Below are 57,671 nucleotides of genomic sequence, written 5' to 3' on the forward strand. Positions count from 1 at the left end.
GGCCTGGTGGTGAGCTTCGACGCGGATCCCGCCGACGCGGACGTGGTGGTCTCGGGTCCGGACACGCTCGAGCGCGCGGCCACGTGTCCCGGTGAGCGGGTCGCGCTGGCCCTGCGCCCGATGGGCGGGCGCTTTCCCACGCCGCCCGCCGGCTTCCTGGACTACGCGGCCGAAGTGGCCGGGCACGGCGATCGCTTCGTCCCCGAGGGCCCGGCGCGGGCGCCGGACGCCGCGCTGGAGGAGGCCGGGCGGGTGTGGACGGCCGGCGAACTGGCCGAAGCGGGCGAGGCCGCCGCGCGCGAGTGGGAACTGGTCTCCGGCGACCGCCTGCTCACCTCTTTGAGCTTCGCCCGAACGGGTGGACTGCGGGCGGGCCTGCTCGCGCCGCTGGCCGCGTCCGTACCGGTGGTCGTATGCCGTCACCTGGATGAATCCCTGCTGGAGCGGCGAATCGAGGCGGAACGGGTCACGCGTGCCGTCACCCGTTCCGCCGACTAGGCCATGACAAGACGGGTCGTGCTGCGCTTTCGTGGCCCCGACCGCCCGTAGTGCCGTGCCCGGCGGTCCCTCAGCAGGCGGGGAGGCGTGGGGTTCATGGATACGTGGGATCACCTGTACCGGTCCGAGGCCGCGGCCGAGCCCGCCGATCCGTCGAACGCGCCGCCCCACGACCCCGGGTCGGCCGCGCCGGTCGAATCCGCCTGTGGCCGGGCCGCCGCGCGGCGCGCGCGCAAGAAGCGCAACCGGCGCCGCAGGGTGTTCCTGCCGATCGGCGTCGGGGTCTCGCTGATCGTGCTGACCGGCGTCTCGGCCGGCTACTTCGCCTACCAGCGACTCAACGGCAACCTCAGGACCGACTCGGTGGACGGCAAGCTCAACGCCGACCGCCCCGACGTGGGCGGCAACGGCAAGGGCAGGCCGATGAACCTGCTGATCATCGGCTCGGACTCGCGAGCGGGCGAGAACCGCGCGCTGGGCGGCGGCGGGGACAACGGCGAACGCTCGGACACCACGCTGTTGGTGCACCTGTCCTCGGATCGCGAGCACGCCGTGGTCGTCAGCATCCCGCGCGACCTGCTGGTCACCGTGCCCTCGTGTGTCACCGGGGACGGCGCGCGCTCCGCCGAACAGCGCGGGGTGATGTTCAATTCGGCGTTCGAGCTCGGCGGCGCGGCCTGTACGCGCAACACCGTCGAGAAGGTCACCGACATGCGCGTGGACCACCACATCATCGTCGACTTCTCCGGCTTCAAGGGCATGGTCGACGCGGTCGGCGGCGTGGAGATCTGTCTGCCCAGGACGGTGCAGGACCGCGAGGGCAACATCTCGTTGTCCGCCGGCCGACGCAAGGTGCACGGCAAGGAGGCGCTGGACTACGTCCGGCTGCGCCACGACATCGGGCTCGGTGGCGACGGCAGCGACCTGGGTCGGATCAAGCGGCAACAGGCGTTCGTGGCCTCGCTCGCGAAGCAGATCCGCAGCGGCGACACGCTCTCGAGTCCGTCCCGGCTGTTCGCCTTGGCGGACGCGCTGACCAAGTCGATCCGGGCCGACGAGGGCCTGGACTCGGTGGCGGCCCTGGTCGACCTCGCGCGTGGCATGCGGGACCTGGAGACGAAGGACATCACCTTCGCGCACGTGCCGGTGTACAACCCGCCGGAGGACGACAACCGGGTCGCGCTGATCCAGCCGGACGCGCGGCGGTTGTTCGACGCGATCAACCACGACCGGCCGCTGGACGGTCGGCGCAAACCGGACACGAGCGCGGCGGCGGGTTCGGGAGCGGCGGCCACGGGAATGGCGCCGTCCTCGGTCGAGGCCGCGTCGGGCACCTCCGCCGCACCCACGCCGACCGGCGACCGCACCGGCGCGACCGGATCGGCATCGATCGCGGGCGCCCGGGTCACCGGGACCCCGGGGGCGGCGTCCGAGCCGCCCGGGGCGCCGGTCAAGGCGGACACCCGGAACGCGGATCAGGACATCTGCAAGGCGAACTGACGACGCGTCACCCCATTCACGGGGATACGTACCGACTCCGCGGTCACCGATACGGCGGCGCACGGTAGCGTGCTCGCCGATACGCGAGCCGCTCCGACGCGGCGTGCTGCGCCCACATCGGGTGACCTGCGTCACACGCGAATGGCTGCACGCAACTCAAGGAAGTGGCAGCACGTCTATCACTGCAACGGCCGCTCTACGCGCGGTTCGTCGCTCTTGATCGGCGTTGGGCGCCCTGGGGAAAGAAGCAGACACGACGTGAGTGACAGCGAACGGGCCGGCAAGCAGGCCGAACCCGGTCGGGACGCGAGCCCGGAAACGGCGCCCGAGGCTCCGACCGAAGCCGAGATATCGGCCCCGCCGACGGCGGACGCACCTGGTGCGGAGGCGTCGGCCGAGGCCGGCGCGGCCGAGCGGGCCGAGGCCGAGCCGGGTACCGCCGAGGCCGCCGCGCCCGGGGCCGGTACGGCCGAGCCGGCCGCTGCCGAACCGGGCACGGGGGTTCCCGAACAGGCCGCCCAGGCGGCCGAGCCGCCGGCCGTACCGAACCCGCCGACCCCCACCGACCCCGCGGAGCCCCTCGCCGCGATGGCCGCCGCCGGCGACGCCGCGGCCCCCGATCGGCTCGCCCGCCGGAATCGGCGCCGGCGCGTGTACAAGCGGGTCCTGATCGGCGTCACCGTCACCGTCGCGCTGTGCCTGGTGGCCGGCAGCGTCGTGGTCTACACGCTGTACCGCAAGCTGGACGGCAACATCACCACCGAGGACCTGACCGCGAAGCTGGGCCCGGAGGCCGAGCGCCCACAGGTCGTCGCGCACGACGCGGCGAACATCCTGCTGATGGGCTCGGACGACCGCACCGGCGACAACAAGCAGTACGGCGACATCGGTGAGGGCACCAAGCGCTCCGACACGACGATCCTGCTGCACCTCGCCGCCGACCGGAAGAGCTCGGTGGCGGTCAGCATCCCGCGTGACCTGATGGTCGACATCCCCTCCTGCGTGCGCCCGGACGGCAGCAAGTCGCGGGCCTACCGAGACCAGTTCAACCACGCGTTCGAGATCGGCGGCGCGGCCTGCACGATCAAGACCATCGAGCAGATGACCCGGATTCGGGTCGACCACCACATCGTGATCGACTTCGCCGGCTTCAAGGAGATGGTCGACGCGGTCGAGGGCGTCGAGGTGTGCCTGAGCAAGCCGATGCGCGACACCGCCGCCAAGCTCGACCTGCCCGCCGGGAAGCAGAAGCTCGACGGTGAGCAGGCGCTCGGCTTCGTCCGCGCCCGCAAGAACGTGGACGACGGCAGCGACACCCAGCGGATGACCCGGCAGCAGCGTTTCCTGGCCGCGCTCGTTAAGAAGGTCAAGGTCGGCGACATGTTGACCCAGCCGTGGAAGTTGTACAACCTCCTCGACGCCGGAACCCGGTCGATCACCGCCGACCCGGGACTGAGCTCGCTCAAGGAGCTGATGGCCCTGTCCGACAGCATCAAGGGAATCCCGAACGACAAGGTCGCGTTCCTGACCGTGCCCCGGCAGCCGTACCGGCTCGACACCGACCGCGACGAACTGGTCCAGCCGCAGGCGGACCGACTGTTCGACGCGATCCGCCTCGACCGGGTCGCGGTCGGCACCGCGGTCAGCGGCAAGGACGAGAACGGCTTCGAGAACAACGGCGAGGTGCGGATCGAGCAGTCGGCGACACCGCTGCCGTCCGCCCGCACCACCATCGACGAGAACGGCGAGCGCGTGACGCTCTCGCCGAGCGCGCCGAGTTCGAGCGGCGCAGGCAAGCCCACCGGCAAGCGCTCGCCCGGCACCGAGGCGCCGACCTCCGCTCCGTCCTCGTCGGCTTCCACCGAGAATCCCCCTTCGACCAGCGGCGGTACCCCGTCGGCCAAGCCGACGCAGGCCGCGGACACGAGTCCGATCGTCACCGTCTCGGGACGAACGGCGGAACAGGACGTGTGCGCGAGCTGATTCATCGACACCGCATCAGGGAGGGCCGGGTCGCCGTCGATCGGCGGTGATCCGGCACGTTGCCGGAGGGGACGCGACACATGGGCACGGACGCGGATACGGAGGTCGGGGAGCCTGCGGCACCCGGCCGGCGGGGCATACGCAGAAAGAGCACCGTGAAGAAGCGCCTGAAATGGATCGCGATCTCCGTGGTCGGCATCCTGGTGGTCCTGGCCGGCAGCGCGTACGGGTACATCCAGTATCTGAACGGCAAGCTGCACCACACCCAGATCACCGCCGACAAGGAGAATCGACCACCGGCCGCGCCGAAGGACGCGCAGGGCCGAAGTCCGATGAACATCCTGCTGATCGGCAACGACAGTCGGGTCGGCGAGGGGCGGCGCTACGGCGCGGAGGGCCACGAGGGGCTCGCCGACGTGGCGATCCTGATGCACCTGTCCGCCGACCGCTCGAACGCCACTCTGGTGAACATCCCACGCGACACGATGGTCGACATCCCGCGCTGCGAGATCGGCAAGGGCAAGGACAAGAAGGTCACCGAGGCCCGGTTCGGTCAGTTCAACGACAGCTTCCGCAGCATCGGCGCTTCGTGCACGGTCGCCACCGTGGACCGCATGCTCCAGGTCCGCACCGACCACTACATCGAGGTGAACTTCAAGGGCGTCCGGGATCTCACCGACGCGGTCGGCGGGGTGCCGATCTGCCTGGACGCGCCGATCCACGACCCGGTCCTGTCCGGCTCGCGCGGAGGTACCGGACTGGAACTCCCGGCCGGCCCGAACACACTGAGCGGCGACGACGCACTGCAATTCCTGCGCGCCCGGCACGCGTTCGGCGACGGCAGCGATCTGGCCCGGATCGAGGCGCAGAAGGTCTTCCTGATGGCGCTGGCGCGCGAACTCAAGAGCAACGCCAAGCTGACCAACGTGGACGGCATGTTCCGGATCGCGAACAGCGCGGTCAGCGCGTTGACGGTCGACAACGACCTGGCGGGCGTGGACAAGTTGATCGACCTGGCCGACGAGATCAAGAAGGTGCCGGACAAGCGCATGGCGTTCACCACCCTGCCGACCGAGACCTATCGGCCCGCTCCGGACCAGGTCCAGCCCAGGCGTCCGGCCGCGGACGATCTGTGGGCCACGATCCGGGCGGACCGGCCGCTGACCCAGGGCGACGCGGCAAGCACTCCGCCGCCCGCGCCGGTGACCACGACGCCGCCCCCGCCGGCGACGATCTCGCCCGGCGACGCGGCGCGGATCAAGGTGACGGTGGACACCGGAACCACGACGAGGCGGATCACCCCGGTGGTGGAGAACCTCAAGCGCCAAGGTTTCAAGGCCACTTCGGGTACGACGATGCCGGATGGGCGAGAACACGCCAACAGCCGGATCACCTACCCCGAGGGCGGCCAGGACCAGGCGAAGGCGATCGCGACCGCCCTGGGCCTGCCGGAGACCGCGCTGGAGGCGGCTCGTCCCGGCGACACCACCATCAAGCTGTTGATCGGCGCGGATCTCCCGGGAACGGGCACCGACGACGGCACCCCGAAGAGTTCGACGACCGCCGGCCCCGACCGGACGCCGGAACCGCCCAAGGCCGCCGATCTGAACCTGGAGACGGCCGACAACACGAAATGCGCCTCACCACGCAAGAAGTAGCGCTTGCACGTTCGAGGGGGTCGCGGTGGCATTCGCGCGAAAGCGCTCGTCCGCGACCTCCATCGATCGAACGACGATCGAACGACGACGGATCCGGAACAATTGCTGAAGGGTGTTTGTACCTTTTCCGATGATCCGAGCGTCAGGACTTCGCAGGCTCTGTGACCATGGCGAGAACTCGCCGGTTATGGTGGCTGCTTCCATACCGACCATCACGTACCACCGTCGGGTTCCGTGCGGATGCCCCGGAACCCCGGTGTCGCCCATGAAACCGCGCACAGCCGGGGGGACCGTGCGGCGGGTACAGCCGGAGGGGATCTCGGCGTGAACAGAGGGAACGGGCCGCACCGCGGCGCGCCCGGGGACAACGATCCCCTGGGCGGCATGGACGACGCGGACGTCGCGGACATGTGGGTGATGAACCCGGACACCGGCAGCTTCGAGCTGCGGGCGCCGGGCGGCGCCGAGAGCGGATCCGGCGGTGGAACCGGTGCCGGGTCCGGTACGGACGGCCCCGGTACGTCCAGGCCGCGCTCACGGGCGGCCATCCCCGAGGGGCGCCGCCCGTCGGCGGTGGCCGCTGCCTCGGGTCAGGGCGCAGGCGACGAGCCGCCCCGGCGTCGGGAGCGCGCGGGCACCGCACCCACCGGGCGCGCGGGAGCCCGGAGCGGCGCGCGCAGCGAGGGACCGCCCAAGAGCAAGGTCAAGAAGCGGCTCAAGTGGATCGCCATCTCGGTGGTGGGCCTGCTGGTGGTGCTGGCCGGCAGCGCGTACGGCTACATCAAGTACCTCGACAGCAAAATAAACACCACCGCGAAGAACGCGGGCAGCGAGGGCATCCCCAAGGCCGAGGAGGACGCGTTCGGGCGCAAGCCGCTGAACATCGTGCTGATCGGCAACGACAGCCGAAAGGGTCTCGGCAAGAAGTACGGCGCGTCCGAGCACACCGAGGGCCTCGCCGACGTCACGATCCTGATGCACGTCTCGGCCGACCGCAGCAACGCGACGCTGGTCAGCATCCCGCGCGACACGATGGTGCAGATACCCAAGTGCGTCGTGGACGGTAAGACGTACCCGGCGTCCAATGGGCCGCAGTCGTTCAACGAGAGCCTGGCCAACGGCGGTCCGCCGTGCACGGTGTCCACGGTCGACAAGATGCTCGGGGTCCAGGTGGACCACTACATCATGATCGACTTCACCGGCGTGAAGAAGATGACCGACGCCGTCAACGGCGTGGACATGTGCATCTCCGAGCCGATCAACGACCCGGTACTGCCGAACCAGCAGGGCGGCACCGACCTCAAGCTCGACGCGGGCGACCAGAACCTCAGCGGCGAGACCGCGCTCAAGTTCCTGCGCGCGCGGCACGCCTTCGGCGACGGCAGCGACCTGGCCCGGATCAAGGCGCAGAAGGCGTTCCTGATGGCGCTCACCCGCAAGCTGAAGAACAGCGCGTCGCTGACCAACGTCGAGGGCATGTTCAAGATCGCCAACATCGCGGTCGAGTCGCTGACCGTGGACCGGGGCCTGGGCGGCGTGGACAAGCTGATCTCGCTGGGCAACCAGTTGAAGAAGGTCCCCGAGAAGCGGATGGCGTTCACCACGCTGCCGATCGAGGAATACCCGCCGATGGCCAAGTCCAAGGTGCAGCCCAAGCAGCCCGAGGCCAACAACCTGATGGCGATGCTGCGCACGGACACGCCCGTCACCAAGGACGACAAGCCCGCGACCGATACACCGCCGGTGCAGGTGACGCCCGAACCGCCGAAGGTGGACCCGACCACGGTCAAGGTCGACGTACGCAACGGCAGCGGCGTCAACAAGCGCGCCAACGAGGTCGCGGCCGACCTGGCCGGGCGCAAGTTCGTCGCGGTCGCCTCCGGCAACGCACGGGACGGCAAGATCCACCCGACCAGCACGATCACCTATCCCAAGGGCCGCCTGGACGCCGCGAAGGCCCTGGCCGCCGCGACGGGCCTGGGCGACGGCGCGCTGATCGAGAGCACATCCACCACGCTCACCCGCTTCGAGGTCCTGATCGGCAAGGACTACCCCAGCGCGGCCCCACCCCCGGTGACGACCGCGCCGACCGACCCCCCGAAGAACATCGACCTGGAGACGGCGGACAAGAACGTCTGCGCACCCAAGAAGAACAAGTAACCCACCGCCACACCCCCGACGGCCGCCCGCCTCCCTCCCGAACGGAGGGCAGGCGGGCGGCCGTTGCCGATTGGGGACGCCGGGGGCGGGTTGCCGGTCGCGGGTGCCGTTCAGGCGGGCGGTCGCAAGGGGGGCGCTCCGGAAGGACGCGGTCACGGCAGGTCCGCGATCGGGGCGGCACGGAGTCCGGCCGGCCGCCACGAACGGGCAGGCCGGCACGGCTCGTTCCGAGGAATGCCGGGCCGAGTCGACTCGGGGGGGGGTGGAAGTACGGCCGGACGCAGGCGAGTTGCCGGACGAGCACAGGCGCGGCCGGCTGCGGAGATGCCTGGCGAAGTCCCGCCGGTGGGCAAGTCGAGGACGCCGATCGGAATGCGCGCCATCGACCAACGCACGGGCGCGTCAGACTGCCGGGATGTCGGGCCGAGCCGACTCGATGGGCGCGGCTCGTTTCGGAGGCACCGGCTTGAGGCGTCCCGTCGGCAAGCACGGGTGGGCAAGACGCGTATCTCGGATCGGCCGGCCGGTGTGGGTGTATCGAACGAGGTGCCACGCGGCTGCGATGCGCGCCGTGAGGGGCCTATGCGTTTGACGGGGGCGTGTGGTGGTGGAGAGGCTCCGGGGGTGGACAACGCACGGGTGCAACTGCGCCGCCTGGACGAAGACTTGCTGGCCGCCCTCCTGGACACCGCGGTGACCGACGCGGACCCGTCGGAGGTGATGCCGGCCGTACCCGGCCCACCCGGCTGGACCGCCGACCGCCGCGCGGCCTTCCTGGCCTTCCATCACGAGTGGGCCGCCACCCCCACCACGTACGCGATCCTGGTCGCCGGGCAGGTGGTCGGCGCCGCCCGTCTCCAACCGACCCCGGACGGCGCCCTGGAGGCCGGCCTGTGGATCGGCCGCTCGCACCGCGGCCAAGGTGTCGGTCACGCCGTGGTCGCCCTGCTCCGCGCCGAGGCCAAGGCCCAAGGCGCGAGCCGCATCGTGGCGAGTACGACCGACACGAACACCGCCGCCCAACGCCTCCTCACCACCGGCGGCGCCGAACTCCGCCACCGCGCCGAACCCGACGCCAACGGTGACACCATCGAGGCGACTCTGGACGTGGACTGACCCGGCGACCGGCGGACCGACCCACCCCGGCCGGAGCGGGTCGGCCGGGGACGGGGTCGTGACGGTCGATCGAGAAGCCCGACGACGCTAAATCGCCTTCAGGGTTGCGGAGTCCGGGGCCGGTTGTTGGGAAGGGTCGTCCCGTACGGGGTGTTCGGTCCGGACCACGTGCGCCAATCTGCGTAGTGCGGCCGACAGGTACGCCGAGGTGAGGATGTCGGTGGGGTTGGCCAGGGTCAGGTCGATGGGTGGCAGGCGGTATTGATCCGTGCCGGCGGGGCGGCCGTGTGGCTGGACGAGTACGTGTGGGGGTTCGGTCGGACCGGGCATCCGGGCCACATAGCCGTCCGGGTAGGCGGATCGCAGCTTCGGATTGGCGTGCCGGACCCATGCGCCGATGCCCAACTCGCGGCATTCGTCGCGCGGGTGCCCTTCGGGCGGGACTCGGTAGTGTTCGTGATGCACCTTGCCGTCCTTCGAGATCGGTGGTGTTGCAGGTGGGCGGGCTTCGCCTGGAATCGAGCACCCGCCCACCTGCGGATCAATCGGCTTGCTGGTCTTCGTCGAGGTGCCGCACGTCGTAGCGGTCGACCGTCCATTTCGGCGCGCCGTTGGCGGGCTGCACCGAGACCATGCCGACTCCGGTGAGCACGACCCGACCCGCCGGGTACTCCCCCCGGAGTCTCTCGTCGACGTGCTCGACCGTGTGCCCTTCGCGTACTTGTGGCAGGCGGCTCATCTGAACTCCCTTGCTGCGTTCGGTGATTGATCTGACGGGCGGGGTGTGGACGGCCTCGTTCGCCGCGTCGGGCGAGAGAACGCACACGTCGTCGCGGCGCGCGGTGAACGGCGTGCCGGCGAGGGTGCGGGCGAACACGGTTTGCACGGTGGTTGATTCGCAGATCCCGCACAGTCCGCTGCGCCCGTCGCGGATCCACGCCCCTTCGGCGGGGCGAAGGGGCTTCTTTGATGGGTGATTCGATCGGTTCTGTGTCATGGCCGACCCTTCGCCTGCCGATCGACAGCGCGTTTGCCGCCGAACATGCTTCGACAACTGTCACGGAGAGGTGATGTTCCGTTACTCTCAACACGCTGACATGCAATATCGCTTGCAGCAAGCTTGAGTCGGATCTCCGATGAAGTCGATCCGAACGAGCGCCACGGACAGGAGAGCGATGGTGCGTGATCCCGCCCGAGTGGGCGCCGAGTTGCGACGGTTGCGCAAGGAAGCCGGGCTGGTGATGAGGCACGTTGCGCAGCGTGCGGGGTGGCATGAAAGTACGCTCTCGCGGCTGGAGACTGGGCTGACACCGATCAAGCCGGACCAAGTGACAGTGCTGGCCGACATCTTGGAGCTGACCCCGGTCACCCGGATGCGTCTCGATCGTGTGCTCGGTGTGGAGCGAGAACCGGACACCTGGTGGGTGAGATACGCAGAGGTGCTGAACCGGGACTACGAGGATTTGATCCTTCTCGAGTCACAGGCGACCGCCATGGAGGTCGCGTCGACAATTGTTCCCGGACCACTGCAAGCCCTGGGCTACGCGCGAGCCACAATCATGCAATCACCTTTCGTGCCCGATCCCGACGATGCGGAAATGCTCTTGGAGGTTCGCCTCCAACGCGCGCGGATCATGACGGGCGGCGCCATGCCGATTTCGGCGACACTGTCCGAAGCGGTGCTTTCCGCCAGCTTCTGCGGCCGGGTAGCCTTGCAAGAGCAGTTGCAACGCTTGCTCGACCTGAGCCGACTCGACCACGTGAGTCTGAGAATCGTGCCGTCCGACGCCACGGCTCGGCCGTTTCTGGGAGCAGTGACAGTGCTCGACCTGCCGGCGCCGCATGCGGCGGTTGCGCATGCCGAGTGGGAAAACGGATCGCAAATAATCAAGGACGAGCGGATCGTTCGACGGCACCGACGGAACCTGGACTACCAGCGTTCGAAGTCACTGCCCGAAGACGACTCCCAGTGCTTGATGCAGAGCAGATTGGATGCGCTTTGAACACCATCGACACATATGCCTGGCGCAAGGCCAGTCACTCGACGGCCAATAACTCATGCGTCGAGGTGGCCCCCCTCCCGGCGTCCACGGGCATCCGTGACACCAAGGACCGCCGGCGCGGCCACCTGGAGATCAGCCCAGCCGCCTGGCACGAACTGCTGCGCGCCCTGCGGGACTAGCCGCGAGGGCATGTCGGCGCAGGGGTTAAGCGCTGATCGCGGCGGATGATCTGGGAAAGATTGGATGCCCTGTGAGCAGCATGGATGAGCACGCGTGGCGCAAATCGCGCTACTCGAACGGCAATGCCTCCTGCGTCGAGGTGGCCTCCCTCCCCGCATCCACGGGCATCCGCGACACCAAGGACCGCCGGCGCGGCCACCTGGAGATCACCCCGGCCGCCTGGCGCGAACTGCTGGGCATGCTCCAGGAGTAGCTCACCAGAGAAGTCAGTTCGGCGAGTAACAGCAACCTAGGAGGGCCGTTGAGCACTATCGACGCGTACGCGTGGCGAAAGGGCAGTCGATCCACCGGTAACAACTCGTGTGTCGAGGTGGCCCCCCTCCCGGCGTCCACGGGCATCCGTGACACCAAGGACCGCCGGCGCGGCCACCTGGAGATCACCCCAGCCGCCTGGCACGAACTGCTGTGCGCCCTGCGGGACTAGCCGCGAATCGGAGACGGCCCCGGCGCTGACGCGTCGGTGCCGTCCTGGGCCGCATCGAGTGATGGCATCGCCGATGGCCATGCGATTGTGGTCACGCGTCGTGTCAGGGGGCCGGTACGAGTTTGACCACGGTCACCGTGACGACTGCGGCACTCACGACGTAGCGGATGAACGCCACACCGGCCACGGTCGCCTCACGACGGTCGCGATCGCCACCCAACGTCGAACCGTGCGCGTACGGGTCGGCCGCTATCCCGGTCATTCCGGCATCGAAGCGCTTGCGGTGCTCGGGCGAGAGCTGCGCGCGTTCGACTTCGGCATCCGGCGCGTAGGCGACGCGATAGCTCATCCCGTACTCCGGTAGGCGTCGTCCAGTTCGTCGGCGTACTTCATCCCGGTCATGTCCCCAGCCTTGAGCCGCTCAACCAAGGCGTCCTCGTCCGGATCGTGGGCCTGCGGCGTGCGCAGCGCCCAACTCGCCATCACCCCGAAGAGCTCATCGGCCGAGACGGACTCGATCTCGCGCTCGAAGTCGGCACGCAACGCTTCGGGCAAGGCCTCGCGGATGTCGGCGATCGTGCCGGGCAAGGTCACCTCTCGACCCCCTATGTGAGTCGTGAGCACGTGCCGAGTCATGACGCTTCCTCCTTCGCGACGGCCCGATGACACCCACCAGTGTGCGCCCAGCCGGCGACGGCCGACACCGGCGCATCGAAGCACACCACCCCGGCCCCGCGCCGGTGAGGCTGGTCTGTGCCCATGGAAGGCGACGGAGCGGGCGGTCCCCCCTCCGTACGCACGGCCGAAACCTTTCGGATTCGGGATCGTTGGCGACGGCATGATCATCACTGCCGGCCGTACGGCCACGGTTCTGTCCGCCGGGTTCGCCGGCCTCGTGCTCGCGCTCGCTCCCGTGGCCGCACAGGCGCATACGCTCCCGATCGGTGCCGCGCGCGCCGGGGGTGACCAGGTCACCATCGATTCCACCGGGTGGGTGGCGGGCGACGGGACGATCACGCTCTCCGGCACCTATCGATGCACCCCCCACCACGCCGGGACCGTGCTGGTCGGCGGTCAGGTGGACCAGGACGGTCGGCACGCCTCGGTCGACGGCAGTGTCGCCACGTGCGACGGCGCCCGACACACCTGGCGCAACACCGGGCAGCCCTACTTCGGCATCCACCCCGGCGCCGCGCGCGGCGAGGCCACCCTGCTCGAACTCGCACCCGGCGAGGGCGTGATCCCGCTTCTCCCGAACATCCTCGCCCACGACACCCGCGACGTGACGGTCAAGGCGATCTAGCGGTACGCCCGGCGACCCCGTCGCCCGGAGCCACGCCGCATGGCTCCGGGCGACGGGACCGCCCCTCCCACGCGGCGTGGATGGCGCTTCCGACGCGGATCAGGACAGGGACGGATCAGGACCGGCGCGGATCAGGACCCGGGCGTCGCGGTGAGCTTCGCGACGTCGGCGGCGTAGACGGTCATCCAGTGCGGATGCAGCCGGTAATAGACCACGTCGTTGTCCCAGTCGAACAGGTCGTCGCCGTAGAAGTCCTTGAAGTACGCCAGCAGGTCCGGCCAGTCCGCGGCCGGCTCGCCCTCCCGGGGGTTGAGGATCTCCACCTTGCCGTGCGTGAACACGCCCAGATCCTCACCGCGCATGTGCGCGGCGCTGACGGCGGGGCGCGCCGCGAGGTGGCGCGCCTTGGCGGCGTTGCGCGCCGTACCGAAGTGCCACTTGCCGCGCAGGAAGTGCCCATCCACGCCGCTGATCCGCGGCTCGCCCTTCGCCGTCACGGTGGACAGGGCGAGGGTGCACATGCCGGTGAGAGTCCGGGTGAGCTGCTCCGCGGTCAAGGTGCGCTCGCTGTTGATGATCGAGCGCAGATGTGTGGTGGAGTGGGAGAGGGAGGCGTCGAGGAGGGACTGAAGCTCTTTCAGATCTTCCGGAGTTTCGCGCATGGGGTCCTTGCCTATCCGAATCCGTCCGCGGCGCCCGGTGCACGCCATCACGGACGCCGACCAGTCAATGATCGACCCGGATCCCTGACATCCTGCGTCATGAATCCTCATCCATTCGGGTACACAATCGGACCGCCCGGCCCGCACCACGACAGGCGCCGGGAGGCCGGGGGCGGGTTCCGCCGTGACCCGCCCGCCCGCCGGCCTCCGCGGCTCAGTTCTTCGCCAGCTCGTTCCGCAACGCCCTGAGGTCCTGGACCGCCTGGAAGTCGGCCGCCGCGCACGCCGACAGCGCCGCGGTCAACCGGGTCACCGCCGTCTGCCGCTGCTCCAGCCCGAACGCCTCTATCCGCGCGGCCAGTTGCACGGCATCCACATACCCGTCGCCCTCCTCCGGCAGCAGCGGCACATACGCCGTCGCCGCCCGATCGGCCGCGTCCAGCGCCGGATGCAGCCGGTCGGCGCGCGCCAGCAGGTGGGCGAGCTGGTGATGCGTACCGGCCGTCTCGACCGCGATCATCGCCGCCACGTCGTCCCCCGAGCCCACACCCGAGGCCGACCCGTCGCCCGAGCCCACATCCGCATCCGCACCGGAACCCGCACCCGAGTCCGCGCCGCCCCCGGCCCCCGCCAGCTCCCGCAACGCCTCCCCGAACAGCGCCAACGCCCGGTCCACCCCCGACGGGTCCTCCCGGTCCGTGTTGCCCGCGATGTTCCACGCCTTCGCGCGCAGGGCGCGGACCGTCTCGCGTACGTCGCCCTCGGCGCGCAGCAGTTCGATCGCCCGGCCGAAGGCCGCCTGTGCCTGCGGCGCCATCCCCGCGTCGTCGAGCGCGTGCGCCGCCGCCACCGCGAGCTCCGCCTGCGTCGCCCGATCGGCGACCTTCGTCGCGGCCTCGGCGGCCATCGACAGATGCTTCGCCGCGTCCCGGGCGTCGCCGAGCCGGCGCAGGCACATGCCCAGCGCCCACCGTTCGTGCATCGCGTGCTCGGCGCCGTGCTGCGCCTCGATCTCCGGCAGCAACTCCTCCAGGATCGCCGCGGCCTCCGCGTCCCGGCCCAGGCCGAACAGCATGCTCACGGCACCCCTGCGGCACGCCGCCGCCATCTCCGCGTCGCCCTCGTCGTCGAAGACGTGCGCGGCCTCCAGCGCGAACGGCAGTGCGTCCTCGGCCCTTTCCTGCGCGCCGAGGGCGTTCGCCAGCATGGTCAGCGCGTGGCCGACCGGTAACTGCGGCTCGGCGTAGAACGCGGCCTTCTCCAGCGCCGCGCGCATGTCCGCCTCGGCCCCCGCCGGATCGCCCGACTGCATCCGCACCTGGCTGCGCAGGAACAGCGGCCGGCAGGCCAGCCACGGCCGTTCGGCCTCGCCGCACAGCGTGATGGCGGCGCTCAGATCGGCCAGGGCGTCGGCCGTACGATCCTGTTGCAGCGCCCGCTCGGCGCGGATGTGCAGCGCCGCCGCCTGACGGTGCCTCAGCCCGTACTCGCGGCCGAGGTCGTGCAGTTCGGTGAGGACGTCGTCGACGTCCTCCGCCTCGCTCGCCAGCGCCACGATCACCCGGTGGTGCAGGACCAGTGCGAGCGGCGCGGCGTCCCCCGGCAGGAATTTGGCGGCCTTGTCCCGAGCCGCGTCGAACAGCTCGATCGTGTCCGCCTCCTCGGCCCGGAACCGCGCCATCGCGACGCGCACCTCGGCACCCACGGCCCGCCCGGGCGCGTCCGCCGCGAGATAGCCGGCCGCGGCCCGGGTCAGCGCCGCGATGCCGGCCGCGAACTCGCCCTCCTCGACCAGCTCGACCCCGTCCGCCTCCTCGATCGCGGCGAGCGCGAAGGCGTCCACGTCCTGCCCCCGCTCCCGCGCGGCCGCCGCGTAGTCCCGCCAGGCGGCCTCCGAGTCGGGATGCCCCTGCGTGTCCAACTCCTGCGCGTGGGCGCGCAGTTCCTCGACGTCGGCGGCGGCCGGGACGGCGATCCTCGGGGCGACCGGCTCGGTTGCCGCGGCCACCCGCGCCGAACGCAACCCCAGCGGCAGCGACGTGGCCACCGGTACGGCCGCCAGCCGGCGCCGCACCCGCGAGCTCACCGCGTCGTTCCCGTTGCGCGCGTCGAAGCGCGCGGTGATCTCGAAGAGTTCGCGCTCGACCGTATCGCGCAGCGCGCCGGCCGAGGTGTCCTCGAAGACCACCAATTCGGGCCCGGCGACCGCGACCAACCGGCGCAGCAGCACCGCGACGCCGGCGAGGAAGTCGGAGTGGTCGGACGGGTCGCTCTGCGGACGCTCCAGCCACGCGCGGTGTTCGGCCAGGATCTCGATGCCTCGCCCCTCGTTGCCGGTCAGCGCACAGAACTCGATGTGCTCGGCGACCGCCGCGTACGTGCTCACCTTGCCGCGCACCGACCGGTAGCCGCGCAGGTGGTGGGCCCGCGCCCGATCCGGGTCGCCCGCGCGCACCAGCGGCAACATCGAGGTGGCCAGCGAGACCTGCGGCTCCTCGGCGCAGGTCAACTCGCCGTCCAGGGTGGGCGCGAGCAGCTCCAGCGCGTCGCCGTCCCGGCCCTGCGCGATCAACCAGCGGGCCTGCTCCCGCCGTTCGCACGCGTCGCAGTCGGCGAGTCGATCGCGGTCGGCGGCCAGCCACGCGTCGAACGCCTCGGTGGTCTCCGCGTCCGCGCCCACGTGCCGGGCCAGGTAGAACCGGCTCTGGTGCACCGGACGCGGGCTGTGTCCCGCCGTGCGGTACCGGCGCTCCATGTCCGCGAGATAGCCGCGGATCGCGGTCAGCGGCACCTCGGGCACCGAGAGCAGCGAGCTGGTGACCCACTTGAGGTCCCAGAACAGATGGTGGGTCAACTGCTCGTCGAAGCCCTCGGGGTGCTCGTCCCACAGCTTGAGCAGCCGGGACAGCGGCACCGGTGTGCGCGGCGACTCGCCGCCGTAGTTGTACGCGGTGATCAGCCGCAGCAGCGCCCACGCGAGGTTCTCGTCGTCGCCCATCCGCTCGGCCACCACGACCAGTTCCTCGGCGCGGGCGGTGCGGGCCTTGCCGTACGGCAGTTCCTCGTTCGCGTCCAGGGCAGCGAAGAACCCGGCGTCGTCACGGATTTCCATCAAGGGTTCCTATTCGGCGGGGTTCGGCTGGTGGACGGCCCGCTCCAGCAGGCCGAGGAAGGATCGGCCGAGCAGGCCGGTCTCGGCCGAGGTGAGCGGTCGGTGGCTGAGCAACAGGGCCTGGCCGTACAGTCCTTCGACCGCGGCCCGGGCCAGTTCGGGATCGTCGAGGCCGGCGATCCGGCGGACCAGCGGGTTGAGGTGGTTGAGCACGAGTTGGGCGCGCGGACCCTGGCCGCGCAGCGAGCCGAGGATGCCCGACCACAGGTCGTCGCCGCGACCGGCCGCGTCCTGCTCGGCCTCGGCCCGCCCGCGCTCGCCGCGCGCGTCCCGCCCGTCCAGCAGCAGCGCCGGCACGGTGACCGGCTGGTAGGTGCGCAGCGACACGTCGCAGGAGAGCGGATCGAGCGCGGCCCGCGCGTGCGCGAGGAAGCTCGCCGCGGCCAGTTCGGCGGCCGGGTCGACCGAGTCCAGGTGCGCGGTGACGGTGTCCGGGTCGAGTTCGGTGACGGTGGTGCCCGGGCGGATCTCGGCCAGTCGGTGCACCAGGTCCAGGTCGTAGGTGTAGCCGCCGTTGACCACGCCGAGCCCGGCCGCCGCCGCGATCGGCGCCACCTGCCGGTACTCCTCCACGGTCGAGGTCACGTGCACGACCGGATGCCGACGGGCGAACTCGTCGAGCGCGATCCGCCCGTCCGTGGTCTCGAACGGCAACCACGGCAGGACCAGGCGCAGCAGTTCGTCATCGTGCCGGGCGAGTGCCTTCACGCCCAGGTGATGCACACTCAGGAACCGGGCCAGTCGCGACTGATCGTGCGCGGCCAGGTTCGCCAGCCAGTCCCGGATGTGCCCGCCGAGCGCGTCCCGCACGCCCGCGAGCGACTCGTCGTCGTACAGGCTCTCCCGGGACGCGGTGGGCCGCAGCGTGTCGGTGTCCACGACGCAGCGCACGAAGAACGCCCAGTCGGGCAACAACCCGTCGGCGTTCTCGGTGAGCAGCATGCCCTTGAGGTGCACGCGGTGCTTGCCGCGCATCGCCGGGCTGACCGCCTCCGGCAGCACGAACGCCGCGCCGCGCACCCCCGCGAGCGGTACGTCCAGGTCGATCACGTCCAGCGGGGTGAAGCCGAGCCGGCTCTCGCAGTACGCGGCGAGCGCGGCCCGACGGCGCTCCGCGGTGGGGTACGGGCGATCCCACACCGCGGGTGTGTCGGTGATCGGTGTGTGCTCGCAGGCGGCCACCACGGTGACCCGGTACGGCAACAACGCGCCGAAGTCGCGGGCGAGTTCGATCACCCGGTCCGGGGCGAACCAGGACTCGCTGCCCCGACGCGGCGTCAGGAAGACCGTGGTGCCCGGCTCTTCGCGCTCCTCGCGGGCCAACGCGCGGACCGTGTAGCGGCCGTCGGAGCCGGCCTTCCACTCCACCGGCGGCGCGTCCACCAGCGCCGAGCGGGTCACCACGGTGATCTCGTCGGCGACCACGAAGCACGCGAGCAGACCGATGCCGAACTGGCCGATGTAGTCCCGCCGCGCGCTCTCCAACTCGTCCCGTTTGGAGCTGCGCCCGATGGTCGCCAGGAAGCGGTGCACGTCGGCCTCGGTCAGCCCGACGCCGGTGTCCGCGATCCGCAGGCCGCCGTCCTCGACCGTGATGGTGATCTCCGCGTCCGCCTCCGGATCCGCGGCTCTGCGCGCGGTCACCGCGTCGACGCCGTTCTGCAGCAGCTCGCGCAGGTATACCCGGGGGCTGGAGTAGAGGTGGTGCGACAACAGGTCGACCAGACCGCGCAGATCGACCTGGAAGGTGTGGTCTGCGGCGGTTATCGCGGCGTCGTTCATGCGGACTTCGTCACCTCGGGGCAGGATCGCCGGCCGACATCCCGGCCGAGTGCTGATGGTACGAAACGGCGGGGACAGGCGGCGAATCAGTTGTCCGCCCGCCCGTCCCCGCCGACCGGGGTTCAGCTCTTGGGCGCGTCCACGGTCCGCCCGTCGCGCAGCGCCTGGAACAGCGCCTTGGAACCCTTGTCGTCCCACAGCACGGTGGAGCCGACATTCTTGACGGGGTATCCGGGGTTCGAGATCGGCACCGTCGTGGTGACACCGTCGCCGCCGGACAGGCTGCCCATGTCCTTGAACAGGTCGTACAGGTCGAACAGCCCGGTGTCGTCGTCCACCGTCACCGCGCTCAGCGAGGCGTCCGCGACCGGGAAGGCGCTGAACGGGTTGAGCAGGACGCTCGCCGACTTGGCCTTCTTCGCCAGCGCGCTGAGGAACTTCTGCTGGTTCTCCATCCGGGCCAGGTCGGAGCGCGCCGGGTCGTAGTAGCGGGAGCGGACGAAGGCGAGCGCCTCCGCGCCGTCCAGCGTCTGGCAACCGGCCTTCAGGTCCGCGCCGGACTTCTCGTCCTTGATCGGCCCCTTGAGGCAGATGTCCACGCCGTCCATCGCGTCGACGATGTTGTTGAAGCCGCCGAAGCCGATCTCCGCGTAGTGGTCGAGCCGAAGGCCGGTGGCCATCTCGACGGTCCGGGCCAGCAGCGGCGCGCCGCCGAGGTCGAAGGCCGCGTTGAGCTTGTTCTTCTGCGCCTTGACCGTCTTGCCGTTCTTGCTGAACGCCGGGATGTCCACATACGAGTCGCGCGGCAGGCTGATCAGCGCGGTGCCGCCCTTGCCCTTGTGCAGCAGCATCATCGAGTCGGTGCGCTTGCCCGAGGCCTTGCCGGTGTGCAGTTTCTTGCGGTCGTCGGCGTCCAGGCCCTCACGGCTGTCCGAGCCGACGATCAGCCACGTGGTGCCCGCGGTCGACGCCGGGCGGCCCTTGTAGTTGTCCAGGACGTCCTCGTGCCGGATCTTCGAGTCGGCCCAGAAGTACGTCACGGTGCCGAACACCACGATCAGCGTGACGAAGATCGCGATCCCGATCAGGATGCGCTTCTTCCAGTTGACCGGGCCGCGCGGGCGCCGCGGCGGATCACCGGGGCGGGGCGGCCCGTCGGGGCCGTCGGGCCCGCCGGGGCCGCTCGGCCCGCGCTGCGGCGGCGGTCCCGCCGGCGCCGGGGGCGCGCCGTGCGCGTCGGCGATCGGCGGTTGCGGCGGATAGGCGTCCGGGCCGGGCGCCTGCCGGACCGGCGGGACACCGCCCGGCGGCGGCGGGTAGCCACCCGGCGCGGGCGGATACCCGCCCGGCGACTGCGGTGGATGGCCGGCGGCCGGCGGCCCGCCGACCGGATGTCCACCGGCGGAGTGGCCGCCGGGGCGGCTCGGAATCGTTCCCGGAGGGGGCTGCTGCGGCTGTTGGTCGCCATCCGCCCATCCCGGCGGCCAATTACTCATGAGAGCGAAGCTTTCACTCCATCAGCCCCGAGGCAACCGAATGCCTATCTCATCGACCATCTGTTCCACAGTTGATGCTCACTTCTTACACGAGACCTCGTCACCGGATTTGGCGGAGTATGCCGGATTCGGTGTTGCCGCCATGGACGGCTGCTCGCTGCTCGCGCCGCCGACCCGGACCGGGGTCGTTCCCTGGTACGACGAGCCCACGACCACCTCGATCGTGCGGCCCAGGCCGGTGACCGACTCCAGCGTCGCGCCCGGCAGCGCGGCCTGCACCGTCTTGACCGAGCGGTTCCACCGGGGGTCGTACCGGATGATCGTGCGGGCCCCGTCCGTGGAGGTCGAGATGCGCGGCGCGCCGGCCATCGCGAAGCCCGCGTTCTTGAGGTCCTCGTGCGCGCGCGGCCCCAGGCCGGTGGTCGGCGCGCCGTTGTACACCAGCACCGAGATGTCGCCCGGCGCCACCTCGACCGACACCGGGGACGGCGCCGGGGCGGTGGTGGCACCCGGTGTGTCGGGCTTCTTCTCCGGCGGCGCAATCAGGTCCTTGTCGTCGCGGATCGCCTGGAACAGACCGGCCGCCTTGGCCTCGTCCCACAACACGGTCGAGCCCCAGTCCGGGACCTGGTGGTCCATGCTCTTGAGCGGCACCTGCGCGTAGGTGACCCCGGAGTTGGTCAGGTTCCTGAGCTTGCCGCCCAACTCCAGGAAGTCCTGCGAGCTCATCTTGTCGTCGACCTTGATCGAGCCGAGCACCGCGTCCAGCACGTTCTTGAGCTTGAGCGGGTCGGTCAGCGTGCCGGAGGAGGTCGCCTTCGCGAGCACCTGCGTCATGAACTTCTGCTGGCGCTGGGTACGGCCGATGTCACCGGTCGGGTCGCTGGCGATGTACCGGGCGCGGACGAACTGGAGGGCCTTGACGCCGTCCAGCTTGCTGGTGCCGGCGGGCAGATCGAGGCCGGACTTGGGGTCGCGCAGCGCCTTGGGCGTACACATCTCGATGCCGCCGAGGGTGTCCACGACGCTGACGAACGAGACGAAGTTGACCTCGATGTAGTGGTCGATCCTGATGCCGGTGGCCTTCTCCACGGTGGCGACCGTGAGCGGGGGACCGCCGAGCGTGTAGGCGGCGTTGATCTTGCCCTTGGAGGGGCCGCGTTGCTCGCCGGTGGTCTTGTCCTTGTGCGCCGGGAACTCCACATAGCTGTCGCGCGGCAGGCTGGTGATGGTCGCGCGGTCCCGCTTGGCGTTGAGGTGCACGATCATCACCGTGTCGGTGCAGTCGCAGGACTCACCGCCGGCGTGCAGCTTGTTGAGCGTGTCCTTGGAGATGCCGGCGCGGTTGTCCGAGCCGACGACCAGGAAGTTGAGGTCCTTGCCGGATCCGGTGCCCGGGCGGTTGTCCAGGCCCTTGAACGGGTCTATCCGCTGGATCTTCCCGTCGAAGTGCTTCACCCACGCCCAGCCGATGCCGCTGGTCGCCAGGATCGCCGCCGCGAGCACGCCGGTGATCAGTACGAGCCAGTTGCGGCCGACGTTGCGCTCGGGCCGGTCGCCGGTGGTGGTTCTCGCCGGGGGTCGGCCGCCGGTCGTCGCCATGGGCTGCGGTGTCCCTCCTCGCGGACCGATGTCGTCCCGCCGTTCGCCGCGCACCCTTGCGGCGCGCACCGTGCGGATGTGCATCCGTACCCGCGTTCACCCGAAGGACGCCTGCCCGTCCGACCACGGTTGCGGTGGGCGTCGAACCACCGTAAGCCGGGATCCGGCGGGATCGGGGACGGCACGCCGACGGCCACCCTCGCTCGCTCACCCGGTCGATGCCCGTCGGCAGGTCCATTCGCAGTACGCTCCAAGGCGATGAATCACACCGCCGACGAGCCCGCCACGCACGAGCCCCCAGCTCGCCGAGCGGAGCCGCTTCCCGAAAAACCGCCCGTCTCCGTGATCATGCCGGTGCTCAACGAGTCCCGACATCTCGAAGAGGCCGTCGGTCGTGTGCTCGCGCAGGACTACCCCGGCGACATCGAAGTGGTGATCGCGCTCGGACCGTCCACGGACGACACCGACTCCATCGCCGCCCGGTTGGTCGCGAACGACGAGCGGGTACACACCGTCGCCAACCCGAGCGGTCGGACCCCGTGCGCGCTCAACGCCGCGATCGGCGCCTCCAGCCATCCGGTGATCGTGCGCGTCGACGGCCACGGCATCCTGCCCGCGGGCTACATCTCCACCGCCGTCCGGTTGCTGGTCGACACCGGTGCGGCCAATGTCGGCGGGCTCATGCACGCCGAGGGCACCACCCCCTACGAGGACGCGGTCGCCCGCGCGATGACCTCCAAACTCGGCGTCGGGAACGCGCGCTTCCACACCGGCGGCAGCGCGGGGCCCGCGGACACCGTGTACCTCGGCGTCTTCCGGCGCGAGGTGCTGGAGGAAATGGGCGGGTACAACGAGGAGTTCGAGCGGGCCCAGGACTGGGAGCTGAACTACCGGATCCGCCAGGCCGGCTACCTGATCTGGTTCTCGCCCGAGCTCAAGGTCTCCTATCGACCCAGGCAGACCCCCAAGGCGCTGGCCAAGCAGTACTTCAACTACGGCCGTTGGCGGCGGGTGGTGTCCCGGCACCACAAGGGTTCGGTCAACCTTCGCTATCTGGCACCGCCGGCCGCGCTGCTCGCGGTCACGGTGGGCACGGTGGCCGGTCTGGTCGGCTTCTGGCCCGGCTGGCTGCTGCCCGGCGGCTACGTGGTGGCCATCCTGGGCGGCGTCGCGTGGGAGGGCCGCGGCCTGCGGCCCGCCGCGTTCGTACGCCTGCCCATCGTGCTCGCCACGATGCACGGGGCTTGGGGAGCCGGCTTCCTGACCAGTCCGAAGAGCCTCGCCGATCGGGTCGAGGCGGGCACGGAGCGGCCGGCCGACGAGTTGAGCTGAACCACCGGCAACGGTTGTCCGAGGGCCCGGGTCGCGCGCGTGCGACCCGGGCCCTCGCGTTGTGTGGGAAAAGCGTTGCCTCGGCTGCGGCCCGGGATCGCGCTCCGGACGCGGCCTCGGTCGGGCCTCGGCTGCGGCCCCGGATCGGGCTCCGGAGCCGGCCCCGGGCCGACGACTCGCCGCTTCTTCGGCCGGAAACCGGGTCCTTTCGGTAAAGCCAAGTAACGTGGCCGCCCTGGTCACCGCTCGTCCCCGGTGACAGTCTGTGAACAGTCGGCACGGCCTTGGGAGACGACGGCGATGAGCGACAGGGACTCGGCTGTGGCCGCTGGAGTGGCGATTCCGGACGCCCGGCAGGCCGCGGAGGATCGCGGCTTCACCCCGCCCGAGCGGCTGCGGCGCGTCGTCGTCACCCACACGGACGTGGGCGGGGAACATTCCGACGATCCGGTCGAGGGTGCCTACGTGCTGCGGATCGAGCCCGCCGAGACGGTCGCGGTGACCACCTCGGTGCAGGTGTCCGAGACCGGCGTGGTGCGCTCGTTGCGGGTGCCGATCGACCCGGCCCAGACCGCCCGGCTCGCCGCCGCGCGGGCCGGGGTCGAGGCGCTCGACGGCGGTGGGGTGCTCAAGGGACTGCGCCGGATCATGGCCCAGCGCGACCTGGAGGCGGTCCGCCGCGCCCACCGGGCCGAGGCCGAACGCGACGCCGACGCGTGGGCACTGCGCTGCGCGCGGGCGTACGAGCCGTACGTGCGCGCGTTCGCGGCCGACGCGCAGCCGCCGGCCGCGTCCTCGCCGGTGCTGGGCATCGGGCCGACCAACACCTGCGGACAGGGGCACGCGTGGGCCCGCGCGGTCGAACGGCACCTGCCGGGCGTCCGCGCCGAGGCGTCCGCGCTCGCCTCCGCCAACACCCTGGGTCACCCCACCGATCAGGCGATCGAGACCGACGACTGGCTGTCCACCCGCTGGCAGTTGGGCCGGCTCGCCCATGTGCTGGATCGCTACACCCACGTCCTGGCGGAGTGCGGGATGCCCGCGTTCGGCCGATTGGGCGGTTCCTGGGTGGACACCGACCTGGCCGAACTGCGGGCGGCCGGGATCGCGCTGGGACTGGTGCTGTACGGCTCGGAGGTGCGCGATCCGGCGGCGCACCGGGCCCGGGTCGAGTTCTCGCCGTTCGACCCGCGCTACGAGCTCACCCACGCGTTGCAGGCCAAGGTGGACCGGCTGCTGCCGATCCTGCGGGACCTGGACGTGCCGACCTTCGTGGCCACGCCCGACCTGATCGCCGACGTGCCGAACGCGGTATGGCTGCCCACCACGCTCGACCCCGAGGTGTGGCGCGCCGACACGCCGGTGCTGACCCGGGAACGCCCGGTCGTACTGCACGTGATGTCGAGCCCATTCCTGCACGGCACCGCGCGGATCGAGCCCACCCTGCACCGACTGCACGAGATCGGCCTGATCGAGTACCGGCGGGTCCTGAACCGCTCCGCCCGCGAACTCCCGGCGCTGTTCGCGGACGCCGACATCGTGCTCGACCAATTCGCTTGCGGCTCCTACGGCATGACGTCGTGTCAGGCGCTCGCGGCGGGCCGCCTGACGATCTGCTACCTGCACGAGTCGGCGACCGCGCACCTGCCGTCCGACCTGCCCATCCGCGGCGCCGACCCGAACTCGCTCGCCGAGGTGCTGGAGGAGGTGATCGCCGAACCGGACGCGGCCCGCGAACTGGCCGCACGCGGCCCGGCGTACGTCGCCGAGCACCACGACGGCCGGCGTTCGGCCCGCGTCCTCGCCGATTTCCTGGGCGTGGCGGCCGAGTGAGCACTAGCGTTCGAGGGTGGCAATCGACCCGAGCGCGGACGTTGACGAGTCGGCAACCATCGGCGAGGGCACCCGTGTGTGGCACCTCGCCCAGATCCGGGAGGACGCGGTCCTCGGCCCGAACTGCGTGATCGGTCGCGGCGCGTACATCGGACCCGCGGTCCGCGTCGGGGCCAACGTCAAGGTGCAGAACCACGCGCTGGTCTACGAGCCCGCGGTGCTCGAGGACGGCGTCTTCATCGGCCCGGCCGTCGTGCTCACCAACGACATGTACCCGCGCGCGATCACCCCCGACGGCCTGCTCAAGGGCGAAAAGGACTGGTCGGCCCAGGGCGTGACGGTCCGTCAGGGTGCCGCCGTGGGCGCCCGCAGCGTGGTCGTCGCGGGCGTGACGATCGGCCGCTGGGCCCTGATCGCCGCCGGCGCGGTGGTGCATCGCGACGTCCCCGACCACGCCCTGATGGCCGGCGTCCCGGCCCGCCGCATCAAATGGGTCGGCCGCGCGGGCGTGCCCCTGACCGACGCGGGCGACGGCCGGTGGCGCTGCCCGGAAACCGGCGAGCTGTACACGGAACAGGACGGGCGACTGACCCTGACAGCGCCGCCCGCCGCCTCGACCGCATAGGCGTCGCGGAACGCCGGGAGTCGGTGGACCCTTCCGGTTGCCGCAGCGATCGCCGAATCCCCCGGCCGAAGCCTCGCCGGCCTCCCGGCCGGGGGATCGTGGCGCTCCGCACCTCGCCCGTGCGGACCGAGGGGCCTACTTCGGCAGGTTCCGGGCCATCACGATGCGCTGGACCTGGTTGGTGCCCTCGTAGATCTGGGTGATCTTGGCGTCGCGCATCATCCGCTCCAGCGGGTAGTCGCGCGTGTAGCCGTAGCCGCCGAGGAGCTGGACCGCGTCCACGGTGATCTCCATCGCCGCGTCGGAGGCGAAGCACTTGGCGGCGGCGCCGTGGAAGGTCAGGTCCGCGTCGCCGCGCTCGGACTTGGCCGCCGCCGCGTAGGTCAGTTGCCGGGCCGCCTCCAGCTTCATCGCCATGTCCGCGAGCATGAACTGGATGCCCTGGAAGTCGGCGATCGGCTTGCCGAACTGCTTGCGCTCCTGCACGTACCCCTTCGCGTAGTCGAGCGCGCCCTGCGCGATGCCCAGCGCCTGCGCCGCGATCGTCACGCGCGTGTGGTCGAGCGTCTTCATCGCGGTGGCGAAGCCGGTGCCCTCGGCGCCGATGATCCGGTCGGCCGGGATCCGCACGTTGTCGAGGTAGACCTCGCGCGTTGGCGAACCCTTGATGCCGAGCTTCTTCTCCGGCGCGCCGAACGAGACGCCCTCGTCCGACTTCTCCACCACGAAGGCCGAGATGCCCTTGCTGCGCTTGTCCGGGTCGGTCACCGCCATCACCGTGTAGAACTCGGAGACGCCCGCGTTGGTGATCCAGCGCTTGACGCCGTTGAGCACCCACGAGTCGCCGTCGCGCACCGCGCGGGTCTTCATCGCGGCGGCGTCCGAGCCCGCCTCGGGCTCGGACAGGCAGTAGGAGAACATCCCGTCGCCGCGCGCCACCGCGCCGAGGTAGCGCCGCTTGAGGTCCTCGGACCCGGACAGCACGAGCGGCATGGTGCCGAGCTTGTTGACCGCCGGGATCAGCGACGAGGAGGCGCACACCCGCGCGATCTCCTCGATCACGATCACGGTGGCCAGCGCGTCCGCGCCCGAGCCGCCGTACTCCTCGGGGATGTGGACCGCGTGCAGATCGTTCGCGCTGAGCGCGTCCAGCGCCTCCTGCGGAAAGCGGGACTGCTCGTCGACCTCGGCGGCGAACGGGGCGATCTTCGCCTCGGCGAGGGCGCGGACCGACTCGCGGAGCATGTCGTGCTCCTCGGAGACGCGGTAGAGGTCGAAGTCTTTTCGTCCGGCCACGGGTGCCTGCCTCTCGACTGAAGGATGTGCGGCGCGTACGCAGCAGCGTTTTATTACCGCTCAGTAAACAACACTGTCGCCCACAATTATTCAGCCGCACCCCGGCCGGGCCCGCATCGGCACGGCCACGATTCGACGACGCCGGCGTGACGGCGACGGATACGATCCATGACGGACGGCATCCGCACCCGTCCCATCGGGCTCCATCAGGCTCCATCCCGCCCCTCGACGAAGAAGTCAGGTGACGTACGTGGCACCCCGCATCACGGTCATCGGTACCGGCTACCTGGGCGCCACGCACGCCGCGTGCATGGCCGAGCTGGGCTTCGAGGTCCTCGGCATGGACGTGGATCCCGACAAGGTGGCCACCCTCTCGAGCGGCCGGACACCGTTCTGGGAGCCCGGGCTGGAAGAGCTGATGGCCCCGCACGTCGCGTCGGGGCGGCTGCGCTTCACCACCGACGTCGCCGAGGTCGCCGAGTTCGGCGACGTGCACTTCGTCTGCGTGAACACGCCGCAGCGCAAGGGCGAGTTCGCCGCCGACGTGTCCTACATCGACGCCGCCGTGGACGCGCTGGCCCCGCTGCTCACCCGCCCGTGCCTGATCGTCGGCAAGTCCACCGTCCCGGTCGGCACCGCCGAGCGCCTCGCCGTCCGGATCGCCGAGCTGGCGCCGGTGGGCACCGAGGCCGAGCTGGCCTGGAACCCCGAGTTCCTGCGCGAGGGCTACGCCGTCCAGGACACCCTGCACCCGGACCGGCTGGTGATCGGCGTGCGCTCGCAGCGGGCCGAGGCCGCGCTGCGCGAGGTGTACGCGAAGCTGCTCGCCGAGGACGTACCGCTCGTGGTGACCGACTTCGCCACCTCCGAGCTGGTCAAGACCGCCGCCAACTCGTTCCTGGCCACCAAGATCTCCTTCATCAACGCGATGGCCGAGGTCTGCGAGGCGGCCGGGGCCGACGTCGAGCAACTGTCCGAGGCACTCGCCTTCGACCCGCGGATCAACGGCCGCTTCCTCAAGGCCGGCCTCGGCTTCGGCGGTGGTTGCCTGCCCAAGGACATCCGCGCGTTCATGGCCCGGGCGGGTGAATTGGGCGCCGACCAGGCGCTCACCTTCCTGCGCGAGGTGGACGCGATCAACATGCGCCGCCGGTTCCGGATGGTCGACCTCGCCCGCGAGCAGTGCGACGGCAGCTTCCTGGGCCGCCGGGTGGCCGTCTTCGGCGCCGCCTTCAAGCCGAACTCGGACGACATCCGCGACTCGCCCGCGCTCAACGTCGCCGCCCAGGTACAGCTCCAGGGCGGCGAGGTGACCGTGTACGACCCCAAGGCGATGGACAACGCCAAGAAGATGTACCCGGGCCTGACCTTCGCGGAGACCGCCTTCGACGCCGCCCGGGGCGCCCACGTGGTGCTGCATCTGACCGAGTGGCCGGAGTTCCGCGAGATGGATCCGGCCGAACTGGGCGAGATCGTCGCACAACGTCGCGTACTCGACGGGCGCAATGCCCTCGACCCGGTGCGCTGGCGCGGCGCAGGATGGACGTACCGGGCACTCGGTCGCCCCTGAGTAGCCGGCCCGCCCCGGGGGCACACTCACCGGGCCGACGGCGCCGCGCCGTCCGTCTGTCGGGGGGCACCGCGAGCAGCGAGACAAGGACTGCGAGGTCATCAGCATGCCGTACGGCGACGAGGCCACGATCCGACGGATCCTCGACACACACACGTGGGCGGTGGTGGGACTCAGCACCAACTCCCACCGCGCCGCATATGGAGTAGCCGCGTTCCTCCGCCAGTGGGGAAAGCGCGTCGTGCCCGTGCACCCGAAGGCCGAGATCGTGCACGGCGAGCAGGGCTATGCCACGCTCGCCGAGATCCCGTTCCCGGTGGACGTGGTCGACGTGTTCGTCAACTCGGAACATGCCGGCGAGGTCGCCGACCAGGCCGTCAAGATCGAGGCGAAGGCGGTCTGGTTCCAGTTGGACGTGATCGACGAGCGGGCCTACCAGCGCGTCCGCGACGCGGGCCTGGACATGGTGATGGACCGCTGCTCCGCGGTGGAGCTCCAGCGCATCACGATGACCGGGGCGGGGCGGGGCTGATTTGTCGGGCGACTTCGTCGCCGGCTCGCGAGGCGCCGCTTTTTCTTTCCCCCGCTTCGCTCCTCCAAGAAAAAGCGGCACCTCGCTCGGGGCTTCGTGTCCCTGCGCTTCGCTCCGGGCCACGAAGCCCAAGTTTTGCGGCTCCGCCGCTCTCCGCGCTTCGCGCGTCGATCACTGGGGTGGGGTGGGTCGGGGGCGCTGACGCGCCTGGGGGTGGGGCGCGGGGGCTGACGGGTCGGGGAGCTAGGATCCGATCCGCTCGCGGAGTTTGCGGCCCTTTTCGGTTGCCTGCGCCTTCAGGTCGGCCTGGAATGTGGTCATCCGCGCCAGCAGGGCCGGATCGTGGGCCGCCAGCATCCGCACCGCGAGCAGGCCGGCGTTGCGCGCGCCGCCGATCGAGACGGTGGCCACCGGCACGCCGGCCGGCATCTGCACGATCGACAACAGCGAGTCCATGCCGTCCAGGTACTTGAGCGGCACCGGTACGCCGATCACCGGCAGCGGGGTCACCGAGGCGAGCATCCCGGGCAGGTGCGCGGCGCCGCCGGCGCCCGCGATGATCGCCTTGAGACCGCGCTCGGCCGCGCTCGTGCCGTACTCGATCATCTCCTGCGGCATCCGGTGCGCGGAGACCACGTCGGCCTCGTACGCGATCCCGAACTCGTCCATGACCTGCGCGGCGAGTTCCATCACCGGCCAGTCCGAGTCGGACCCCATGACGATGCCGACGACGGGCTGCGTGCTCATTCGGTGATGTCCCCTCGGAGGTAGTCGGCGGCGTGCCGGGCGCGCTCGCGCACGTCCGCCAGGTCGTCGCCGCACACGGTGACGTGCCCGACCTTGCGGCCGGCCTTCACGTCCTTGCCGTACATGTGCACCTTGACCCCGGGATCGCGGGCCATCACGTGCAGGTACGGGCGGTACATGTCCGGGTAGTCGCCGCCGAGCACGTTGACCATCACGGTCCACGGCGCCCGGGCGCGCGGGTCGCCCAGCGGCAGGTCGAGCACCGCGCGCAGGTGGTTCTCGAACTGCGAGGTGACCGCGCCGTCGATGCTCCAGTGCCCGCTGTTGTGCGGACGCATGGCCAGCTCGTTGACCAGGATCCGGCCGTCGGTGGTTTCGAACAGCTCGACCGCGAGGTGTCCGGTCACATCCAGCTCGCCCGCGATCGACAGCGCGATCCGCTGCGCCCGCACCGCGCGCTCCTCGGCCAGGTCCGGCGCGGGCGCGATCACCTCGCGGCATACGCCGTCCACCTGGATCGACTCGACCACGGGATAGGCCACCGCCTGGCCGTGCGGCGAGCGCACCACGCAGGCCGCCAGCTCGCGGGTGAAGTCCACCTTCTCCTCGGCGAGCACCGGCACCCCGGCCGCGAACGGCACGGCGGCCTCGTCCTCGCCGCGCACGATCCACACGCCCTTGCCGTCGTAACCGCCGCGGGTGGTCTTGAGCACCACCGGCCAGCCGCCCACCTCGGCGGCGAACGCCGCGACGTCGGCCGGGTCGGTCACGATCCGGTTGCGCGGGCACGGCACGCCGATCTCGGCCAGCCGGGCCCGCATGACGCCCTTGTCCTGGGCGTGTACCAGGGCCTTCGGACTCGGCCGCACGGCCACGCCGTCGGCCTCCAGGGCTTCCAGGAGCGCGGTGGGCACCTGTTCGTGGTCGAAGGTGACCACGTCACAGCCCTGCGCGAAGCGGCGCAGGTCGGCGAGGTCGTCCTCACTGCCGAGCACGACATCGCCGACGACCTGGGCCGCGGATTCGGACGGGGATGCGGCGAGTACGCGAAAGCGGGCGCCGAGCGGGATTGCGGCCTGGTGCGTCATGCGGGCGAGCTGGCCGCCGCCGACCATGCCGACGACTGGGAACGTCACGGGGGAAGGGTACCGACCCGACTCGGGTGGGCGTGTCGGCGGGCGTTCCGGGCGTGGCCGAGCAAGGCCCGAACGACATGTGCCACATGGGGCGGAAGATGTTCCGGTAAAGAGTCTGCAACAGGAGGGAGACCGCGCGCCGATGCCGAACGGCCGCGGCGGCTACCCTCGTCGGGTGAGTCGTCATGCCGATAGCACCCGCGGAGCCAGAGCAGCGTCCGAGCCGTTGCCCGTCGACGCACGTCCCGACACGGTCGGCACGCCGCCCGCGAGTCGTCTCGCGCGCTTTCGCGCCGAGGTCACCCAATTCCTGGTCGCGGGCGGGCTCGCCTACGCGGTGGACGTACTCGTGTTCAACCTCGGCCTCTCGCTCGGCATGGGCGGGGTCGCGGCGAAGATCATGTCCTCGATCCCGGCGACAATCGTCGCCTACGTCGGTAACCGGTACTGGACCTATCGGCATCGGGATCGCACCGGCGTCGGCCGCGAATACACCCTCTTCTTCGTGTTCAGCGCGATCGCGGCGGGCATCCAGGCATCGAGTGTGTACGTCTCGCACACCCTGATGGGCTACGAGAGCAAGCTCGCCGACAACATCTCGGCGAACATCGTCGGTATGGCCCTCGGCACGCTGTTCCGCTTCTGGGCATTCCGTACGTGGGTGTTCAAGCACAAACGGCCGGAATCCGTGCCGGTCGTCGAAGGTGGCATGTCGTGAAGGCGCTCCGGGATTGGTACGGCCGGGTCGGACACCTGCTGCACGAGACGCTGAAGTTCGGCGCCGTGGGCGGCTTCGGCGTGATCGTCAACGTGATCGTGTTCAACATCTGCCGCAACCACCTGGGCCTGGCCTCGGTGCGCTCGTCGGTGATCTCGACCGCCATCGCGATCGTGGTCAACTACCTGGGCAACCGGTACTGGGCCTTCCGGCACCGTACGTCCGCGGACAGTCGCCGCGAGTTCGTGCTGTTCATGGTGTTCAGTGGGGTCGGCATGGCGATCGAGGCGGGCACCGTGGCCATCTCGCACTACTGGCTCGGCTACCCCTCGCTGCTCGCGGACAACGTCGCCAAGTACGCGGTCGGACTGCCGCTGGGCACGCTGTTCCGCTTCTGGTCCTACCGCACGTGGGTGTTCACCGGCACCCACCAGGTCGACCGCAAGGCGGTCCGGGTGGTCGCGCCGCAGCATGCGGGCGAGGAGGCCGCGGAGGCCGACGGGCGGCCGGCGGGCCCGGGCCGGGCGCACCTGGACACCGAGGCGGCCCGGCTGGTCGAGGACGAGAGCGAGACGTCCCGGGCCTGAGGCCCGGGACTCGAAGGCTCGGGTTCAAGATCTGGGGTTGGTCGAAGGCTTGGCGTTCGAAGGCCCGAGGGCCTCACTCCGGCGGTTCCTCCGGGTGGGCCGCCAGGAACACCGCGAACACCGGCGGGCGCTGCTGGAGCAGTTCCAGGCGACCGCCGTCCGCCTCGGCCAGGTCGCGGGCGACCGCGAGGCCCAGACCGGTCGAGTTGTGGCCGCTGACCGCCCGCTCGAACACCCGCGCACCCAGCTCGTCGGGCACTCCCGTGCCCTCGTCCTCGACCTCGAGCACCACCGACGTGCCGGTCGTCCGGGTACGGATGTTCACCGCGCCCGCGCCGTGCATGAGGGTGTTCTCGACCAGCGTCGCGAGCACCTGGGACAGCGCGCCGGGCGTGGCCACGGCGGTCAGCCCACGCTCCCCCTCGACCCGGATGTTGCGCTTGGCCTCGCGGAAGTTGGGCCGCCACTCGTCGATCTGCTGCTGGATCACGTCGTCCACCCGCACGGTGACCGCGGACATGTTGCGCGGGTCGCGCCCGCCGCTGCCGCGCCGGCTGCTGGTGAGCAGCCGCTGCACCACGTCGGTGAGCCGCTCCACCTGGGAGAGCGCGATCGCGGCCTCCTCCTTGACGATCTCCGGGTCCTCGGTCGCGATGATCTCCTCGAGGCGCATCGAGAGCGCGGTGAGCGGGGTGCGCAGTTGGTGGGAGGCGTCCGCGGCGAGTCGGCGTTCGGCGGTGAGCATCCGGGCGATGCGTTCGGCGCTCTGGTCCAGCACCTCGGCCACCCGATCCAGTTCGGGCACGCCGTACCGGCGATGCCTTGGCCGGGGGTCGCCCGAGCCGAGCCGTTCGGCGGTCTCGGCCAGGTCGGTCAGCGGGCGGGCCAGCCGGCGGGCCTGCCACACGGCGAGGGCGGCGGCGGCCGCGACGGCGAGCAGCGCGACGCCGAGGATCAGCAGGAGGGATTCGCGGATCTTGCCGGTGACCCGCTCGCGCGGCTCGCCGACGGTGACCGAGTCGCCCATCTCGCCGTGCATGTCCTTCTCGAAGACCCGGCCGCTCGGCTTGTCGCCGATCACCAGCGGGGGCTCCCCCGGCAGCCGCACGATCGCGTAGCGATGCGGTTCGATCTGACGGTGCAGCAGTTCCGCGTCCGAACGTTCACCGGAGGCCAGCCGCAGCTCGACGACCTCCAGGATGCGCGCGGCCTCGGCCTTGAGGCTGTCGCCGGCGCTGTTCTCGATCGCGTGCGTCTCCACGAACGCCAGGGGCACGCCGAGGACCGCCACGACGACCAGGACCACGCCGAGCGTGGTGTTGATGAGCCTGCGACGCAAGGTTGGTCCCGTCAGCTTTCCGAGGTCGGTTCCCGCGAAGTCGGCCCGGCTCGAAATCAGCTCTTCTCGAAGCGGAAGCCCACGCCGCGCACGGTGGTGATGTAGCGGGGGTTGCCCGCGTCGTCGCCGAGCTTCTTGCGCAGCCACGAGATGTGCATGTCCAGCGTCTTGGTGGAACTCCACCACGTGGTGTCCCACACCTCGCGCATGAGCTGGTCACGGGTGACCACCCGGCCGGCGTCGCGCACGAGCACCCGCAGCAGGTCGAACTCCTTGGCGGTGAGCTGGAGCTCCTCCTCGCCGATCCAGGCGCGGTGCGAGTCGACGTCGATGCGTACGCCGTGCACCCCCTGGCCGACGTCGGCGGCGCCGCGCCGCAGCAGCGCGCGCACGCGCGCGAGCAGCTCGGCGAGCCTGAAGGGCTTGGTGACGTAGTCGTCGGCACCGGCATCGAGGCCGACCACTGTGTCCACTTCGTCGGCGCGCGCGGTCAGGACCAGCACCGGGAAGCCGTGCCCTTCGGCACGCAGCCGCCGGCACACCTCCAGGCCGTCCATCCCGGGCAGACCGAGGTCGAGGACGAGCAGGTCCACCCCGCTCTGCGCGGCGCATTCGAGAGCGCTTGGGCCGTCCTCGCGCACCTCGACCTCGTAGCCCTCTCGGCGCAACGCACGCGCGAGCGGTTCGGAGATGGATGCGTCGTCCTCGGCGAGCAGTACGCGGGTCATGACCTTGATGTTACTGAGCCATGGGCCCGAGGTTGACGAGCTCCGGCCGACAGACCTGCGGCGGCCGGAAATCGGCGGGGATTTTTCGCTGATCGGGGGACCGGGACGAAATCTGCCCGAACCGGGGCGGATCATCCCCGGACGCGCACCGCCGCCACGCCGACGTCGAGCCTCGTCACCATTCGTCGTCCGAGTGCCGACGCCACGAGTACACCATCGTGACCACGGCCATCAGCAGGATCAGCGCGCCGCCCGCGATCATCACGATGGTGCCGCCGGAGATGTCGCCGTCGTCCTCGCCCCGGCTCACGACGTCGACGCCGTTTCGGCCGGCTTCCCGGGCGACCTCGCCCACACTCGCGACCGGGCTCTCCGCGAGCGTTATCGGGCCCTGTGCCGACGCCTGGCCCGATATCGCGGGCGGCACGGCACCCGGATCTCCCGGGTTGCCGGACGGCCCGTCCAGGCCCTTCGCCGACAGGTCGACCCGGAGCGTGGTCGCGGGCGGCGCGGGTGCGGTCGGGAAGCACGTGGTGATCTGGTCGCCGAAGATCGCGGTGCTGGTGACCATCTTGCCCGGGGCGATCCGGATGTCACCCTTGGCGTCGAGCGGCACGGTGACCTCGCCCTCGTACGGCGGCACCACGATCTGCGCCGGCGTACCCGGGATGTCGACCCGCATCTTCGGGCCCTGGAGCGTGAGTTCGCCGCTCGCGCCGCCGGAGAGCACGAGCTGGATGGACGGGGTCAGCGGGGTGCCGGGGAACGGCAGCGGGCTGGTCGCGGGGCTGCCGCCGAGGGTGACCTTGATCCGCACCTTGTCGCCGGGGCGGACCGGCTCGCTCGGTGCCTCCAGCGTGATCTGCTGCGGGCCGTCGACCGCGGGCTGATCCAGCGGGATGACGCAGTGCACCTGCACGGTCAGTGGTTCCGCCGCGCCGGCGGGCGGGGCGAGCGCGAGCGCCGGGCCGACCGTGCAACCCAGGGCGAGGGCGGCGCCCGCCAAGCGTGGAGCCGAGAGAGCCATCGGGGGTCGCGTTCCCTTCTGATGGTGGCGAGAGTGCGGGTGGGGTGGCGGGACCTGCGGGTGACGTTATTACGGGTTCGGGTGCGGCGGGAGTGTCGGCGCATCGGGCCGGGAATCGCCAGGGCGCGGTGGGCGGGGGCACGAGACGGCGGAAGGGCCCTCCGGTCGGGTGAGGACCGACTGGAGGACCCTTCGCGTCACGTGCTGCCGGGTGGAGTTCGACCCGGTCCGCTCATCGTGCCCGGCGCGACGCCCGGCCGGCGCCGCGCGCGGACGCGATGTCAGACCTGGTTGCGAATCCGTCGACGGTAGGGCACGAACAACATCAGCGCGATCGCGCCGAGCACCGCGGTCCCGGCCGCCATCGCGAACGCGGTCATGCCGCCGCCGGAGGCGCCGGTGTGCGCGAGGTCACCGGTGGTGCCACCGGAACTGCCGCCGTTGCTGCCGACGTTGCCCGTGGGGGACTGGGTCAGGGTGGGCGGCGGCGGGCTGCCCGCGTCGCCCTTCGCCTTGAGGGTCGCCGAGACGGCGGTCGTGGTGACCTTGCAGTCGGTGTACGTATCGATCTCCAGCTCGCCGAACTTCGCGTGCGTGTCGATCCGCAGCGCGCCCGGGCTGAACGTGAAGTCGCCACCACCCCAGACGGAGAACTTGCCGGTGAGGGGACCGTCCACCTTCAGCGCGTCGCCCGGCTGGGGGTCGGCCTCCTTCGCGGGGCCGACCACGTCGACCGTGCGCTTGTTCTCGCCCTGCGCAACGTCGATGGTCAACTTCGGCGTGTACTTGATGTGCGCCGCCGGAATGCCGGCCGGGACGCTGCCCACGGTGTTGTCCTTGAACGACGCCGAGATGTCGAGGTCGTCACCCTTGGTGGCGGTGCTCGCGACCTTGACCGTGACGCCGAACGTCGGCGTGGTGTCCGGGATGTCGATCGGAGAGCCGACGGTCTTGCATGCGTAGGCGACACTCACCTCCTTGCCGTTGGGCGGGCCGGGCGGCTCGGCCGAGGTCGAAGTCGAAGGCGACGAGGACGTCGAGGGAGACGAAGACGTCGAGGGAGACGAGGAGGTCGAGGGCGAGGCCGAAGTACTCGGGGTGGCCTTGTCCACGTTGAGGGTCAGGAACTTCGGCGACGTGGTCGGCGCGCACTCGACCTTGACCACGGCGGTCAGTGTCAGGTGGGTGAGTGTGAGGTCGAGGTTGCCGTTTTCGGCATTCGCGGGCACCGGGATCTTGGCGTCGAAGGCCGGCAGCGTGATCGGCTGCCCCTTGACCAGGGCCGGCAACTTGCCCTTGTCGCCGGTGATCTTCAGTGGCGTCGTGGACACACCCGCGGCATTGGCGTCCATCACCACGGAGAAATCGACGCCGGCGCCCAGGTCCACCGGCGAGTTGACGGTCTTGCCCATGCTGACCTTGACCACGGCGTCCTGGCCGGGCGCCACCTTGGCGGGCGCCTCCAGTTCGAAGTTCATGTCCAGGTTCGCCGGGGGCATGTTCAGCTGCGCCGGAAACGTGCAGGTCATGGCGACCTTGGCGCTCGTCGGCGCCGCCTGTGCCGCCGGCGCGAACACGAACATCCCGCCGCCACCGGCGACCAACATGCCGCCGATCGCCGTCATGGCGAGTCTTGTCTTGGCCTTGCTCATCAGGTTGTGCTCCCTTCGTCGGGGCGGGACTCACCCCGTCGTGTTGGTCAGCTGAGCGTGAGCGTCAAGGTCGCCGAGTAACTCTCGGCGGACGTGTTCCGGTCGGGCAGCCGTAGGGTCAGCTCCGCGCCGACGTCGAATTCACCTCCCGTGACGCTCGAGGATGAAGACGTCGAGCACAGGGTTGCCGTGCGGCTCGACTGCGCCCGGTTGCCGGGTTTCGCCGAGCTGGGATACGGGCCGCGTCCCGGGTGTGGCGTGCAGTACGGGTCCCAGACGAGGTTGTGCGCCTCGATCCGGGTCCCGTTCTCCGCCCGGAAGTCGGACATCGCGCCGGTGAGGGTCCACCCGTTGCGCGACCCGCGAAAGTCCTGAACCAGCATCGGATTCAGGGCGCCCCTGGCAATGCCGCCGACTCGGTCCACGGTGAGCCGGCTCTGTCCTGTGCCGGGTGTGCTGACGGCCAGGACGCCCGGGTTGACATTGCCGTCAACCCGCGCCGGGGACCGAGGTTGCTCGATCCGGGTGTCCCAGCCGAGGTCTCCCGCACCGGGGGTCGACTCGGCGCCATCGGTCCCCCCGGACGTGTCGGAGCCGGTCGAACCCTCACTCGACGGAGGGGGGTTCGTGGCTTCGCCACCGTCGGACGGAACGGGCCGGAAGCTGCCTCCGCCGCTCGGACCGGCCTGATCGGTGACGTTGGTGTGCGACGGTCCGAACTCGCCGCCACCGGGCCCGTAGTAGAACACGAGCACAGTGCCGAGGACCGCCCCGGTGACGATCAGGGCGCCGAGTCCCCCTCTGGGTCGCGCGCTCATCGATCACGCCCCCCGGACTCGTCGGCGCGCGGATGATCGTCCTCGCCGGGTTCGGAACCCGCGTACAGCGGACCGCCGATCACCACCGTCTCGACCATCGAACGGATCGGCCGCTTGCTCAGGTCGACCGGTTCGGCGCCGACTTCGGTCGGGCGTCGATTGGCCGTCCTGGGTTCCGATGTACCGTCGTCCGCCTTGTCCTCGCCGGACGCGCGGTTCTTGTCATCCCTGGTCAGGCGCGACGGCGGCGCGGCCAGGCCGACTTCGCGCTCGCGCTCGCCGGCGCGGCGGGCCCGCTGCTCGCCGATGAGTTCGACGATCCGCAGGAACAACCGCCACGCCGCCACCGGGACCACGATCACCAGGAGCGCGCCGAAGATGTAGACACCCCACGGACGACCGACCTCCAGGGCCTGTTCGTCCACGACCTGGTTGTCGTACGTCACCCGCCAACTGAAGGTGCCGTGCTGACGGGGTTTCAGTTCCACCGGGAGCGAGATCGTGGTGCGCTTGCCCGGCGGGATGACGATGTGCGACTCGTAGTCTTCCCAGGTCGGCGCGTAGACCCCTTGATAGAAGCCGATCCGGAAGGTCGGGTTGACGATGGGCTGCTGACCCATGTTGCCCACCTCGATCCGGAACCGGCGCTGCACGGGCGAGCCGAACCACGTGAAGATCGAGTCCTCGCCCGCCATGTGGCTGTCGATGAAGACGAGTCGACCGGGTGTCTTGACCGCCTGCGGCAACGGGGCGTACGGCGCTCCGTCGATCTCCAGCGGCACGCTCGCGTCCTTGGCCGGGCCGTTCATGATCACCGCGATCCGGACCACACACGGGCACGGGGACGGCGGGATGGCGGCGGTCAGGGTGATCGCGACGTTGCCGCCCGCGTCCACGGTGCCGCTCGCGGCACTGGCCGCCGCGCAGTTGACCGTGCCGCGCAGGCCGTTCTCCCCGCAGATGCTCGCCTGGACCAGGGAACCGGGGGTCCAGTCGCCGCCGACGACCGAGACCTTGTCCCCGGCCGCGACCTTGCCCGGGTCGATCGACGCGCTCGGTCCCGCGCCCGGCGCGGGGTCCGCCGCACGCGCGGGCGCCGTGCCGCCGAGGGCAACCAGCCCCAGCAACAGCACGGCGATCAGCGCGAGGGCGGTACCGCGCGTGCGGCCGACCCGAACTGCGTGACCGACCCGGTTGCCCATGATCAACGGCCGACCCCCGCGGAATCGGCGGAGTCCTCGGCGGCCGGCGCGTCCGGGCGAGGGCGCGCCGGCGGTTGCTTGCCCTTCGGGCGCTTGACGGCCTTCTTGGCGGGTTCGGCAGCGGGCGCGGCCTCCGGGGTGACCGGTTCGGCCTCGGCGGACGTGTCGGCGGCGGCCGACTGCTCGACGGAGTCCGCTTCCGCAGCCGTGTCCCGGATGTCATCGGCGGCTGCGGGTTCGTCGGGGACGGGCCCATGGGCAATGGGCTCACCGGTAGCCGGCCGGCCGGAGCCGGGCTCGTCGGCAACGGAAGTCTTCTCGGCGGGGGCTTCGTTCACGGCGGCCGCGCCCTCGGTCGGGTCGGCCTCGCCTCCCGCCACACCCTGGCCATCCCCTGCCGTCACGGTCGCCTCCGCGTCGGCCGGCTTCTCTTCGACGTCGGCGGTCTCGTCGCCCCGAGCCGATTCACCGTCGCTCGCAGCACCCTCGATCGGGGTCTTCTCGTCCCGGTCGGCCTTCTCGATCACGACAGGCTCGGCGTCGGCGTCGGCGTCGGCATCGGCGGCCTCGGCCGGCGTCGCGACCGCGGCCGGCTCGGCCGCCGTACCGCTTGCCTCGACCTCGCTCGAAGTACCCGCCACCGCCGCTGCCTTCGCGGGCTCGACCGTCGTCGGCTCCTCGGCCGGCGCAGCCGCGTCGATGCTCTCCGCAGCCGTCTCCGCACCGCCCACCTCGCCCGGGATCGGCGGCAACACGGTGGTGTCATCGGTCGGACCGGCCGGGCCACCGGGCTTTGCCGGATCGCCACCGTTGCCCTTGCGTCGGTTGCGCCACACACCCCACCCGCCGCCGGCGAGCAGCAGGATGAGCGCCAAGGTGAGCAGACTCGGCCAGGGAACAGCCGTGTACGAGGTACTCGCGGAGTCCGTGACATTCTGGTCCGCGACCGCGCCGTTCACCTTGACCGTGACGTGGTCCAGCCGCGGCGCGTCCTTCCACCGGACGACCTTCTCCACCGTCGCGCCCGGCAGGATCTCGATGCCCTCGTCGGCCTTGCTCATCAGTTTGCGCCCGAACAGGCCCTCGGCCCGGAGCTCGAACTTCGGGCGCAGGATCACGTTGCCCCGGTTGATGATCCGGTAGGTGATCTTCGCGTCGGAGGACCCGAAGAACTGACCGAAGCCGGCGTCCCGCTCGACCTCCAGCTTCTGGACGTCCATCGCCGGCAGCGCGTCGCCCTGCACCCGCAGATACACCCGGGCGCCGATCTGGCGCTGGATGTTGACCTTGATCTGGCCCTGCTGCTGGGTGCCCTCGATCGCGGTGTTGAGCGCGACTATGGCACCGGGGTGGTCGCCGGGGGTCGCGTTCGGCGGGATGACGATGTTGAACGGGACCTGGCGCTTCTCCCCCGCCTGCAGGGTCAGCGTCTGGTTCTCCGGCGCCACCTGGATCCAGGTACCGACGTCCTTCTGCTTGTCGGTGACCGTGCGCAGCGCGAAGCCGCCGTCGCGCGGCGTGTTGTACGCGTCCGCGCCGAACAGCTTCATGGTGAGCGGCGCCTGGCTCGTGTTGTGCAGCGTCACCACGTCGGGAACGGTGGTGCCGGCAGCGCCTTCGAGGAAGAAGTAGCGACGGGCGTTCTGGCTGGTGCCGTCCGGCACGTACGGGTCGACCGACCATTCACCGTTGCCCGCGGCCGACGCGGGGGTCGGCGCGACCAGCGTCAGGGACGCGAACAGCGTGGCCAGCACCGCGAACAGGGTGGCCAGGGATCGGATGCGTCCGCCTTGCCGGCGGCTCGGGGGGGCCGAGGTGCCCGTCATGGGTGTCTCCAGCTGGTCTGTGTGCTGCGGGTCGATAGGGCCGGCTTCGGGAGCGGATCCGAAGGGCCCGCGTGTGTGCGTGGGTGTCGCGGGTGCGCGAATCGGGCGAGTGCGGTGTGGGCGGGACGGGCCGGCTGCCCGCCCCACCCTCCGCTCTGCGTCGATCCGCAGCGGCCCGCACCGGTGGACCGTGGACCACGGCTGGTTTTCCGTGGCCCACGAGCCCCTGGTGTCGAGGCCGATCGAGGTCCCGTACCGAAGGGTTCGGTCGGGAATCCGGTCAGGAGATGGAGAGCGTGAGCGTCGCGCTGTAGTTGCCGGGCGCCTGGTAGGCCGGAACCGCCAGGGACAGACCCGCGTCGGCCGCGAACGTGCCACCGGTGACGTCCGCGTTGGGCGCGGATGCCAGCGTGGCGCCGGTCTTGCCGATCGGCCCCGCGCTGCCGGCCACGGCCTGGCTGGGCGAGCCCTCGCCCGGGGTGACCTTCGGCGTCCAGGAGAACTTGTCCGCCGGGATGGTGCCGCCCGCGCCATTGCCGAAGTCGGTCACCGCGCCGGTCAGCGTCCACCCCGTGGCACCACCGCGGTAGTCCTTGACCGTCACCGTGTTCAGCGCGCCGGTCATGTTCTGCTGGGTGCCGTTCAGGGTCACGTCGGAAAGCTTGATCCCGCCGTTCTCCTGGGAGATCGTCAGAGCGCCGCCGGCGATCTTGCCGGTGAGGTCCTGCTCGAGCGTGTCGACCGGAGGGTTGCCCCCGTCGACCGTGAACGGCGCGCCGGCGGACAGCGTGCCGGTGGTGTCCTCGGACGCCGCGATCAGCGTGGTGTCGGCCTTGTTGACCTTGACCTTGGCGGTGAACTTGCCATCGGTGCCCGCCTTCGCCATCACCAGGCCGGGAACGTCCGGCTGCTGGGCGGCGTTGGTCGGGATCACGTACACATCGGCACCCGGCGTGTAACCCTCACCGTCGACCGTGACCTCGGTGCCGACCGGCCCGTGGGTCGGGTTCAAAGTGAGCTTGCGCGGGTTGCTCGGCACGTCCGCCTTGACCGTCACGTTCGAGGTCTTGGACTTGTCGCCGACGGTGACCTTGAGCCGGTACGAGCCGTCCGCGACCGTCGCGCCGATGGTCGCGGTACCGGCCAGCGCACCATCCGTGACGGTGAGCGCCCCGGTGACCTTGCTCGGGTCGCATGCGTTGCCACTCGCGTCGCACAGTTCGACCACGGGCGTGCCCTCGGGCCAGTTCGCGCCGGCGACGGTGAGGGAGCCGCCGGGCTTGACCTGTCCGGGGGTGGTGGTCAGGGTCGGGTCGAGCGGCGGGGCGTCGGCGACCCGGTACGAGGCGACGACACCATTGTTGCCGGTCACCTGGCAGGTGGCCGTGGTGACCTTGTTGGCCTGTCCCGCCAGATAGACGTCCAGGGCGAAGGTCTTGAGGGTCAGGTCGATCCGGGTGCCGGGTGCGGCCTGCGGAATGGCCAGATCCGCGGTGAACTCGGGCGGGTCGATTCCCTGGGTGGGACCGATGTTCGCGGTGAACTTCGGTGCGGTCAGGGTCACTTCCCCGCCGGTGCTGAGCGTGAAGGTGTACTGCCCGACGAAGCCGATGTTGTTGAACGGGGTGTCCGTCCGCAACGGATTCTCGCCCGCGTCGATCTTGGCCTGCACCGTTCCCGGTGCGTCACCGGTGTCCGGCGTGAGCGAGACGTCGAACGTCTGCCGCCCGGACTTGTTCCAATGCAGGATCGGCTCGGTGCAGGTCAGGTCCGGATTCACCGACGCGGCGGACGCCGTCGGCGCTCCCACGACCAATCCCGCGGTACCCGCGACCACCGCGACGCCGAACGTCGCGGCGATCTTCCTGCTGGGTCTGAACATGCGGTGCTGCTCCCTTCTGGGGTTACCACCGGCCACCGGCGGGCGGGGTGGTCGAACACCACACCGGAGCGGGTGCCGAGGAGCATCGCGCCGTCGTGAGCCCGGCGCTCCGGTGCCATACCTGGGCGGTCGCCTCGCTCGAGATCAAGGGCACACGGCCGAGGCGGCCGTCCCACTGTCCATCGACTCCCTCGCGGGGCGCGGACCCTGCACTGTGAATTGAAACCTGTTGCAGATTTCGGTGAGCCATTCACCCGCGATCGCGTCGCGGAGTCAATAGCGTCGGCAAGCGCTGCGGTCGGCCTCCCCAGCCGGGAGGCCGACCGTCCACGCATCCCGGTCAGGCGTTGCGCGAGGATCGCACCCGACGGGTCGCGAGCAGCACGCCGCCGATGCCGAGCAGTCCGACGGTCCCGCCGAGCAGGCCCATCGAGAGCGCGTCGTCCAGCGGGCCGGTCTTGGCCAGCGAGTCGTTGCCGGCCGTGGTGCCCGAAGTGGTGGTTCCGGTGGAACTCGTGGAGCTCGAAGAGGACGACGAGCCGGAGCTGGTCGAGCCCGAGCTGGAGGAGCCCGAGTTGGTGCTGCTCCCCCCGGTCGTGCTCGCGGCGGGGAGCGTCACCGAGTAGGCCGGCTGCGGACTGGCGTCGGTCACCGCACACGGGACATTCAGGGTCAGCGGCGGCTCGGCGACCTGGATCTTCAGGGCGAAGGTCTTGGGGAGTAGGTCCACCTTCCCGGCGGCCTTCGCGGGAAGCGCGATGTTGGCCGCGAACGCGGGCACGTCGATCCCGGTGTTGGCCGTGAGCGGCAGATCCAGGGTCGCGCCCACAGCACTGACCACCGCGGACCCACCGTCGTACTTCGCGGTGAAGGTGACCGTCGGGGTGATCTTGACCGTGGTGGCGAGCGGCGAGGCGGCCGGACTCACCCCCGGATCGATGTTCAGCTTGATCTGCTTGCCCGCCTCGGCGGATGCGGGACCGGTGACAGTAAAGGACTGGGGGCCGGTGTCGGGCTTGGTACCCATGGTGGCCTTGACGGTGGGGTCACTCTGGAAGTCGCACTTGAGCGTCGTGTTGGACGTCGCCGCGCCCGCCTGCGGCGCGAACGTCAGCATGCCGCCCGCCATGACGGCGAGCGCCGCCAATCCACCCGCTGTTCGCTTGATGGGCCTGCCCATACGGTGATTCTCCCTTCGGGGGGATCTCTTGCTCATCGAGAAGTCCTGATCGAAACGGCCGGAGCGACACGCGCCCAGCAGGTCCGTTCCGGCATGTCGGCCTGCACCGACCCGGCACGCGCCCCGACTCATCGGGTACACGCGGTCGCCACACCCGACTTCCCCCTTTCGAGGCGCGGACCGGGCGGGAAACCGGACCACGCGAGCACCGGTGGGACACGCCTCGCGTTCCCTGGAAGGGCTTCCCTTGGCGCGTCCGGGAGACATCGAGACTGTTCCAGTACTTGATGTCACGTCAGATCTTCGGGTGACGGTACGACAAGTGGCATGAGCGGACAACAGCGAAAAGCAGAAAATCTGCATCCGTCGGACACGGTTCCATCTCGCGTGAACCTGTGAAATCACTGTGTCGACAAGACGGTTGACAGGTGCCCACAAACTCGACACGTGTCGAGTACAAGTGATTCTCGAAAGACCTCCCAAAAGCGGAAACTCCGGATGGATTCCCCCGAGTTCAGATGTGGCCCGCCTCGATGCCCGTCACGAGACGATCGGCACCGCTGCGGCCGGCGAGAGCCGACCCGGAGCACGTCGGCATCCGCGCGGAACACGGCTGATCGGCCCGCCATCGACCCGACCGTGACACTCGGCCGGGTCGACGACGACACTCCGTACTCGCGCTTTCCGAACCCGTCACAGCCCGACTCGATCCCTTGACACCACGTCAGGCGAGCGGAATCAATGGGCATTTGGCCCATTTATGGAACACGTTTCAGGCCACCCCGGGGTCAGTGGCCCGGGGCCCGACAGGAAGGGAGCGTCCCGTACATGGTTCCACCCCGCAGGAGACTGTTGACGTTGCTGGGGGCGGGCGTGCTTGTGGCCGGCGCGGCTGGTCTCACGGCGGTCGCACCCCCGGCCCAGGCCACGGCCGTGGAGCACGAGGTGAGTTGCCGACCGCCGCTCCTCGGCGGTCCCGACTTCGTCTGGAAGCCCAAAGTCGAGTTGTCCGTGTCGCCCCCGAAGCAGGGCACGTACAAGGTCGGTGAGGAGGTGACCGTCACCTGGCACTGGGTCGGCCCGCCGCGCAACCCGTGGACGTGGACCGGGGTGCTCCCGGACGTCGAAACGCCGAACGCCACGGTCAAGCTCTCCAATGCCCAGGTCGGGGACATCTCGCTGACCGGCCCCGCGAAGCACCCGGGCGTCGGTGGCGCCCAACCGCTCCCGGTCGCGGACCTGACCGGTCGGTTCACCATCGCGACCGAGGGCCGGATCGACTTCGCGCCGGGCGCGTACGTCCTCAAGCAGACCGCCATCCGGGACTCGCCGTGTACCCCGGTGCATCCGGACCGCCTGCCGGTGTCGGCGAGCATCCAGGTCGGCATCACCCAAACCCCGGGCCCGGGCGGCAATGGCGGCTCGAGTAACGGCGGCTCCGGTAATGGCGGCGCGTCCGGCAACGCCGGCGGCACCACCGGCACACCGTCCGCACCACCCCCGAGCGGCGCCACGGCGAACCCCACCGCCGGAACCGTCGGCGATCCCACTCTCGGTGGAGCGGGTGCCACTCCCGACCCGCTCGGCGGGACCGGCACCACACCCCCGTCAAGCACCCCACCCCTCCCGCCGCCGCCCACCGGCCAGGTGCCGCAGACGCCCGTGAACACCGTGGCCGGCCCACTGTTCATGCGCCAGGACTCGGCCGGCGTAACCATGCCTCAGTTCCAACCCAACGGCGACGCACAGCAGTTGGAGGGTCGCCTCAATCCCGTCTCGATCCTGGATCGGCGTGGCAGCACACTCGGCTGGACGCTGACCGCTCAGTCCAGTGACTTCGTCGGCCAAGCCGGCGAGATCATCCCGGCCACGCGGCTCAGCTGGATCCCCGCCTGCATCACCGTCGAGGGCCCGCCCGCCACCGTCGGCACCGGCGTACCCGGCACGATCGGTGGAAGCGCCGAAGTGCTGTGCCGACAGAACCCGAGCGCCGGCGCCGTCACCGGCGGCGCGTTCGAGGCCAACGCGCTGCTGAACCTGTCCCTTCCGGGCGGGTCGCGGTCCGATACCTACACGGGAAATCTGACGCTCAGTCTGAGCTGAGTCACCGTCGGACACCGGGACGCCCTTCTCACCCCCACGAGGAGGGCGTCCTGCCGTTTTTCCGGCCGCATCCCTTGACTTTGCACACCGAGTGAAGGGGAATGATCAAGCACAATTTCTGTAACACGTTCCACCGACCGGACGGGGCCGCACTTCGCGACGGCACCCGCCCGGCCGCGCTTGCGGCGTCGAAGCCCGCGCGGGCGTGTGACTTCGAGTCGACCACACGCGCGGTCCTTCGATGCGGTGTTCGGCTGCCCCGCCTTCCCCGGCGCCGGCAGAGCGGTATCCGAGAAAAGGAACGCACCATATGTTCAAGGCAAACAGGCAACTCGCCGCGTCCCTCGGCGTCGTGACGATCGCCGGCACCGTCGGCATGGTGGCGCTCGCGCCCTCCGCGAACGCGGCGGACGTCGACTACACCTCGCACTGCGTGAACCAGATCGTCCCGAACCTGGCGATCCCGGACGGCAACCTCAAGATCGACCTGTCGGTGGCACCGGCCAAGGCGCGCTACGACGTCGGCGAGGAAGTCACCGTCACCTGGACCTGGAAGTCGTACCCGAAGGCGCCGCCGGAGATCCCCGTCGTGGGCAAGGTGGACAAGGACTCCACCCTGCCCAAGGGCAGCGTCACCCTGGGCGGCGCGGCCACGGGGGCGGTCGCCGTCGAGGGTCAGCGGATCAACCCGGAGACGCTGCCGGGCCAAGAGCTCGTGCTCACCAACATGACCGGCAAGGTGAAGCTGACCCAGGCCGGCGACGTCACGCTGACCCCCGGTCTGTACTCGACCTTCACCAAGGCCTTCGGTCTGGACGCCGAGACCAAGTGCAACCCGGTGAACACCGTCGCTCCGTCCGCCACGCTCAAGGTCGGCGCCGCCGACCAGCCGGTGCTCACCGCACCGACCACCGCGGTCGAGCCCGGCAGCGAAGTGGCCCTGACCGGCTCCAAGTTCGCACCCGGCACGGTGACCCCGACGCTGGACGGCACGGCCGCCGGCATCACCGCCTCCACCCTCACGGTGGACGCGTCCGGCAACCTGACCGGCACGGTGAAGCTGGCCGACACCGTGACCAACGGTCAACACACTCTCGCGGTGGCCGACGGCGCGGGCAACACCGGTCAGGCCCAGCTGCTGGTCCGCAAGAAGGTCGACCCGCCCAAGCCCGGCGACCTGACCCAGAAGCTGGACGGCACGATCACCGCCGGCGCACTGTCGATCACCCAGCAGTCCGGCGGCATCCGGCTGTCCGAGGTCGGCGTGAGCGCGCAGGAGCAGACCATGACCGGCAAGCTCAACACGGTCACCGTGACCGACCTGCGCGGTGGCAACGCCGGGTGGACCCTCACCGGTTCGATCACCGACTTCGCGACGCAGGCCGGCGAGACCATCCCCGCCGACCACTTCTCCTGGAAGCCGAAGGCGAGCAAGGCCGACGAGAAGTCGAAGGGCACCCCGGTCGCGGGCAGCGCGGGCACCATCGGCGCCGGCGCGACGCTGGCCTCGGTGCCCCAGGGTACGAGCAACACCGGTGGCACCTTCGCCGCCGACGCCGACATCGACCTGAAGGTTCCGGCCTACCAGGGCGCGGGCGACTACAGCGCGACGCTGACCCTGTCGATTTCCTGACCGTCGTCATCGGCTCTTCGGTACGGGACGCCCACCGCATTCCCTCACTGCGCGGTGGGCGTCCCGTCCCCCTTTCCCGCCCGTCGCATCGCACACAAATCGTTGCCGCCGGAACGCGTTCCGCTGTTGACTTCGCAAACGCCCCCGGGCTCAATGGGAGGCGCTGTTTTCTGAAACAGGTTTCATCAGCAGGAACGACCGGGTGACAACGGCGGGGGCGGGTGTCACCCCGCCGACGTCGAATCGGCGCACGGCACCGAATCGACCGCCCCGCTCCGCGCGGGTCACCGGCGGCGGCGGACCGGTCCCGGTGTGGTGTTCGACTGCCCGCTCCCCCGGCGGGCCAGGCAGGCATCCCGAGGAGGGACAGCACCACATGCTCAGACCAAGAACCAGGGAAAGTACTGGGTCCGGATTCCGCAACAAGCGCATGGCCGGCGTACTCGGTACCGCCCTCGTGGCCGGTGCCCTGGGCGTGGGCGCGGGGGCGCAGTCCGCGAACGCCGCTCCTGTGACATACAACGTGCACTGTGTACCGCCGAGCATCGGTGGCGGTCCGTTCGACTTCGACGCCCAGGTCGACCTGACCGTCGATCCGGTCAAGCCGAAGTACAACGTGGGTGACGAGGTCACGGTCACCTGGAACTGGAAGGACGCGGCGAAGAACCCGTCCTCGGTGACCGTGAACGCCGATGCGGTCAAGCCCCGAGGCAAGGTCCTGGTTTCCGGCGCGCAGGGCGGCGAGATCGCCATGGAGGGTCCGCAGAAGAACGCGCAGACCCCCGGTGGCGAGAAGCTGTGGCTGTCGACCATGACGGGCAAGCTGAAGATCGCCAAGCCGGGCGAGTTGAAGCTCTCCCCCGGCGGTTACACGAGCACCGCGAACATGTTCGGCAGTTGGGACACACCGTGCACACCCAACGGCACACCGGGCGTGGGCGCGACGCTCGCGGTGGACGGCGCGGTCGCGCCACCGACCGTGACGTTCGGCTGGAACGTGGTCCGGCCGGGTGCCGCCATCGAGGTGACCGGGGAGAACTGGCCGGTCGGCGCGGGCGGCGTCGCCGTCGAGTTGTGCGACCTGGACGGCAAGGCCTGTGCGGCGGAAGGGGCGTCGGGCTCCACCCTCACCGTCGACGCCTCGGGCAAGCTGCTCGGCCAGGTGCGGGTGGCCGCCGGTCTGCCGGACGCCGTCCGCCAGGTACGGATCACCTCGGGCACCGCGTCGGTCCTGGTGCCGGTCTCGGTGGCCAAGGACGCGATGCGGCACTCCGAGCCGGTGAAGTACACCGTGCGCTACACCCCGGCATGGGGCAACGGCCCGGCGTTCGACTGGAATCCCGAGGTCGCGCTGTCGGTGACCCCGGTCAAGCAGTGGTACGAGATCGGCGACGAGGTCACCGTCGGCTGGAAGTGGATCGGCTACCCGCGCAACCCGTCCAACTGGGTCGTCGCTCTGAAGGACACGGTCACGCCCACCGGCACCGTGCGGGTCTCCGGCGCCCAGACCGGCGAGGTACAGGTCGCCGGCGCCAAGGGGAATCCGGCCACTCCCGGTGGGGAGGTACTCAAGGTCGGAGACATGAAGGGCAGCTTCAAGATCACCAAGCCGGGGCGGATCGATCTGGCGCCCGCCGGATACGGCCTGAAGGTGATCACGATCTCGTCGGGCGGGGCGTCTGTCGGCTCGCCGGCGGTCTCGCACTCGATCATGGTGGGCGCGCCGGCCCAGGCGAACCTGTTCGTGGAGCAGAGCCTGCTGAAGCCGGGAGACCCGGTACGGCTGACCGGGGAGAACTGGCCGACCGGTCAGGGCGATCCACAGGTCCGGCTATGCCGGGAGGACGGTTCGGACTGCACCGGCTCCGCGTTCACCGCGGCCACCGGTTCGGTGTCCAAGGGCGGCGCACTCACCGGCCAGGCGACACTGGGGCCGAACGTGCCGCCGGGACAGTACCTGGTGAAGGTCACCGTCGGGATCACCTCGGTGACCGCGCCGATCACGGTCACCTCGGCGGTCGTGCTGCCACGCGCGATCACCGCGACACCGGACAAGGGCCCCTCGGGCACCAAGGCGCACGTGACGGGGAAGAACTTCACCCCCGGCGCGCCCGTCGTGCTGGAGACCCTGGACGGCAACCTCGCGGCGACCGGCGACACGGTCGAGACCACCGCGGGCGCGGACGGCACGTTCGCCGTCGATCTGACGGTGACCAAGCCCGGAACCACCCAGATCCGGGCGTCCGAGAAGAGCGACCGCAACAAGATGGCGCTCGCCGCGTTCACCTTCGAGGGTGGCGGCGGTCCCGGTGAGGAGCCGGGCACGCTGTCGATGGCCCAGGCCGGAAACGGTGTCGTGCTCGCGGACGTTCCGTTCGCGAACCGGGACCAGACGATGACGGGCACGCTGAACACGGTCACCGTCACCGACGCCCGCAAGGGCACGCTGGGCTGGCAACTCACGGGCTCGGTCTCGGACCTCAAGGCGGACGGCGGCTTCTCGCTGCCCGCCTCGGCGCTGTCCTGGACGCCTCGGTGTGCCGTGCAGGACCCGAACTCGGCGAGCCCGGTCGTGACGGGGTCCGCGGGTACGGTCAACGGCGGCCTGCTGTGCAGCGCGGCGGCGTCCTCGGACCCGGCGCACAAGACCGGTGGCGTGTTCACCGCGGACGCGGGCCTGTCGCTCGCGATCCCGGCGTACCAGGCGGCCGGCACCTACACGGGAACCCTGACGCTCACCGTCTCCTGACGGCGCCTCAGCCCTGCTCGGGGCGCTCACCGACACCTTCCGAGGTGGCGGTGGGCGCCCCGTTCGCATTCCCGCGTGCCGGCCGCGCGTCGCGCAACCAAGTGGAACTTGTTCCACCGTTTCGAGTCGACACGTGTCAGTGCAGGTCAGTGCCTTGATGAAGACGTACTGGCCGGTCACATCGGACGATCACGCCTCTTGACTTCGTCGAACGAAGGCGCATCAATGTGACCCGCCCCACTTCTGTAACACGTTCCACTTAGTACGCGCGTATCCGCCACCATGCCGCCGACGCGACGCCAACGCCCGCCGCCGGCAAGGAACGCAGGACAGGGAGCAGCACCTCATGAAGCAACGCACCATGCGCCTCGCCGCCGGCCTCGGCGTCGGCACGCTGGCGATCACCGGGTTCCTCGCCGGCGCGCCCGTCGCCCTCGCCGGCACCGCGACGCCCACCGTCACGTGTTCGTTGCCGCTCGGCCAGGGCGAGAAGACCGGGCCGATGTCGGTGACCGTGGACGGCCCGACGACCGCCAAGCCCGGCGAGACGATCGACCTCAAGATCACCCTCGGTCCGAGCCCGGCCACCAGTCCGGCCGCGCTCAACGGGATCAAGATGACCCCGTCGATCGACTTCGCCCTTTCCGGCGGTGCGACCGGCTCGGTCACCCTCGCCGGCGCCCAGACCACCATCGACATCCCGGCGAACACACCGATCCAGAGCCCGCCCTTCACGGTCAAGCTGCAGGTCCCGGCCACCGCGACCGGCACGGTCGACCTGACCCCGACCAAGACCACCACCGCCACGGAGACGCCGTACGGCAACTTCACGACGCCGTGCGCGGTCACCGGCGGCTCCGGCGTCGCACAGAGCATCGCCGTGCAGAGCACACCGGAGACGGCCACCCTGAGCGCCTCCCCGGGCACCGTGGAAGCCGGCAAGGAGACCGTCCTCGCCGGCACCAACTGGACCGCGGGCGGCACCGCCACGCCGTCGCTGTGCGCCGCGGACGGCACCGCGTGCAACCCGGCGGGCATCTCCGCGAACAGCCTGCGGATCGGCGCCGACGGCGTGCTCACCGGCGGCGTGACCATCGCCCCCGGCACCGCGGACGGGTCGTACAGCGTCCAGGTCACCGACGGCAACCGCACCGCGACCACGCCGTTGACGGTCAAGAAGGCCGAGGTCCCGGTCGTCCAGCGCAAAGTCACGTTGAGCAAGAGCACGGTCCGCCCGTGGACGTTCGTGAAGGTGACCGGTGAGAACTTCACCCCGAACACGCTGATCGCGCTCGCCGGCGTCGAGGGTGCGAAGCCGACTTTCAACTTCGGCGTCGCGTGGACCGACCGGAACGGCAGTTTCACGTCCTGGATCCTGGTCACGAGCAAGAAGACCACCGGCATCACCGCGGTCGAGATCGACACGAGCTTCAAGTTCGACAAGCTCGGCATGGCCGGCATCACGGTGAAGTAGCGGGCGCCCATAGGGCTTGAAGGGCACCGAAAGGGGCGGGAACCACCACTCGGTGGTTCCCGCCCCTTCCGTGCGCGCCGGCCGAGGAATCCGCCATCCGTCGATCTCCGGATTCGGCTTACATCGGTTGACGACTCCCGCGCGACAGCACGGTCACGGGAATCGAAGTCGGCTACTCCGAAAACGATGGAACCCACTCGACACGAGTCGCGATCTTGGTGACTCGTGACAATCGGAGGTCGGGGTTCGATATTCATGTCGCACATTGATGCGGTCGGAATTCCGCGTTCCCCCCGACGGGCAATCCCGACGACACGTGTCCCTTGGGGCCCATCCGCCATTCATGGCCGATGGTCGCGTATCACCGATGTCGACGTCTGCCCGAAGTCACGGTCGCCCGGTTCACCGGGTCGACCGTTTGGCGGACGCCCCGAGCCCGACCGATCCCACCCGGCGCAGCCGATCCGGCACACGGCAAAGCCCGCCCCACCGGCACGGTGGGGCGGGCTGTCGAACCGAGATCGCTACTGCCTGGCGGATCAGTAGGCGAGAGACACCTGGGAGCCGGCGAGAACACACGCGATGTTGTGGTTCGGGATGCCGGACACGGCGGTGACGTTGATCTTGACGCTCCAGTTGGTCGCACTCGGAGTGGTCGGCGTGGCACCGGTGCCGACCGGAGTGGTGAGGGTACCCGAGGTGATCCCGCCAACGGTCTTGGGCAGCGCGCCCAGGCCGACGGTCGAGGGGTTGCCGGCCGCGATCGGGTCGTTGAACTGGCCCCCGAACTCGGTGGCACCGCTGGTCGAGTCCAACTTCGCCGTGGTGATCAGCTGGTTCGCCGCCACCGCGGTGGGCATGTTGAGCGACGTGACGAAGCGCAGCTTGTGCGTCGCGGACGTGGACAGGGTTCCGGTCACACCCGTGTAGGTGGTCCCAAGCGTCAGGTCCTGGCAGTTGTAGGTGGTCGAAACCGGGCCACCCGCGAATGCGGTGCCACCGAGGCCCAAGGTGGCGGCGACAGCGCCGGCAACGCAGACCGAACCGAGGGTGAGAATCTTGGACTTCGACATTTCGGTTGTGCTCCTTCGATCGGTTGGGGACTGATACGTCTCTCGCTGCACCCCTACCGGCAGGCCCATAAGGGGTGTTCGAACCGAACTGGCGACAAGTCGCCGATAAAGAAGCAGTCGGGGCGTAACGCCCTCGCCGCAGCCAGAGTGAATCAAGCCTTCCGGTAACAGTCAATGCCCATCTACGGACTTTTCTTCTTGTCGACAGAGTGACACGTGAAGCATCTCGAACACCGATGATCATGGAATCCGAACCCCCGAAAGATCGCCCTTGCGGACATGATCTTGGTGACACGTGTCGACCATTCCGAGGCCGCGTTTTCCATTGACTTCTCCGAATAGCCATAGCTAAATAACGCGCGAAGACATAAAGAGGATCCGACCCCGGACACCCGGCCGCGGCATCGGCCGCACGGGACCCGCCGAGGGCCTCGCCAAACCCCGGAGCGCCTCCCGAACGGGGACGCGACCCACGTAACTTCGAAAGGAGTCCGGTGCCCTCCAGATTCGCTCCAGGAAAGATCACCGTCGCACTCGGCGCCGCGATCGTCCTCGGCACCACCGGCATGGTGGTACTCGCGCCGTCGGCGCAGGCCGCCGAGGTCGACTACAAGGCACGATGCGTGAACCGGACGCTTCCCTCGCTGGAGATTCCCGACTCGAACCTGAAGCTGGACCTGGTCGTCACGCCTGCCAAGGCGACCTATCAGGTGGGCGACGTGGTCAACATCGAGTGGCAGTGGAAGACCCACGCCAAGGTTCCGCCCAACCCGTTCACGCCGGGCGTGGACAAGGACTCCACCCTGCCGACCACCAATGTCCAGCTCGGTGGGGCGATGAGCAGCAAGGTCGAGCTGAAGGGCCAGCGGATCAACCCCGCCGCGCTCGCCGGTGAGGACCTCATCCTGACCAATCCCGTGGGCCAGTTCACCTTGACCACCGCGGGCCAGGTCACACTCACCCCGGCCGCGTACAACACCAGCACGATCGCCTTCGGCAGCGTGGAGTCGTTCACGGACTGCACCCCGCTCAACACGGTGGCCGCCGCACAGACACTCACGGTGGAAGGGGCCTCGCAGGCCGCAACCCTGGTCGCGACGCCCGCCACGGTCGCCGCCGGCGGCGCCACCGCGCTCACCGGCACCAACTGGCCCTCCGGACAGCCGACACCCACGCTGTGCAAGGCCGACGGCACCGCGTGCGACCCGGCCGGGATCAAGGCCAACTCGCTCTCCGTCTCGCATGGCGAACTCAGCGGCAACGTGAGCATCGCGAACGCGGTCGTCCCCGGGGACTACTCGATCAAGGTCAGCAGCGGCACCACCTCGGTCACCGCTGCGCTCAAGGTCACCGCCGCCCCCGTGCGGACGGTCTCGCTCAGCCCGGACCACGGTCCGGTCGGCACCTCGGTCACGGTCACCGGTTCGGGCTTCGCGCCCAACGGCGGGGTCCAGTTCTCCTGGTCCGACGACTCCGGTGTGCCGGACGAGACCACCTACGTGACCGCGGACGCATCGGGCGCCTTCACCGCCACCACGGAGATGTACTTCGAAGGCTTCACCCAACTCATGGTGACCGAATCGGGCCCGTGGGGCGGCAACCCCATCGAGCACCTCCCGTTCCGGGTCACCGAACCGCCCACAGGCGGCTTGGAGCAGACAGTCACCGGTGCCGTGACCCCCGGCGCCCTGACCATCACGCAGCAGGCCTCGGCCATCAAGCTGTCCGACATCACCCTCAACGGCCAGGCACAGAACATGACCGGCGCGCTGAACCCGGTCACCGTCAAGGACTTCCGCGGCGGTGCCACCGGCTGGACGCTCACGGGTGCGGTCAGCGCGTTCACCAACGGTGACGGTGGCACCATCCCCGCCGACAAGTTCTCCTGGACCCCGAAGGTCACCACCGGTGAGGGCTCGCCGAGCGTGGCGGCGCCCGGCAGCGCGGGTCCGATCGGCTCCGGTGCCACTCTGGCCTCCGCACCCAACGCTGCGGTCACCGGCGGTACCTTCACCGCCGACGCCGACCTCTCGCTCGCCGTTCCGGCGTACCAGAAGATCGGCACCTACAGCGCCACGCTGACGCTCTCCATCAGCTGACGCCACACCACCGCACACCCGATCCGGCCCCGGAACGAAGAAATTCGTTCCGGGGCCGGACCGCTTTATCGGGGGATATTCAAATCACGGATTACGACGACTAAAGAAATGATCTTGGTGACACGTGTCGAACAAGAAAACCCATTGTTCACTCTTGACTTCTCGACCATTAGGAGATGAATTCTCTTCTGAACTCTCGACCTGCTGACACGCCGCCACGGTCCTTTATGGCGGTTTTCTTCCGCGCGGCGATCGACTCCCCCGGGGCGATCGCACCCCGACCATGGAGGAACCACATGCGCGTAGCGCGCAGATCCACCACCGCGACGAGAGCCGGACGCCGGCTGACCGCCGCGTTCGCCGGGACGGCATTGGCGATCACGGGCCTGGCGGCACTCGCTCCGGCCGCCTCGGCCACGCAGATCAATCCCACGGTGCAATGCAGTCTGCCCGCCGGTCAGGGCACGGCCACCGGCGTGCAGGCGATGAACGTCAGCTTCTCCCCGGTCGTCGCGGCTCCCGGCGCGACCGTGACCGCGACCGTGACGCTCGGGCCGAGCCCGGCGACCAGCCCGCTGTCCATGACGGTGCCGACCACACCCACCATCGACCTGGCGATGTCCGGTGGCGCCACCGGCACGGTGACGGTCGTCGGACCGCTCCTGCAGATTCCGGTGCAGGCGAACACGCCCATCCAGACTCCGCCTTACTCGGGCACGTTCGTGGTGCCGACCAACGCGGCCGGTCCGGTCACCTTCAGCCCGATCCGCACGCTGACCTACACGAAGGTGCTCGGCTCCAACTACGAGACACCGTGTGTGATCACCTCGGGCGGCGGCGCCGTCGGCAGCATCACCGTCACCGGCGGCCCCGGCACGCCGGCCACGTTGGACGCGCCGACCACCGACGTGCGTCCGGGCACCGCCGTGCCGCTGTCGGGCGCCGTCTGGACGCCGAACGCGACGGCCAACGTGCAGTTGTGCGACTCCTCCGGCGGCAGTTGCAACCCGGGTGCCTTCACGGCCAAGACCCTGGTCATCGACGCGGCCGGCAGCCTGAGTGGCACCGCGACCCTCGCGGGCACGGTCGCCGACGGCAGCTACCGGGTCAAGGTCTTGGACGGTACGAAGGAGGCGACCGCCCCGATCACCGTCAAGAAGTACGTCCCCAGCGGCCCGCTGCAGATCTCGATCACCCCGAACCGCGGTCCGGTCGGCACCGAGGTCACGGTGTCGGGTAAGAACTTCCCCGCCAACGCGACGATCTCCTACGCGCTCACCGACTCCAGCGGTGTCCCGGACGAGTCCTTCTACGCGACCAGCACCCCGGACGGCACCTTCACCGGCACGATCCCGATCTACTTCGACACGGCCTCCGCGGTGCTCGCCTGGTCCGGTGCCTGGGACGGCAGCAACCCCTTCGCCTCGGCGCCGTTCACCGTCGCCACCGACCCGCCGACCGTGTCCGCCTCGCCGACCACCAGCCACCCCGGTGGCAGTGTCACGGTGACCGGCGCGAACTGGACCCCGAACGCGACCATCACCGCCCAGCTGTGCACCCCGAACGGCGCCACCTGCTCCTCTGCGCAGATCGCCCAGGGCCCGGGGGCGGCCGACGCGAACGGGAACCTGAACGGCACCGTCAAACTGGCGTCCTCGGGCATCGCGGACGGCCAGTACACCCTCAAGCTGACCGACGGCACGGGCACGGCGTCCGCCCCGCTCTCGGTCCAGCGCCGCTGGATCGAGCTGGACAAGACCTCGGGCCCCGCGGGCTCGTGGGTCAAGGTCTCGGGCCACGGCTTCGGCGCCTCGGCCTGGATCAACGTGAACGGCCTCAATGCCTCGGGCGGCAAGACGAGCGATTGGGCCGGCGCGTGGGCATTGCCGAACGGCGAGTTCTGCATCTGGATCTGGATGACCCGCGGCGACAACACCGGCATCGTCGCGTCGGAGACCTTCCACCCCGACCGCAAGGCGTCGACCTCGTGGACCGTCACTCCCTGACCTGATCCGGGGCACTTTCGAACCGGCAACCACGGATCAATAAGACGGGGCCGCATATCCCTCGGATATGCGGCCTTGCCTTCTTTTCCCGTGACGCGCAACAACGATTTTCGGCAATTACCGGATGAATGCGGCGCCGAGTCGGCCGTTGCCGAACGTCATCCCGGCGCGGACGATCGGGTCCGGAAGGCCGACAGGCCCGCGGCGCGTACCGATCGCCTCGGTGGCCGTGGCCGCAGTCCCGACGGCCGACAACCTCGCGGCCCGGCCCCGCCCCGTCCGCGGCCTCGATCGGCCACCACGAACGACGGGCCCGCAACACCGGCAAGCGGTGTGCGGGCCCGCCCTGTTCCGGTGCGGCGACTACTGCGCCGTCGCCAACTCGGCCAGCGCCGCGTCGATGCGGGACAGGACCCGGTCGCGGCCGAGGACCTGGAGCGACTCGAACAGGGGCAGGCCGATCGTGCGGCCGGTCACCGCGACCCGGACCGGGGCCTGCGACTTGGACAACTTCAGGCCGTGCGCGGCGCCCGCGGCCTCGACCGCGGCCTTGAGCGCGTCCACGTTCCACTCGGCCCCCGCGAGCTCCTCGCGCGCACTGGCCAGCACGTCCGCGGCGCCCGGCTTCATCGCCTTGGCCCAGGCCGCCTCGTCCTCGGCGGGCGCGTCCAGGAACAGGAAGTCCACGTACATCGGGACCTCGTCGAGCACCGTGATCCGGGTCTGCACGAGCGGCGCGACCTCGGCGAACACCGCCGGGTCGTACGCCTCCTTCGCCCACGGCGCCTTCTCCCCGAGCACCCACGGCTCGCACGCCTTCACGAACGCGTCCGCGTCCAGCGCGCGGATGTAGTCGGCGTTGAACGAGGACAGCTTCTTCACGTCGAAGAACGCCGACGACTTGT

At 70.2% G+C, this 57,671-nt stretch carries 47 protein-coding genes (2 of these 47 only partly in view); 24 read left to right on the forward strand and 23 right to left on the reverse strand.

The annotated features are described in order from the left end of the window. The 6 genes from OG948_RS14380 to OG948_RS14405 form a co-directional block, all read left to right on the forward strand. On the forward strand, positions 1 to 498 hold the 3' portion of the coding sequence (locus OG948_RS14380; RefSeq protein ID WP_406296770.1) for a TIGR03089 family protein. The gene continues 249 nt to the left of window position 1, outside the view; only the last 498 of its 747 coding nucleotides appear in the window; its start codon lies beyond the left edge, outside the window; it ends in the stop codon at positions 496 to 498. 96 nt (positions 499 to 594) lie between these two features. After that, complete coding sequence (locus OG948_RS14385; protein WP_406296772.1) at positions 595 to 1,998, forward strand: LCP family protein; 1,404 nt, start codon at positions 595 to 597, stop codon at positions 1,996 to 1,998. A gap of 258 nt (positions 1,999 to 2,256) precedes the next feature. Next, positions 2,257 to 3,981, forward strand: a complete 1,725-nt coding sequence (locus OG948_RS14390) for an LCP family protein (RefSeq protein WP_406296774.1) — start codon at positions 2,257 to 2,259, stop codon at positions 3,979 to 3,981. A 155-nt stretch (positions 3,982 to 4,136) separates the two neighbouring features. Further along, a complete protein-coding gene (locus OG948_RS14395; RefSeq protein WP_406296775.1) occupies positions 4,137 to 5,639 on the forward strand; it encodes an LCP family protein in 1,503 nt (500 codons plus the stop codon). Between the two features lie 324 nt (positions 5,640 to 5,963). Continuing rightward, the gene (locus OG948_RS14400; RefSeq protein ID WP_406296777.1) at positions 5,964 to 7,799 is read left to right on the forward strand and encodes an LCP family protein; all 1,836 of its coding nucleotides are present in this window, start codon (positions 5,964 to 5,966) and stop codon (positions 7,797 to 7,799) included. A gap of 624 nt (positions 7,800 to 8,423) precedes the next feature. Next, a complete protein-coding gene (locus OG948_RS14405; protein ID WP_406296778.1) occupies positions 8,424 to 8,915 on the forward strand; it encodes a GNAT family N-acetyltransferase in 492 nt (163 codons plus the stop codon). 87 nt (positions 8,916 to 9,002) lie between these two features. Here the strand turns inward: OG948_RS14405 and OG948_RS14410 are convergent, their stop codons facing one another. Next, on the reverse strand, positions 9,003 to 9,380 hold the full coding sequence (locus tag OG948_RS14410) for a hypothetical protein (protein ID WP_406296780.1): 378 nt from the start codon (positions 9,378 to 9,380) through the stop codon (positions 9,003 to 9,005). A gap of 76 nt (positions 9,381 to 9,456) precedes the next feature. Continuing rightward, on the reverse strand, positions 9,457 to 9,792 hold the full coding sequence (locus OG948_RS14415) for a hypothetical protein (protein ID WP_406296782.1): 336 nt from the start codon (positions 9,790 to 9,792) through the stop codon (positions 9,457 to 9,459). A 298-nt stretch (positions 9,793 to 10,090) separates the two neighbouring features. Here OG948_RS14415 and OG948_RS14420 point away from each other — a divergent pair, with 298 nt between their 5' ends. The 4 genes from OG948_RS14420 (at position 10,091) to OG948_RS14435 (ending at position 11,582) form a co-directional block, all read left to right on the forward strand. Next, positions 10,091 to 10,918 carry a helix-turn-helix domain-containing protein gene (locus OG948_RS14420; protein WP_406296783.1) on the forward strand — a complete coding sequence of 276 codons (828 nt, stop codon included), beginning with the start codon at positions 10,091 to 10,093 and terminating at the stop codon, positions 10,916 to 10,918. Then, complete coding sequence (locus tag OG948_RS14425) at positions 10,915 to 11,097, forward strand: DUF397 domain-containing protein (RefSeq protein WP_406296785.1); 183 nt, start codon at positions 10,915 to 10,917, stop codon at positions 11,095 to 11,097. The genes OG948_RS14420 and OG948_RS14425 overlap by 4 nt, the downstream gene beginning before the upstream one ends. An 80-nt stretch (positions 11,098 to 11,177) precedes the next feature. Then, complete coding sequence (locus OG948_RS14430) at positions 11,178 to 11,351, forward strand: DUF397 domain-containing protein (protein WP_406300258.1); 174 nt, start codon at positions 11,178 to 11,180, stop codon at positions 11,349 to 11,351. Between the two features lie 48 nt (positions 11,352 to 11,399). Then, complete coding sequence (locus OG948_RS14435) at positions 11,400 to 11,582, forward strand: DUF397 domain-containing protein (protein WP_406296786.1); 183 nt, start codon at positions 11,400 to 11,402, stop codon at positions 11,580 to 11,582. A 103-nt stretch (positions 11,583 to 11,685) separates the two neighbouring features. On the opposite strand, the gene OG948_RS14440 is transcribed toward OG948_RS14435, so the two are convergent. Continuing rightward, positions 11,686 to 11,931 carry a type II toxin-antitoxin system RelE/ParE family toxin gene (locus OG948_RS14440; protein ID WP_406296788.1) on the reverse strand — a complete coding sequence of 82 codons (246 nt, stop codon included), beginning with the start codon at positions 11,929 to 11,931 and terminating at the stop codon, positions 11,686 to 11,688. Next, positions 11,928 to 12,218, reverse strand: a complete 291-nt coding sequence (locus tag OG948_RS14445; RefSeq protein WP_406296790.1) for a hypothetical protein — start codon at positions 12,216 to 12,218, stop codon at positions 11,928 to 11,930. Before OG948_RS14445 ends, OG948_RS14440 begins: the two co-directional genes overlap by 4 nt. Before the next feature lie 202 nt (positions 12,219 to 12,420). Between OG948_RS14445 and OG948_RS14450 the strand changes: the two genes are divergently transcribed. Continuing rightward, on the forward strand, positions 12,421 to 12,885 hold the full coding sequence (locus OG948_RS14450; RefSeq protein ID WP_406296792.1) for a DUF6299 family protein: 465 nt from the start codon (positions 12,421 to 12,423) through the stop codon (positions 12,883 to 12,885). Between the two features lie 131 nt (positions 12,886 to 13,016). Here OG948_RS14450 and OG948_RS14455 read toward each other — a convergent pair whose 3' ends face one another. The 5 genes from OG948_RS14455 to OG948_RS14475 form a co-directional block, all read right to left on the reverse strand. Beyond that, a complete protein-coding gene (locus OG948_RS14455) occupies positions 13,017 to 13,547 on the reverse strand; it encodes a pyridoxamine 5'-phosphate oxidase family protein (protein WP_406296793.1) in 531 nt (176 codons plus the stop codon). A gap of 214 nt (positions 13,548 to 13,761) precedes the next feature. Then, entirely contained in the window at positions 13,762 to 16,659 is a 2,898-nt protein-coding gene (locus OG948_RS14460) for a hypothetical protein (protein WP_406296795.1), read from the reverse strand. Positions 16,660 to 16,668: 9 nt separating this feature from the next. Continuing rightward, complete coding sequence (locus OG948_RS14465; protein WP_406296797.1) at positions 16,669 to 18,501, reverse strand: HSP90 family protein; 1,833 nt, start codon at positions 18,499 to 18,501, stop codon at positions 16,669 to 16,671. 122 nt (positions 18,502 to 18,623) lie between these two features. Continuing rightward, on the reverse strand, positions 18,624 to 19,997 hold the full coding sequence (locus OG948_RS14470) for an LCP family protein (protein WP_406296799.1): 1,374 nt from the start codon (positions 19,995 to 19,997) through the stop codon (positions 18,624 to 18,626). 78 nt (positions 19,998 to 20,075) lie between these two features. Then, entirely contained in the window at positions 20,076 to 21,599 is a 1,524-nt protein-coding gene (locus tag OG948_RS14475; protein WP_406296800.1) for an LCP family protein, read from the reverse strand. 258 nt (positions 21,600 to 21,857) lie between these two features. On the opposite strand from OG948_RS14475, the gene OG948_RS14480 reads away from it, so the two are divergent. The 3 genes from OG948_RS14480 to OG948_RS14490 all read left to right on the forward strand — a co-directional run bounded on the left by OG948_RS14480 (position 21,858) and on the right by OG948_RS14490 (position 25,389). Next, entirely contained in the window at positions 21,858 to 22,931 is a 1,074-nt protein-coding gene (locus OG948_RS14480) for a glycosyltransferase family 2 protein (protein WP_406296802.1), read from the forward strand. 300 nt (positions 22,932 to 23,231) lie between these two features. Beyond that, the gene (locus OG948_RS14485) at positions 23,232 to 24,764 is read left to right on the forward strand and encodes a glycosyltransferase (protein ID WP_406296803.1); all 1,533 of its coding nucleotides are present in this window, start codon (positions 23,232 to 23,234) and stop codon (positions 24,762 to 24,764) included. Positions 24,765 to 24,780: 16 nt separating this feature from the next. Next, positions 24,781 to 25,389 carry an acyltransferase gene (locus tag OG948_RS14490; protein WP_406296804.1) on the forward strand — a complete coding sequence of 203 codons (609 nt, stop codon included), beginning with the start codon at positions 24,781 to 24,783 and terminating at the stop codon, positions 25,387 to 25,389. 135 nt (positions 25,390 to 25,524) lie between these two features. Here OG948_RS14490 and OG948_RS14495 read toward each other — a convergent pair whose 3' ends face one another. After that, positions 25,525 to 26,685, reverse strand: coding sequence for an acyl-CoA dehydrogenase (locus OG948_RS14495; protein ID WP_406296806.1), 1,161 nt, complete (start codon positions 26,683 to 26,685; stop codon positions 25,525 to 25,527). Positions 26,686 to 26,935: 250 nt separating this feature from the next. Between OG948_RS14495 and OG948_RS14500 the strand changes: the two genes are divergently transcribed. Together OG948_RS14500 and OG948_RS14505 are read left to right on the forward strand one after the other, a co-directional pair. Continuing rightward, the gene (locus OG948_RS14500; RefSeq protein ID WP_406296808.1) at positions 26,936 to 28,255 is read left to right on the forward strand and encodes a UDP-glucose dehydrogenase family protein; all 1,320 of its coding nucleotides are present in this window, start codon (positions 26,936 to 26,938) and stop codon (positions 28,253 to 28,255) included. A gap of 106 nt (positions 28,256 to 28,361) precedes the next feature. Beyond that, positions 28,362 to 28,787 (forward strand): CoA-binding protein, encoded by a 426-nt coding sequence (locus OG948_RS14505; protein WP_406296810.1) that lies wholly within the window; start codon positions 28,362 to 28,364, stop codon positions 28,785 to 28,787. A 243-nt stretch (positions 28,788 to 29,030) separates the two neighbouring features. Here the strand turns inward: OG948_RS14505 and purE are convergent, their stop codons facing one another. Continuing rightward, positions 29,031 to 29,534: a 5-(carboxyamino)imidazole ribonucleotide mutase gene (gene purE / locus OG948_RS14510; protein ID WP_406296812.1), complete on the reverse strand. Its 504-nt coding sequence runs from the start codon at positions 29,532 to 29,534 to the stop codon at positions 29,031 to 29,033. Continuing rightward, complete coding sequence (locus OG948_RS14515; RefSeq protein ID WP_406296813.1) at positions 29,531 to 30,670, reverse strand: 5-(carboxyamino)imidazole ribonucleotide synthase; 1,140 nt, start codon at positions 30,668 to 30,670, stop codon at positions 29,531 to 29,533. The genes purE and OG948_RS14515 overlap by 4 nt, the downstream gene beginning before the upstream one ends. A gap of 175 nt (positions 30,671 to 30,845) precedes the next feature. Here OG948_RS14515 and OG948_RS14520 point away from each other — a divergent pair, with 175 nt between their 5' ends. Continuing rightward, positions 30,846 to 31,388 (forward strand): GtrA family protein, encoded by a 543-nt coding sequence (locus OG948_RS14520; RefSeq protein WP_406296815.1) that lies wholly within the window; start codon positions 30,846 to 30,848, stop codon positions 31,386 to 31,388. Next, positions 31,385 to 31,975 carry a GtrA family protein gene (locus tag OG948_RS14525; RefSeq protein WP_406296817.1) on the forward strand — a complete coding sequence of 197 codons (591 nt, stop codon included), beginning with the start codon at positions 31,385 to 31,387 and terminating at the stop codon, positions 31,973 to 31,975. The genes OG948_RS14520 and OG948_RS14525 overlap by 4 nt, the downstream gene beginning before the upstream one ends. 73 nt (positions 31,976 to 32,048) lie before the next feature. Here OG948_RS14525 and OG948_RS14530 read toward each other — a convergent pair whose 3' ends face one another. The 9 genes from OG948_RS14530 to OG948_RS14570 all read right to left on the reverse strand — a co-directional run bounded on the left by OG948_RS14530 (position 32,049) and on the right by OG948_RS14570 (position 43,629). After that, positions 32,049 to 33,314, reverse strand: a complete 1,266-nt coding sequence (locus tag OG948_RS14530) for an ATP-binding protein (protein ID WP_406296818.1) — start codon at positions 33,312 to 33,314, stop codon at positions 32,049 to 32,051. 56 nt (positions 33,315 to 33,370) lie between these two features. After that, on the reverse strand, positions 33,371 to 34,042 hold the full coding sequence (locus OG948_RS14535) for a response regulator transcription factor (protein WP_020556678.1): 672 nt from the start codon (positions 34,040 to 34,042) through the stop codon (positions 33,371 to 33,373). Positions 34,043 to 34,217: 175 nt separating this feature from the next. Next, positions 34,218 to 35,069: a hypothetical protein gene (locus OG948_RS14540; protein WP_406296819.1), complete on the reverse strand. Its 852-nt coding sequence runs from the start codon at positions 35,067 to 35,069 to the stop codon at positions 34,218 to 34,220. A 281-nt stretch (positions 35,070 to 35,350) separates the two neighbouring features. Then, positions 35,351 to 36,721: a hypothetical protein gene (locus tag OG948_RS14545; RefSeq protein ID WP_406296821.1), complete on the reverse strand. Its 1,371-nt coding sequence runs from the start codon at positions 36,719 to 36,721 to the stop codon at positions 35,351 to 35,353. A gap of 47 nt (positions 36,722 to 36,768) precedes the next feature. Next, positions 36,769 to 37,539 carry a hypothetical protein gene (locus tag OG948_RS14550; RefSeq protein ID WP_406296822.1) on the reverse strand — a complete coding sequence of 257 codons (771 nt, stop codon included), beginning with the start codon at positions 37,537 to 37,539 and terminating at the stop codon, positions 36,769 to 36,771. Next, positions 37,536 to 38,741, reverse strand: coding sequence for a hypothetical protein (locus OG948_RS14555; protein WP_406296824.1), 1,206 nt, complete (start codon positions 38,739 to 38,741; stop codon positions 37,536 to 37,538). Before OG948_RS14555 ends, OG948_RS14550 begins: the two co-directional genes overlap by 4 nt. Before the next feature lie 2 nt (positions 38,742 to 38,743). Then, the gene (locus OG948_RS14560; protein ID WP_406296825.1) at positions 38,744 to 40,567 is read right to left on the reverse strand and encodes a WxL protein peptidoglycan domain-containing protein; all 1,824 of its coding nucleotides are present in this window, start codon (positions 40,565 to 40,567) and stop codon (positions 38,744 to 38,746) included. 280 nt (positions 40,568 to 40,847) lie between these two features. Further along, complete coding sequence (locus tag OG948_RS14565) at positions 40,848 to 42,449, reverse strand: hypothetical protein (protein WP_406296827.1); 1,602 nt, start codon at positions 42,447 to 42,449, stop codon at positions 40,848 to 40,850. Between the two features lie 340 nt (positions 42,450 to 42,789). Continuing rightward, complete coding sequence (locus OG948_RS14570) at positions 42,790 to 43,629, reverse strand: hypothetical protein (protein ID WP_406296829.1); 840 nt, start codon at positions 43,627 to 43,629, stop codon at positions 42,790 to 42,792. 852 nt (positions 43,630 to 44,481) lie between these two features. Between OG948_RS14570 and OG948_RS14575 the strand changes: the two genes are divergently transcribed. The 4 genes from OG948_RS14575 (at position 44,482) to OG948_RS14590 (ending at position 51,588) form a co-directional block, all read left to right on the forward strand. Further along, entirely contained in the window at positions 44,482 to 45,732 is a 1,251-nt protein-coding gene (locus tag OG948_RS14575) for a hypothetical protein (RefSeq protein WP_406296830.1), read from the forward strand. A gap of 310 nt (positions 45,733 to 46,042) precedes the next feature. Next, positions 46,043 to 47,365: a WxL domain-containing protein gene (locus tag OG948_RS14580; protein WP_406296831.1), complete on the forward strand. Its 1,323-nt coding sequence runs from the start codon at positions 46,043 to 46,045 to the stop codon at positions 47,363 to 47,365. A 376-nt stretch (positions 47,366 to 47,741) separates the two neighbouring features. Beyond that, on the forward strand, positions 47,742 to 50,114 hold the full coding sequence (locus OG948_RS14585; protein ID WP_406296833.1) for a hypothetical protein: 2,373 nt from the start codon (positions 47,742 to 47,744) through the stop codon (positions 50,112 to 50,114). 346 nt (positions 50,115 to 50,460) lie between these two features. Next, a complete protein-coding gene (locus OG948_RS14590; protein WP_406296834.1) occupies positions 50,461 to 51,588 on the forward strand; it encodes a hypothetical protein in 1,128 nt (375 codons plus the stop codon). 539 nt (positions 51,589 to 52,127) lie between these two features. On the opposite strand, the gene OG948_RS14595 is transcribed toward OG948_RS14590, so the two are convergent. Beyond that, entirely contained in the window at positions 52,128 to 52,661 is a 534-nt protein-coding gene (locus OG948_RS14595; RefSeq protein WP_406296836.1) for a hypothetical protein, read from the reverse strand. Between the two features lie 494 nt (positions 52,662 to 53,155). On the opposite strand from OG948_RS14595, the gene OG948_RS14600 reads away from it, so the two are divergent. Both OG948_RS14600 and OG948_RS14605 read left to right on the forward strand, forming a co-directional pair. After that, positions 53,156 to 54,760: a hypothetical protein gene (locus OG948_RS14600; protein ID WP_406296838.1), complete on the forward strand. Its 1,605-nt coding sequence runs from the start codon at positions 53,156 to 53,158 to the stop codon at positions 54,758 to 54,760. Between the two features lie 296 nt (positions 54,761 to 55,056). Next, positions 55,057 to 56,766, forward strand: a complete 1,710-nt coding sequence (locus tag OG948_RS14605) for a hypothetical protein (protein WP_406296840.1) — start codon at positions 55,057 to 55,059, stop codon at positions 56,764 to 56,766. Between the two features lie 363 nt (positions 56,767 to 57,129). On the opposite strand, the gene gltX is transcribed toward OG948_RS14605, so the two are convergent. Further along, positions 57,130 to 57,671, reverse strand: partial view of a glutamate--tRNA ligase gene (gltX, locus tag OG948_RS14610; protein WP_406300259.1) — the final stretch only. It continues 829 nt past the right edge of the window; the window shows 542 of its 1,371 coding nt (coding positions 830-1,371); its start codon lies off the right edge, out of view; its stop codon occupies positions 57,130 to 57,132.

Origin of the sequence: Embleya sp. NBC_00888 (assembly GCF_045207655.1) — a bacterium.
Taxonomy (GTDB): domain Bacteria; phylum Actinomycetota; class Actinomycetes; order Streptomycetales; family Streptomycetaceae; genus Embleya.

Bases quoted from the DNA above. Each gene is read 5' to 3' on its own strand.
- OG948_RS14385 (WP_406296772.1), top strand. From the start codon at position 595: ATGGATACGTGGGATCACCTGTACCGGTCCGAGGCCGCGGCCGAGCCC.
- OG948_RS14420 (WP_406296783.1), top strand. From the start codon at position 10,091: ATGGTGCGTGATCCCGCCCGAGTGGGCGCCGAGTTGCGACGGTTGCGC.
- OG948_RS14430 (WP_406300258.1), top strand. From the start codon at position 11,178: ATGGATGAGCACGCGTGGCGCAAATCGCGCTACTCGAACGGCAATGCC.
- OG948_RS14440 (WP_406296788.1), bottom strand. From the start codon at position 11,931: ATGAGCTATCGCGTCGCCTACGCGCCGGATGCCGAAGTCGAACGCGCG.
- OG948_RS14445 (WP_406296790.1), bottom strand. From the start codon at position 12,218: ATGACTCGGCACGTGCTCACGACTCACATAGGGGGTCGAGAGGTGACC.
- OG948_RS14450 (WP_406296792.1), top strand. From the start codon at position 12,421: ATGATCATCACTGCCGGCCGTACGGCCACGGTTCTGTCCGCCGGGTTC.
- OG948_RS14455 (WP_406296793.1), bottom strand. From the start codon at position 13,547: ATGCGCGAAACTCCGGAAGATCTGAAAGAGCTTCAGTCCCTCCTCGAC.
- OG948_RS14460 (WP_406296795.1), bottom strand. From the start codon at position 16,659: ATGGAAATCCGTGACGACGCCGGGTTCTTCGCTGCCCTGGACGCGAAC.
- OG948_RS14465 (WP_406296797.1), bottom strand. From the start codon at position 18,501: ATGAACGACGCCGCGATAACCGCCGCAGACCACACCTTCCAGGTCGAT.
- OG948_RS14470 (WP_406296799.1), bottom strand. From the start codon at position 19,997: ATGAGTAATTGGCCGCCGGGATGGGCGGATGGCGACCAACAGCCGCAG.
- OG948_RS14475 (WP_406296800.1), bottom strand. From the start codon at position 21,599: ATGGCGACGACCGGCGGCCGACCCCCGGCGAGAACCACCACCGGCGAC.
- OG948_RS14480 (WP_406296802.1), top strand. From the start codon at position 21,858: ATGAATCACACCGCCGACGAGCCCGCCACGCACGAGCCCCCAGCTCGC.
- OG948_RS14485 (WP_406296803.1), top strand. From the start codon at position 23,232: ATGAGCGACAGGGACTCGGCTGTGGCCGCTGGAGTGGCGATTCCGGAC.
- OG948_RS14505 (WP_406296810.1), top strand. From the start codon at position 28,362: ATGCCGTACGGCGACGAGGCCACGATCCGACGGATCCTCGACACACAC.
- purE (WP_406296812.1), bottom strand. From the start codon at position 29,534: ATGAGCACGCAGCCCGTCGTCGGCATCGTCATGGGGTCCGACTCGGAC.
- OG948_RS14535 (WP_020556678.1), bottom strand. From the start codon at position 34,042: ATGACCCGCGTACTGCTCGCCGAGGACGACGCATCCATCTCCGAACCG.
- OG948_RS14540 (WP_406296819.1), bottom strand. From the start codon at position 35,069: ATGGCTCTCTCGGCTCCACGCTTGGCGGGCGCCGCCCTCGCCCTGGGT.
- OG948_RS14545 (WP_406296821.1), bottom strand. From the start codon at position 36,721: ATGAGCAAGGCCAAGACAAGACTCGCCATGACGGCGATCGGCGGCATG.
- OG948_RS14550 (WP_406296822.1), bottom strand. From the start codon at position 37,539: ATGAGCGCGCGACCCAGAGGGGGACTCGGCGCCCTGATCGTCACCGGG.
- OG948_RS14555 (WP_406296824.1), bottom strand. From the start codon at position 38,741: ATGGGCAACCGGGTCGGTCACGCAGTTCGGGTCGGCCGCACGCGCGGT.
- OG948_RS14560 (WP_406296825.1), bottom strand. From the start codon at position 40,567: ATGACGGGCACCTCGGCCCCCCCGAGCCGCCGGCAAGGCGGACGCATC.
- OG948_RS14565 (WP_406296827.1), bottom strand. From the start codon at position 42,449: ATGTTCAGACCCAGCAGGAAGATCGCCGCGACGTTCGGCGTCGCGGTG.
- OG948_RS14570 (WP_406296829.1), bottom strand. From the start codon at position 43,629: ATGGGCAGGCCCATCAAGCGAACAGCGGGTGGATTGGCGGCGCTCGCC.
- OG948_RS14580 (WP_406296831.1), top strand. From the start codon at position 46,043: ATGTTCAAGGCAAACAGGCAACTCGCCGCGTCCCTCGGCGTCGTGACG.
- OG948_RS14585 (WP_406296833.1), top strand. From the start codon at position 47,742: ATGCTCAGACCAAGAACCAGGGAAAGTACTGGGTCCGGATTCCGCAAC.
- OG948_RS14590 (WP_406296834.1), top strand. From the start codon at position 50,461: ATGAAGCAACGCACCATGCGCCTCGCCGCCGGCCTCGGCGTCGGCACG.
- OG948_RS14595 (WP_406296836.1), bottom strand. From the start codon at position 52,661: ATGTCGAAGTCCAAGATTCTCACCCTCGGTTCGGTCTGCGTTGCCGGC.
- OG948_RS14605 (WP_406296840.1), top strand. From the start codon at position 55,057: ATGCGCGTAGCGCGCAGATCCACCACCGCGACGAGAGCCGGACGCCGG.